48 protein-coding genes and 1 tRNA gene (2 of these 49 only partly in view) are annotated in these 56,863 nt (G+C 60.2%); 24 read left to right on the forward strand and 25 right to left on the reverse strand.

Features of this window, described 5'->3' with window-relative positions; genetic code table 11:
• On the forward strand, positions 1–226 hold the final stretch of the coding sequence (locus tag LGH70_RS18770) for a DUF3050 domain-containing protein (RefSeq protein ID WP_226188835.1). It extends 575 nt beyond the left edge of the window; 226 of the gene's 801 nt are visible here — the last part of the coding sequence; its start codon lies off the left edge, out of view; its stop codon occupies positions 224–226.
• A 63-nt stretch (positions 227–289) separates the two neighbouring features.
• Entirely contained in the window at positions 290–646 is a 357-nt protein-coding gene (locus tag LGH70_RS18775) for a hypothetical protein (RefSeq protein ID WP_226188837.1), read from the forward strand.
• A 68-nt stretch (positions 647–714) separates the two neighbouring features.
• Here the strand turns inward: LGH70_RS18775 and LGH70_RS18780 are convergent, their stop codons facing one another.
• Complete coding sequence (locus tag LGH70_RS18780; RefSeq protein ID WP_226188841.1) at positions 715–1,323, reverse strand: hypothetical protein; 609 nt, start codon at positions 1,321–1,323, stop codon at positions 715–717.
• A gap of 210 nt (positions 1,324–1,533) precedes the next feature.
• Here LGH70_RS18780 and metG point away from each other — a divergent pair, with 210 nt between their 5' ends.
• Positions 1,534–3,588 carry a methionine--tRNA ligase gene (gene metG / locus LGH70_RS18785; RefSeq protein ID WP_262905409.1) on the forward strand — a complete coding sequence of 685 codons (2,055 nt, stop codon included), beginning with the start codon at positions 1,534–1,536 and terminating at the stop codon, positions 3,586–3,588.
• 169 nt (positions 3,589–3,757) lie between these two features.
• On the opposite strand, the gene pth is transcribed toward metG, so the two are convergent.
• From pth to LGH70_RS18805, 4 genes are all read right to left on the reverse strand, one after another.
• Complete coding sequence (gene pth, locus LGH70_RS18790; RefSeq protein WP_226188844.1) at positions 3,758–4,324, reverse strand: aminoacyl-tRNA hydrolase; 567 nt, start codon at positions 4,322–4,324, stop codon at positions 3,758–3,760.
• 87 nt (positions 4,325–4,411) lie between these two features.
• Entirely contained in the window at positions 4,412–4,984 is a 573-nt protein-coding gene (locus LGH70_RS18795) for a 50S ribosomal protein L25/general stress protein Ctc (RefSeq protein WP_226188847.1), read from the reverse strand.
• Positions 4,985–5,299: 315 nt separating this feature from the next.
• A complete protein-coding gene (locus LGH70_RS18800; RefSeq protein WP_226188850.1) occupies positions 5,300–6,229 on the reverse strand; it encodes a ribose-phosphate pyrophosphokinase in 930 nt (309 codons plus the stop codon).
• Between the two features lie 101 nt (positions 6,230–6,330).
• Positions 6,331–6,403 (reverse strand) — tRNA-Gln (locus LGH70_RS18805).
• A 275-nt stretch (positions 6,404–6,678) separates the two neighbouring features.
• On the opposite strand from LGH70_RS18805, the gene atpD reads away from it, so the two are divergent.
• The 4 genes from atpD (at position 6,679) to LGH70_RS18825 (ending at position 10,761) form a co-directional block, all read left to right on the forward strand.
• Entirely contained in the window at positions 6,679–8,184 is a 1,506-nt protein-coding gene (atpD, locus tag LGH70_RS18810) for a F0F1 ATP synthase subunit beta (RefSeq protein WP_226188852.1), read from the forward strand.
• A 106-nt stretch (positions 8,185–8,290) separates the two neighbouring features.
• The gene (gene atpC / locus LGH70_RS18815; protein WP_135496997.1) at positions 8,291–8,536 is read left to right on the forward strand and encodes an ATP synthase F1 subunit epsilon; all 246 of its coding nucleotides are present in this window, start codon (positions 8,291–8,293) and stop codon (positions 8,534–8,536) included.
• Positions 8,537–8,694: 158 nt separating this feature from the next.
• Entirely contained in the window at positions 8,695–9,579 is an 885-nt protein-coding gene (locus LGH70_RS18820) for a tetratricopeptide repeat protein (RefSeq protein WP_226188855.1), read from the forward strand.
• 60 nt (positions 9,580–9,639) lie between these two features.
• On the forward strand, positions 9,640–10,761 hold the full coding sequence (locus LGH70_RS18825) for a trans-sulfuration enzyme family protein (RefSeq protein ID WP_226188857.1): 1,122 nt from the start codon (positions 9,640–9,642) through the stop codon (positions 10,759–10,761).
• 122 nt (positions 10,762–10,883) lie between these two features.
• Here the strand turns inward: LGH70_RS18825 and LGH70_RS18830 are convergent, their stop codons facing one another.
• The 3 genes from LGH70_RS18830 to LGH70_RS18840 are packed head-to-tail and all read right to left on the reverse strand — an operon-like array spanning position 10,884 to position 13,376.
• Positions 10,884–12,029: a DegT/DnrJ/EryC1/StrS family aminotransferase gene (locus LGH70_RS18830; RefSeq protein ID WP_226188859.1), complete on the reverse strand. Its 1,146-nt coding sequence runs from the start codon at positions 12,027–12,029 to the stop codon at positions 10,884–10,886.
• The gene (locus tag LGH70_RS18835) at positions 12,022–12,726 is read right to left on the reverse strand and encodes an acetyltransferase (RefSeq protein ID WP_226188861.1); all 705 of its coding nucleotides are present in this window, start codon (positions 12,724–12,726) and stop codon (positions 12,022–12,024) included. The genes LGH70_RS18830 and LGH70_RS18835 overlap by 8 nt, the downstream gene beginning before the upstream one ends.
• Positions 12,723–13,376: a sugar transferase gene (locus LGH70_RS18840; RefSeq protein WP_226188863.1), complete on the reverse strand. Its 654-nt coding sequence runs from the start codon at positions 13,374–13,376 to the stop codon at positions 12,723–12,725. Before LGH70_RS18840 ends, LGH70_RS18835 begins: the two co-directional genes overlap by 4 nt.
• A gap of 172 nt (positions 13,377–13,548) precedes the next feature.
• Between LGH70_RS18840 and ispE the strand changes: the two genes are divergently transcribed.
• Positions 13,549–14,361, forward strand: coding sequence for a 4-(cytidine 5'-diphospho)-2-C-methyl-D-erythritol kinase (gene ispE, locus LGH70_RS18845; protein ID WP_226188867.1), 813 nt, complete (start codon positions 13,549–13,551; stop codon positions 14,359–14,361).
• Between the two features lie 32 nt (positions 14,362–14,393).
• Here the strand turns inward: ispE and LGH70_RS18850 are convergent, their stop codons facing one another.
• The 3 genes from LGH70_RS18850 to tgt all read right to left on the reverse strand — a co-directional run bounded on the left by LGH70_RS18850 (position 14,394) and on the right by tgt (position 17,746).
• Positions 14,394–15,326 carry a DMT family transporter gene (locus tag LGH70_RS18850; RefSeq protein WP_226188871.1) on the reverse strand — a complete coding sequence of 311 codons (933 nt, stop codon included), beginning with the start codon at positions 15,324–15,326 and terminating at the stop codon, positions 14,394–14,396.
• 113 nt (positions 15,327–15,439) lie between these two features.
• A complete protein-coding gene (locus LGH70_RS18855; RefSeq protein WP_226188874.1) occupies positions 15,440–16,516 on the reverse strand; it encodes an LptF/LptG family permease in 1,077 nt (358 codons plus the stop codon).
• Positions 16,517–16,615: 99 nt separating this feature from the next.
• Positions 16,616–17,746 carry a tRNA guanosine(34) transglycosylase Tgt gene (tgt, locus tag LGH70_RS18860; protein WP_226188877.1) on the reverse strand — a complete coding sequence of 377 codons (1,131 nt, stop codon included), beginning with the start codon at positions 17,744–17,746 and terminating at the stop codon, positions 16,616–16,618.
• Between the two features lie 178 nt (positions 17,747–17,924).
• On the opposite strand from tgt, the gene LGH70_RS18865 reads away from it, so the two are divergent.
• The 3 genes from LGH70_RS18865 to rsmG all read left to right on the forward strand — a co-directional run bounded on the left by LGH70_RS18865 (position 17,925) and on the right by rsmG (position 20,440).
• On the forward strand, positions 17,925–19,055 hold the full coding sequence (locus LGH70_RS18865; protein WP_226188879.1) for a glycosyltransferase: 1,131 nt from the start codon (positions 17,925–17,927) through the stop codon (positions 19,053–19,055).
• Complete coding sequence (locus LGH70_RS18870; RefSeq protein WP_135463260.1) at positions 19,046–19,669, forward strand: RNA polymerase sigma factor; 624 nt, start codon at positions 19,046–19,048, stop codon at positions 19,667–19,669. The genes LGH70_RS18865 and LGH70_RS18870 overlap by 10 nt, the downstream gene beginning before the upstream one ends.
• A gap of 153 nt (positions 19,670–19,822) precedes the next feature.
• Positions 19,823–20,440, forward strand: coding sequence for a 16S rRNA (guanine(527)-N(7))-methyltransferase RsmG (gene rsmG, locus LGH70_RS18875; RefSeq protein WP_226188881.1), 618 nt, complete (start codon positions 19,823–19,825; stop codon positions 20,438–20,440).
• Between the two features lie 178 nt (positions 20,441–20,618).
• Here the strand turns inward: rsmG and LGH70_RS18880 are convergent, their stop codons facing one another.
• Positions 20,619–21,602 (reverse strand): YheT family hydrolase, encoded by a 984-nt coding sequence (locus LGH70_RS18880; RefSeq protein WP_226188884.1) that lies wholly within the window; start codon positions 21,600–21,602, stop codon positions 20,619–20,621.
• A 304-nt stretch (positions 21,603–21,906) separates the two neighbouring features.
• On the opposite strand from LGH70_RS18880, the gene LGH70_RS18885 reads away from it, so the two are divergent.
• Positions 21,907–22,659: a DUF4142 domain-containing protein gene (locus LGH70_RS18885; protein ID WP_226188886.1), complete on the forward strand. Its 753-nt coding sequence runs from the start codon at positions 21,907–21,909 to the stop codon at positions 22,657–22,659.
• Between the two features lie 77 nt (positions 22,660–22,736).
• Here LGH70_RS18885 and LGH70_RS18890 read toward each other — a convergent pair whose 3' ends face one another.
• Positions 22,737–23,912, reverse strand: a complete 1,176-nt coding sequence (locus LGH70_RS18890) for an MFS transporter (protein WP_226188889.1) — start codon at positions 23,910–23,912, stop codon at positions 22,737–22,739.
• A gap of 222 nt (positions 23,913–24,134) precedes the next feature.
• Here LGH70_RS18890 and rpsT point away from each other — a divergent pair, with 222 nt between their 5' ends.
• Together rpsT and LGH70_RS18900 are read left to right on the forward strand one after the other, a co-directional pair.
• Positions 24,135–24,392 (forward strand): 30S ribosomal protein S20, encoded by a 258-nt coding sequence (gene rpsT, locus LGH70_RS18895; RefSeq protein ID WP_135463256.1) that lies wholly within the window; start codon positions 24,135–24,137, stop codon positions 24,390–24,392.
• Between the two features lie 142 nt (positions 24,393–24,534).
• Complete coding sequence (locus LGH70_RS18900) at positions 24,535–26,040, forward strand: T9SS type A sorting domain-containing protein (protein WP_226188892.1); 1,506 nt, start codon at positions 24,535–24,537, stop codon at positions 26,038–26,040.
• 73 nt (positions 26,041–26,113) lie between these two features.
• Here the strand turns inward: LGH70_RS18900 and pyk are convergent, their stop codons facing one another.
• Positions 26,114–27,553, reverse strand: a complete 1,440-nt coding sequence (gene pyk, locus LGH70_RS18905) for a pyruvate kinase (protein WP_226188896.1) — start codon at positions 27,551–27,553, stop codon at positions 26,114–26,116.
• 162 nt (positions 27,554–27,715) lie between these two features.
• Positions 27,716–28,144 (reverse strand): IPExxxVDY family protein, encoded by a 429-nt coding sequence (locus tag LGH70_RS18910; RefSeq protein ID WP_226188899.1) that lies wholly within the window; start codon positions 28,142–28,144, stop codon positions 27,716–27,718.
• 163 nt (positions 28,145–28,307) lie between these two features.
• Here LGH70_RS18910 and LGH70_RS18915 point away from each other — a divergent pair, with 163 nt between their 5' ends.
• The 5 genes from LGH70_RS18915 to lgt all read left to right on the forward strand — a co-directional run bounded on the left by LGH70_RS18915 (position 28,308) and on the right by lgt (position 33,806).
• Positions 28,308–28,544, forward strand: a complete 237-nt coding sequence (locus tag LGH70_RS18915) for an acyl carrier protein (protein ID WP_073109216.1) — start codon at positions 28,308–28,310, stop codon at positions 28,542–28,544.
• 88 nt (positions 28,545–28,632) lie between these two features.
• Complete coding sequence (gene fabF, locus LGH70_RS18920; RefSeq protein ID WP_226188902.1) at positions 28,633–29,880, forward strand: beta-ketoacyl-ACP synthase II; 1,248 nt, start codon at positions 28,633–28,635, stop codon at positions 29,878–29,880.
• Positions 29,880–30,629, forward strand: a complete 750-nt coding sequence (rnc, locus tag LGH70_RS18925) for a ribonuclease III (RefSeq protein WP_226188904.1) — start codon at positions 29,880–29,882, stop codon at positions 30,627–30,629. The genes fabF and rnc overlap by 1 nt, the downstream gene beginning before the upstream one ends.
• Before the next feature lie 166 nt (positions 30,630–30,795).
• The gene (gene nadE, locus LGH70_RS18930; protein WP_226188907.1) at positions 30,796–32,730 is read left to right on the forward strand and encodes an NAD(+) synthase; all 1,935 of its coding nucleotides are present in this window, start codon (positions 30,796–30,798) and stop codon (positions 32,728–32,730) included.
• A 71-nt stretch (positions 32,731–32,801) separates the two neighbouring features.
• Positions 32,802–33,806: a prolipoprotein diacylglyceryl transferase gene (gene lgt, locus LGH70_RS18935; protein WP_226188910.1), complete on the forward strand. Its 1,005-nt coding sequence runs from the start codon at positions 32,802–32,804 to the stop codon at positions 33,804–33,806.
• A 56-nt stretch (positions 33,807–33,862) separates the two neighbouring features.
• On the opposite strand, the gene LGH70_RS18940 is transcribed toward lgt, so the two are convergent.
• Positions 33,863–34,759, reverse strand: coding sequence for a hypothetical protein (locus tag LGH70_RS18940; protein ID WP_226188913.1), 897 nt, complete (start codon positions 34,757–34,759; stop codon positions 33,863–33,865).
• An 86-nt stretch (positions 34,760–34,845) separates the two neighbouring features.
• Positions 34,846–35,067 (reverse strand): membrane protein insertion efficiency factor YidD, encoded by a 222-nt coding sequence (yidD, locus tag LGH70_RS18945; protein ID WP_226188916.1) that lies wholly within the window; start codon positions 35,065–35,067, stop codon positions 34,846–34,848.
• A 147-nt stretch (positions 35,068–35,214) separates the two neighbouring features.
• Here yidD and LGH70_RS18950 point away from each other — a divergent pair, with 147 nt between their 5' ends.
• From LGH70_RS18950 to LGH70_RS18960, 3 genes are all read left to right on the forward strand, one after another.
• Entirely contained in the window at positions 35,215–37,539 is a 2,325-nt protein-coding gene (locus LGH70_RS18950; RefSeq protein ID WP_226188919.1) for a S46 family peptidase, read from the forward strand.
• A 162-nt stretch (positions 37,540–37,701) separates the two neighbouring features.
• On the forward strand, positions 37,702–38,556 hold the full coding sequence (locus LGH70_RS18955; protein ID WP_226188922.1) for a PorV/PorQ family protein: 855 nt from the start codon (positions 37,702–37,704) through the stop codon (positions 38,554–38,556).
• Entirely contained in the window at positions 38,553–40,661 is a 2,109-nt protein-coding gene (locus tag LGH70_RS18960; protein WP_226188925.1) for a ComEA family DNA-binding protein, read from the forward strand. The genes LGH70_RS18955 and LGH70_RS18960 overlap by 4 nt, the downstream gene beginning before the upstream one ends.
• A gap of 93 nt (positions 40,662–40,754) precedes the next feature.
• On the opposite strand, the gene LGH70_RS18965 is transcribed toward LGH70_RS18960, so the two are convergent.
• The 7 genes from LGH70_RS18965 to LGH70_RS18995 form a co-directional block, all read right to left on the reverse strand.
• The gene (locus tag LGH70_RS18965) at positions 40,755–44,375 is read right to left on the reverse strand and encodes a reprolysin-like metallopeptidase (protein ID WP_226188928.1); all 3,621 of its coding nucleotides are present in this window, start codon (positions 44,373–44,375) and stop codon (positions 40,755–40,757) included.
• Positions 44,376–44,500: 125 nt separating this feature from the next.
• Positions 44,501–45,052 carry a hypothetical protein gene (locus LGH70_RS18970; protein ID WP_226188931.1) on the reverse strand — a complete coding sequence of 184 codons (552 nt, stop codon included), beginning with the start codon at positions 45,050–45,052 and terminating at the stop codon, positions 44,501–44,503.
• Positions 45,053–45,277: 225 nt separating this feature from the next.
• Positions 45,278–47,224, reverse strand: coding sequence for a DUF3857 domain-containing protein (locus LGH70_RS18975; protein WP_226188933.1), 1,947 nt, complete (start codon positions 47,222–47,224; stop codon positions 45,278–45,280).
• Complete coding sequence (locus tag LGH70_RS18980; RefSeq protein WP_226188936.1) at positions 47,221–49,272, reverse strand: DUF3858 domain-containing protein; 2,052 nt, start codon at positions 49,270–49,272, stop codon at positions 47,221–47,223. The genes LGH70_RS18975 and LGH70_RS18980 overlap by 4 nt, the downstream gene beginning before the upstream one ends.
• A gap of 192 nt (positions 49,273–49,464) precedes the next feature.
• Complete coding sequence (locus LGH70_RS18985; protein WP_226188939.1) at positions 49,465–51,492, reverse strand: DUF3857 domain-containing protein; 2,028 nt, start codon at positions 51,490–51,492, stop codon at positions 49,465–49,467.
• A gap of 71 nt (positions 51,493–51,563) precedes the next feature.
• Positions 51,564–52,760: an MFS transporter gene (locus tag LGH70_RS18990; protein WP_226188941.1), complete on the reverse strand. Its 1,197-nt coding sequence runs from the start codon at positions 52,758–52,760 to the stop codon at positions 51,564–51,566.
• A 159-nt stretch (positions 52,761–52,919) separates the two neighbouring features.
• Positions 52,920–53,186, reverse strand: a complete 267-nt coding sequence (locus tag LGH70_RS18995) for a DUF1294 domain-containing protein (RefSeq protein ID WP_226188943.1) — start codon at positions 53,184–53,186, stop codon at positions 52,920–52,922.
• Between the two features lie 435 nt (positions 53,187–53,621).
• On the opposite strand from LGH70_RS18995, the gene LGH70_RS19000 reads away from it, so the two are divergent.
• Together LGH70_RS19000 and LGH70_RS19005 are read left to right on the forward strand one after the other, a co-directional pair.
• A complete protein-coding gene (locus tag LGH70_RS19000) occupies positions 53,622–55,493 on the forward strand; it encodes an ABC transporter ATP-binding protein (RefSeq protein WP_226188945.1) in 1,872 nt (623 codons plus the stop codon).
• Positions 55,494–55,638: 145 nt separating this feature from the next.
• On the forward strand, positions 55,639–56,226 hold the full coding sequence (locus LGH70_RS19005; protein WP_226188947.1) for a DUF4136 domain-containing protein: 588 nt from the start codon (positions 55,639–55,641) through the stop codon (positions 56,224–56,226).
• A gap of 153 nt (positions 56,227–56,379) precedes the next feature.
• Here LGH70_RS19005 and LGH70_RS19010 read toward each other — a convergent pair whose 3' ends face one another.
• Positions 56,380–56,863, reverse strand: partial view of an XdhC family protein gene (locus LGH70_RS19010; protein WP_226188949.1) — the 3' end only. The gene runs 506 nt beyond the window's last position; the window shows 484 of its 990 coding nt (coding positions 507–990); the start codon falls outside the window, past its right edge — the gene reads right to left on this strand; its stop codon occupies positions 56,380–56,382.

Consider the following 56,863-nt stretch of genomic DNA (forward strand, 5'->3'; position numbering starts at 1 on the left):
TCAGCTCGAAACCTTCATTTATTACCTGAACCGTCACATTCAGCTCGACGAGGAAGTACATACGCCCCTGGCCGAGCAGATGGTGCGCGAATTGTGCGGCACCACGGCCGAGAAGTGGGAGGAGTGCCGCGAGGTAGCCATGCGCTGCATGCAGGCCCGGGTGGCGCTGTGGGACGGAATTCGGCAGGCCATGAGTCCGGCAGTGCCGGTTTCCACTGTCGGCTAACTTCCGGAGGCTGCTGCGCGTTGTAGGAGGGCAGCCCGTGTGGGCTGCCCTAACTATTTCGCCATGTCGTTCTTTTCCATATCTACCCTGGGCCGAATGGCGCTGCTGCTGAGCATTGGCTGGCTGGCCGCCTGCACCGCCTCCCAGGAAAGCAGTGCCGAGGTTGACCGCGCCCCGCTTCCCGACGCTATTCGTACCGATGCGGACCGCCAGGCAGCCTACAACAGCAACGGCGGCTACGGGGGCTCCGTGCCCGACGCTACGCCCGGCCGGGTGCCGGTGCGCGAGCAGGCCAGTGGCATCAACTCCCGCAAGCGGGTAGAAAGCGTGAATACCAACGACCCCAACAACACAACGCCCGAAACCCGGCTGCGCCGCCTCAATGGCGCCCCGCTCGACACAACCCGGCGCCTGCCCTAGAGCCAGTAACCACAACGAGCCGGCCCCTAAAAAAGAGAACCGGCTCGTTGAAAAAAGCGTGGTGTCTGTTAGCTGCTGGCTTCGTCGCCGGATGTTTCCTGCGCCGCCGGAGCGGTGGCCGCTGCGGGCTTCTGGCTCCGGGGAGCAGTGCTGGTCGAGCCGGTAGGCCGGCCCCGGCGGGCGGGGGCCGTTGCAGCCGATGCCGCAGGGCGGGGCTTCCGGGGGGAGCTGCTGGTTTTGCTGGCCGCGCCATTTAGCGTCTTGCGGCTGCTGGTTTCGGCGGACGATGCCGTACCGTTGCCAGTAGAGATGCTGTCGGAAGCGGCCGTCGATGCGTTGCCATCGTAATGACGCACGATGGTGTGCAGGGCTTCTTCAAACATGCGCTCGGTGTCAACATCCAGGCGCTTGGTTGCCTCTTTGACTACTTCCTTAAGCTTGGCTTTCGTTTCTTTGCGGATGCGGTCTACTACTTCCTTCAAGCGCAGATCCAGTTCCTTCTGCAGCTGCTTGGCCGCCGTTTTCAGGGATTTTTTCTGACTGGCTTTTTTCTCGGGGCGCTTGTCAACCAAAACAGCCGAAGCACGAGCCGCCTTTTTTTCGGCTTTGCGCTGCGCCTTTTGCGTGGGGTCTTTCTTAGCCTTTTTCTCGGGCTGATCTTGAGCAGTTTTTTTCATGGGGCGGAAGGGGAGTAAGTGAAATAAGCTGACACAAAAACAGCGGTAATAAGTAGCGTCGCTGTGCCCAAATGTAACCGTATTTACCTGTCGTGCTACATTAAGGTTTTAAGACCCCATTAATACTTTTAAATCCTTGTTTCTTTGTGGGTCAATACGCGAATTACTATTCGTGAAAATGGCTCTTTTCTTCACCGAATTTCTGATGTAATGTCTTCTATACAATCTGAACCTCAGCGCTATACCGTCACGGCTGCCTTGCCCTACGCCAACGGCCCCGTGCATATCGGGCATTTGGCGGGGGTGTATTTACCCGCCGATATCTACGTGCGCTATCTGCGCTCAGCAGGCCGCGACGTTAAGTTTATCTGCGGCTCTGACGAGCACGGCGTGCCTATTACTATCCGGGCGCAGAAAGAGGGCGTAACGCCGCAGCAGGTGGTCGATAAATACCACGCTATTATCCGCGACTCCTTCGCCGACTTCGGCGTCTCATTTGATATTTATTCGCGCACCTCTTCCCAAACGCACAGCGAAGTCGCCAGCGGCTTTTTCAAAAAGCTTTATGAGGATGGGAAATTCATTGAGCAGACGTCGCAGCAGTACTACGACGAGAAAGCCGAGCAATTTTTGGCCGACCGCTACATCGTAGGTACTTGCCCCAACTGCGGCAACGAGAATGCCTATGGCGACCAGTGCGAAAAATGCGGTTCGTCGCTAAGTCCTACCGAATTAATTTCGCCCCGTAGCATGCTCAGCGGCAACCAGCCCGTGCTGCGCGAAACCAAACATTGGTATTTGCCCCTCGACCAGTACGAGCCCTGGTTGCGCGAGTGGATTGTGGAAGGCCATAAGTCCGACTGGAAAGCCAACGTGTACGGGCAGTGCAAATCCTGGATTGACCAGGGCCTGCAGCCCCGCGCCGTCACCCGCGACCTGGACTGGGGCGTGCCCGTGCCGGTAGAAGGGGCCGAGGGCAAAGTGCTCTACGTGTGGTTCGACGCGCCCATCGGCTACATTTCTGCCACCAAGGATTTATTGCCCGATACCTGGGAAACGTATTGGAAGGATAGCGGCAGCAAGCTGGTGCACTTTATTGGCAAGGATAATATCGTGTTCCACTGCATCATTTTCCCGGCGATGCTCAAGGCCCACGGCGATTATATCCTGCCCGATAATGTGCCGGCCAACGAGTTCCTGAATCTGGAAGGCGACAAAATATCCACGTCCCGAAACTGGGCGGTGTGGCTGCACGAATATCTGCAGGAATTCCCCGGAAAAGCCGACGTGTTGCGGTATGTATTGTGTGCCAACGCTCCGGAAAACAAAGACAACGATTTTACCTGGAAGGATTTTCAGGCGCGCAACAACAACGAGCTGGTTGCCAACCTCGGCAACTTCGTGAACCGTGCCGTGGTGCTGACGCACAAATTCTTCGCGGGCAACGTGCCAGCTATTAGTGGCGATTTGCAGGCCATTGACCTAGAAGCGCTGGCCCAATTAGCCGAATTTCCGCAGCGTATCGGCGAGCTAATCGAAAATTACCGCTTCCGCGACGCACTGAACGAATTAATGAACCTGACGCGCGTTGGCAATAAATACCTGGCCGAAACGGAGCCCTGGAAATTAATTAAAACCGACGAAGCCCGCACCGGAACCGTGCTGCACGTGGCCCTGCAAATTGCAGCCGGTCTGGTGACATTAATGGAGCCTTTCCTGCCTGCATCGGCGGCTACGCTGGGCGAAATGCTACACCTCGAAAAAGGAACCTGGCAAACGGCAGGTCGCCCCAACGCACTGGCGGCTGGCCACCCAATCGGTGCGGCCGCGCTGCTGTTCGACAAAATTGAGGATGCCACCGTGGAAGCCCAGGTGCAGAAGCTGCTGGATACCAAAAAAGCCAACGAGCTAGCCAATGCCGTGGTAGAGCCCGCCAAGGAAGACATCAGCTTCGATGAGTTCGGCCGCATGGATTTGCGCGTGGGTACGGTGGTAGCGGCCGAAAAAGTCGCTAAAACCAAGAAGCTGCTCAAACTCACCGTCGATACGGGCCTCGACCAGCGCACCATCGTCAGTGGCATTGCCGAGCACTTTATTCCCGAGGCCCTGGTGGGCCAGCAGGTGTTGGTGCTGCTGAACCTGGCGCCCCGCGAAATCAAAGGCATCCAGTCGCAGGGTATGCTGCTGCTGGCCGAAAACGCCGACGGTTCCCTGCTGCTTATGCAGCCCGGCCAGCACGTGCGCCCCGGCAGCCACGTGGCGTAGCAATAATTGTTATTGCGAGACGCAGCCGTGGCCAGCTGTCCTTTTACCAGAAAGCCCTTTTCAGAATGTTCTGAAAAGGGCTTTTCGCTTTACGAAGGTCTCCGCATTTCAGCGGACGGATTGCTTCGTCCTTCGTGCTCGCAGCGACACGCGTTTAGTCATCAGCACATTATTCTTTCACATTTACCACGTTCATAGCGCGCTCCAGGCCGATGGTAGCAAATGCCAGAATAGCGTCGGCGGCTTTTTCGATGCGCAGGGGCAGGTCGATTTTTTCATCCGCCGAAAATGGGTTCAGTACATAATCCACCTGCCGGCCTTTGGGGAAATTGGCATCGACGCCGAAGCGCAGGCGGGCATACTCATCGGTGCCGAGCGTTTCCTGAATGTGCTTCAGGCCATTGTGTCCGCCGGCCGAGCCTTTGCCTTTCAGCCGCAGCTTACCGTAGGGCAAGGCCAGGTCGTCGGTAACAACCACCATGTTTTCCTTCGGGATTTTCTCACTGGTAAGATAATGCGCGGCGGCTTTGCCGCTCAGGTTCATGTAGGTAGTAGGTTTCACCAGCACCAGCGTTTTGCCCTTGTGCTTTATTTCGGTGACAAACGCGTGGCGCTTCAGCTCAAACTGCGCGTCGTGCTTGGCAGCCAGATAATCGGCCACCATAAAACCGATGTTGTGGCGCGTATCGGCGTATTCGGGCCCGATGTTGCCCAGGGCCATGACGAGAAACTTCATAAGGCGAAATACGGGGTTTTAACGCAAGAAATCCTGCCCCGCCGAGGCAGGACAGGATTTCCTTACTTACCGCAGAGCGGAGAGATATTACTTGTCGGCGTTCATCTGGCCTTTCAGGGCACGTGGGATGGCAACGGTAGCAATCGGAGCAGCACCGTTGGTCAGGATGGTGAAGTTCTGGGCTTCCACCTTGCTTACCTTGATTGACTTGCCCAGCTCGAGGTCCGAGATGTTCACTTCAACGTAGTCGGGCAGGTTTTCGGGCAGCGCCTTTACTTTCAGCTTACGCAGCTTGCTTACCAGCTTACCACCGGCCAATACGCCCGGCGAAACACCAACATATTTCACGGGGATGTCCATCTTCACTTCTTTGCCTTCCTGCAGCAACAGGAAGTCAACGTGCAGCAGCATTTCGTTCACGGGGTGGAACTGGGCATCCTGCACGATGGCGCGGTACACGGTGCCTTCAACGTTTACGTCAACAACGTGTACGTCGGGCGTGTACAGCAATTCGCGGAAGAGGATGGCCGGAGCCGAGAAGTGCACCTGCTCGTCGCCACCGTACAATACGCACGGAACATACGAGTCAAGACGCAGTGCTTTCGCATCCTTCTTACCGAGATTCGCTCTTTTAAACCCTACAATCTCGAGGCTTTTCATAAGCTTGTGTTTTTGAGAAAAAGTAAATTGTGTTTTCCCGGCCAAGCTGACAATCAGCCCAAAACGGGCCGCAAAGATAGCGCTATTGTTTTATAAATGGAAACCGATTACTTAATCAGATCAGATAGTAGGGCATCAGCACTAGTTTGCCCTTGCGAGCAACGCGAAGCAATCCGTCCTCTGAAATGTGCTCAGCTATCTAAACTGAAAAGCCCTTTCCCACGCGAGTAGGAAAGGGCTTTCTGGTAAAAGGTTGTGTCGTACTGCGCAGAGGACGGACGGCTTCGTTCCTCGCAAGGACACACAAAGACTATACTATATAAACAGCGAGCTAATGCTTTCGTGAGTCACTACGTTGCGGATAGCCTGGGCAAACAGATTGGCCAGGGAAATGACCTTGACCTTGTGGTTTTCCTCTTTCAGCGGAATCGTGTCGGTAATGACGAGCTCTTCCAGCACCGAGTTGCGAATCCGCTCGTGGGCCGGACCGCTGAGCACGCCGTGGGTAATCACGGCCCGCACCGACTTAGCGCCGCGTTCCATCAGCAGCTCGGCGGCTTTGCAAATCGTGCCGGCCGTGTCCACGATGTCGTCCACCAGTACCACGTTCATGCCCGTCACGTCGCCGATGACCTGCATGGAGGCAATTTCATTGGCCCGCAGGCGCATTTTGTCGCAGACGACGATTTCGGCTCCGAACTTCTTGGCAAATGCCCGGGTGCGGACTACGCCGCCTACGTCGGGAGAAGCGAAGATCAGGTCATCCAGCCCCAGGGACTTTATATAAGGCGCCGAAACGGTGGCTCCATCCAGATGATCGACGGGAATATCGAAGAAGCCCTGAATCTGGCCCGCGTGCAGGTCGCAGGTCATCAGGCGGTCGGTGCCCACGCTCTGAATGAAGTCGGCCACTACTTTGGCACCGATGCTTACGCGGGGCTTGTCCTTGCGGTCCTGGCGGGCGTAGCCGAAGTACGGCATCACCACCGTCACGGAGGCAGCCGAGGCGCGCTTGGCGGCATCTACCATCAGCATCAGCTCCATCAGGTTTTCGGCCGGAGGGTTGGTGCTCTGAATGAGGAATACCGCGCAGCCCCGCACGCTTTCGTTGAAGCTAGGGCCGAGTTCGGTGTCGGCGAAGCGCTGAATGCTTAGGTCGCCGAGTTGGGTGCCGTAAGCTTCGGCAATTGCTTTACCGAGTTCAGGAGAAGCGTTTCCTGCAAAGATTTTAACCTGCTGAGCCATGGAGAGGGGAAAGGGGGCGAAAAACGGAAGAAACTGAAAAAGCGAAAGGCGCCGATTCTTCCGGGGAGGAAGGATCAGCGCCTTTCGCGTTACTTAGTCGGTTGTCCGACCAGGGCTCGAACCTGGACTTTCTTGAATCAAAATCAAGCGTGTTGCCAGTTACACCATCGGACAATTTCCAAGCGGCGACCGGTGTGGGTGTGCCGTTTGGGTGTGCAAATGTACTACGGGAAAGATTCAAGGCAAATTTATCCACAAAAATTTTTCGAGAAATTTTCGGGCTCGGCTTCCTGAAATATGCGGTTTTTGCCCTTATGGGCTGATAATCAGGCCGGATTGGGGGTGAAAAAAAGGCCCGAACTTTCCTCTGGCCGGGCTTTGGCAAAGCCGGGATTAAGCCGTAGTTTTGCACCCTGAAAACGTTGCACCCATCTATATAAAGACTCGCAATGGCGAATAACGGTAAAATCACCCAGGTAATCGGTCCCGTTGTGGACGTGAGCTTCGCGGGTGAAGGCTCTAAGCTTCCCAATATCCTCGACGCACTCGAAGTCACGAAAGACAACGGCCAGGTAGTAGTCCTGGAGTGCCAGCAACACCTCGGTGAAGACCGTGTGCGCACCATCGCTATGGACTCGACCGAAGGTCTGACCCGCGGCGCGGTAGTGCGTAACCTGGGCGCTCCGATGTCGATGCCCACCGGCGAAGGCGTAAAAGGACGCTTGTTCAACGTCATCGGCTACGCCATCGACGGCATTCCCCAGCCTAAGAGCGACGGCCCGATGTCGATTCACCGCCAGCCGCCACCCTTCGAGGATCTGGCTACGTCGTCGGAAATCCTGTTCACGGGTATCAAAGTAATTGACCTGCTCGCTCCCTATGTAAAGGGTGGCAAAATTGGTTTGTTCGGTGGTGCCGGTGTAGGCAAGACCGTACTGATCATGGAGCTGGTAAACAACATCGCTAAGGCGTATGCTGGTCTGTCGGTATTTGCCGGTGTAGGCGAGCGTACCCGCGAAGGCAATGACTTGCTGCGCGAATTCATTGAGTCGGACATCATCAAGTACGGTGAGGAGTTCAAGCACTCGATGGAGCAGGGCGGCTGGGATTTGACCAAGGTTGACCAGAACGAGCTGCTCAAGTCGCAGGCTACCCTGGTGTTCGGTCAGATGAACGAGCCCCCCGGAGCCCGGGCCCGCGTTGCCCTGTCGGGTCTGACCATTGCGGAGAACTTCCGCGACGGTGATGGCACCGGCGCTGGCCGCGACATCCTGTTCTTCATCGACAACATTTTCCGCTTCACCCAGGCAGGTTCGGAAGTATCGGCTCTGCTGGGCCGGATGCCATCTGCCGTAGGTTACCAGCCCACGCTGGCTACCGAAATGGGCGCCATGCAGGAGCGTATCACCTCGACCAAGCGTGGTTCTATCACGTCGGTACAGGCCGTATATGTACCTGCCGATGACTTGACTGACCCGGCTCCGGCTAACACCTTTGCTCACTTGGACGCCACGACGGTACTGTCGCGGAAGATTGCTGAGCTGGGCATCTACCCCGCCGTGGACCCCTTGGACTCCACCTCGCGCATCCTGTCGATTGAAGTTCTCGGCGACGAGCACTACAACACGGCCCAGCGCGTGAAAGAGATTCTGCAGCGCTACAAGGAACTGCAGGACATCATCGCCATCCTGGGTATGGACGAACTCTCGGAAGAGGATAAGCTGACTGTAACGCGTGCCCGCCGGGTGCAGCGCTTCCTGTCGCAGCCCTTCTTCGTAGCCGAGCAGTTCACGGGCCTCGCCGGCGTACTGGTTGACATCAAGGATACCATCAAAGGCTTCAACGCCATCATCGACGGTACCTACGACCACCTGCCCGAGGCTGCCTTCAACCTGGTAGGCACCATTGAGGACGCCGTAGCCAAAGGCGAGCGTCTGATTTCGGAAGCCAAGTAAATTTCTAATGTGAGGAATGTGCTGATGGGGGAAATGTGGAAATGAATTGTTTTCACGCCCGCATCAGCACATTCAGCACATTTATACATTTCTCACATTAGAAACCATGCATTTAGAAATCATCACGCCGGACCGCAAAGTGTTTGCTGGCGACGTAGTGTCGGCACAGTTTCCGGGTACCGACGGCCTGTTTGAAGTCCTGAACAACCACGCCCCGCTGATCAGCGCCCTCAAATCGGGTGATATCACGGTAGTGGGTGCTGCCGGCCGCGAATCCTTCCGCATCGAAGGTGGCGTGGTGGAAGTGCTCCGCAACAATGTGATTGTATTGGCCGAAGGCGCGGTTGCGTAACCAGCCTGGCCCACAGAAAAGCCCCGCATCTGGCAACAGGTGCGGGGCTTTTCTGTGGCCAACATTTTCTGATGCTATTCACTAGCAGCAAGCTGAAGAAGATTCTGCTTAGCATAACTTGCACTACCCACCCACTGTATCTTGTAAGGATTTAGTATATGCGTAAGCTGATTTTTTCTTTGCTGCTGGCCTTGGCTTCCCACGCTGGCTACGCGCAGAATTATAACAGTGACTTTCGGCGGGCTATGCAGGCCCAGGATACTGCCAAGGCCCGCAAGGTGCTGACTAGCTGGCAGCAGAAAAAGCCTCAGGACCCCGACTGGTACGTGGCCCGCTTTAATTACCTGCTGAAGCAAGCTTACCGGGTGGTGGTCAGCTCAGATCCGAGCAAGCAAGGCGGGATGGTGTTCAACAAGGCCAACGGCGAAGCGGCCGGCTCTATTGGGGAAGGATACGAACCCACTCTGCTGGCCGCGGCCCGCACCACGCTGCGGGAGGGAATTGAGTTAGCTCCAGACCGGCTGGATATGCGCTTTGGGTTGGCCAAAACCTACGAGATGACCGGGGAGGCAGCGGCGGAAATTGACGTGCTGGCGGCAGCTCTGGCCGACCGGCAAACTAGTGGTAAGCCCTGGCGGTGGCGGGATGGAGCGGCTTTACCCGCCGCCGAAGCCAATTTTTTGCCCGAAAGCATGGAAGAGTATATGCTCCCATACTGGCAGATGCAGAGTGCTGAAGCCGATGAGGTGGTACGGCAGATGGCAGAGCTGCTGGTCAAGTATTATCCGGCCAGTTCTTTGGGGCCATTTAACCTGGCGACTTATTACGCGCAGAAAAAACAGTGGGGAAAGGCGCTGGAATTGTTTCAGCAAGCTAATGCTCGCAAACCCAACGACTGGCAGACGCTGGCTAATCTAACCAAAGTAGAGATTGAGCTGGGCCACAAAGAGCAGGCGCAGCAGTACCTAACGGCCCTGCGCAAGCTGCCCGAGGGCCGCCCGGCCGCTACCGACCTGAGCAAGGAAATTCAGCAGCTGAAATAGCGCGGCTCCTGCCGTGGCCTTACCTTGCCGACTCATTTGCTTTTTGCCTGTCCTCCACCCATGAAGATTGCTCCCAAAATCACTCCGATTTACCAGACCTCCGTGTTCAAGTTCGACGACCTGAACGAACTGGAGCAATATTTTGGGGAGCCGGGAAGCCGGTATATGTATTCGCGCAACGGCAACCCCAACTCGGACGAGCTGGCCGCCGCCGTAAATACGCTCGAAGGCGGCGCGGGTGCAGTAGCCACGGGCTCGGGCATGGCGGCTATTTTTGCCGCTATTCTGGCTTGCTGTCAGGCCGGTGACCATGTGCTGTGCGCGGCCGACATCTACGGCGGCTCTTCTTCCTTGCTGAACGCCGAGTTGGGCCGCCTGGGCATCACGGTAACCTACGTGCCGTTCGAGCAGCTCTATGAGCTAAACGGTTTCGTGCAGCCTGCCACCAAGCTGCTGCTGGCCGAGACAATCAGCAACCCGCTGCTGCGCGTGGCCGACCTGCGGCGTCTGGCTGCCGAGTGCCATCGGCACGGCCTGAAGCTGGTGGTCGACAATACGTTTGCCTCCCCCGTTATTACCCGGCCGCTGGAGCTGGGGGCGGATATTTCGCTGCACAGCGTCACGAAATACATTTCCGGGCACAGCGACGTAACGGCGGGCGTGGCCGTAGCCGCCGACGAAGAAGTGGCCGCGCGGCTCAAGCAAATCGGGGTATTGTATGGCCTCACGCTGAGCCCGATGGAAAGCTGGCTGGCGGTGCGCGGTCTGAAAACGCTACGGCTGCGCATGCGGGAGCACAGCCACAATGCCCTGGCGGTAGCAGAGTTTCTGAGCCAGCACCCGAAAGTGCGGCAGGTATATTACCCGGGCTTGCTTGATCATCCGCAGCACGCGCTGGCCACGGAGCAGGGCGCGGGTCTGTTCGGCGGTATGCTCTCTATTTTACTGGAAGATGAGGCCGAGGCCGTCAACCGCTTTATGCAGCGCAGCCAGAAGTTTCCCTTCGCGCCTTCTCTGGCTGGTGTCGACTCTTCTATGTCCTACCCCCTCGGCACATCTCACCGCTACCTGACGACCGAGCAGCAGCAGGCGCTGGGCATAACGGTAGGACTGGTGCGCCTCTCCATCGGGATTGAGCCCATTGTAGAACTGCTGGCTGACTTGGACCACGCGCTGGAGTAGCACCAGGACAATGTACCAGAGCGAATAACTTTGTACTACGAGGGCTGAGTTTTGTACTGCATGTACTTACGAAGGAACCTTATGTACTTCGCCGACGCTGCTTGTACTGAATACGAGCAGCTTTAGGGGCGGAGAATTTCTTGCAGGGCATCGGAAACCCGGCGTAGGTCCGTTTCGGTGAGGGAGGAGCCGGAAGGCAGGCACAGGCCGCGGGTAAATAAATCGGTACATACTGCGCCACCATACATGGCCGCCTGCGCGAAAAGCGGCTGCTGATGCAGCGGTTTCCACAGCGGCCTTGACTCTATGTTGTGCGTTTCGAGGTGCTGGCGCACTTGCTCGGGGGTAACGCTGGTGTGAGCGACGTCCAGGGTGATAGTGGTCAGCCAGCGGTTGGAGAAGCCCAACGCCGGCTCGGTAGGGCCAAACTGCAGGACGGAAATATGCTTCAGGTTGGCTTGGTACCAGGCAAATACCTCGCGGCGGCTTTTCACGCGGCTGTCGATAAGCTCCATCTGGCCCCGCCCGATACCGGCCAGAATGTTGCTGAGCCGGTAGTTATAGCCTACCGCGGAATGCTGGTAATAAGGAGCCGGGTCTTTGGCCTGGGTGGCCAGAAAACGCGTCTGCTCGGCCCACTCAGTCTTGGCAGTTACCAGTGCGCCCCCGCCGCTGGTGGTAATAATCTTGTTGCCGTTAAAGGAAAAGACGCCGACGGCCCCGAAGGTGCCGAGCCGGCGGCCGTCGTAGCGGGAGCCCAGGGCTTCGGCCGCGTCTTCGAGCACGGGAATATCATACAGCTCGGCAATGGCCTGCAGCTGGTCGAGCTGGGCCGGCATGCCGTAGAGGTGTACCAGAATAAGCGCCTTGGGCTTCTTGCCGAGCTGAATACGGTGCTCAATAGCCTCGCGCAGGCGGTCCGGACACATGTTCCAGGTCGTGGCTTCGCTGTCGACAAACACCGGGGTGGCGCCCAGGTACAGAATCGGGTTGGCCGTGGCCACGAACGTAAAGGAGGGGCAGAGCACTTCGTCGCCGGGCCCAACGCCGAGTAGAATCAGGCCGAGGTGAATAGCGGCCGTGCCCGACGACAAGGCCACGCAATGGGCCGCGCCGGTGTAGTGGCAGATGTCCTGCTCGAAACCGGTGAGGTTGGGGCCGGCCGGGGCCACCCAATTGTCCTCAATGGCTTTGTGGACGTAGTTGAGCTCGTGGCGGCCGAGGTGGGGCGGGGAAAGAAAAATCCGGTCGTGGTCCTGGCTATGCATGTACTTTGATAACGGTAGCGGGAACTCCCACGGCGGTGCAGTCGGCGGGCAGGTCGCGCACGGCTACGGCGCCCGCCCCCACAATGGTGCGGGCCCCGATGCGCACTTGGTTGATAACGGTGGCATTGGTGCCCAAATACACGCCGGTTTCTAAATGCGCTTCACCGCCGACGTTGGCATGGGGCATCAGGGAGCAAAAATCTTCCAGTACCGCATCGTGGCCGATGGTGCAACCCAGGTTGAGCAGCACGTGGCAGCCCAGGCGGATGTCGGTAGTGAGAATGCAGCCCTGCCCGATGATACTGCCTTCACCAATCTGCAGGTGCTGGTAGGGCTGGCAGGCGATGGCCGGGTGCACCAGCGTGGCAAAGCGCAGCAGGGGTGAGGTGAGCCGCTGCACGATGCTGGCCCGGCTACGGCCGTTGCCCACCGCAATAACCACCTGCAGGGGCTCGGAAACCGAGTTCAGCGCCTCAGTTCCGCCCAGGTAGGGCACGCCATGAATAGTAGCCGAAGCCGGGGCCTGATCATCGAAAAAGCCGGCCAGCTGCCAGGTAGCCCGCACCGCGTTGATCTGGTGCACCAGTACCAGCACCTCGCGGCCCAGGCCGCCCGCCCCGAAAATAACCAGCTTGGGCAGGTGGCCGGAGCGAGCTGCGGCAGCATTTTCGGCGAAAGAATCACGAACGTGCGTCATGCAATAGGAGGATGAGAAGAGGGCGGCGAGCCGGTAAAGGCTTCGGTAGTAGCCTGGCCCGGGGCCGTAACACCCCGTGCGCCCAGCACCCGAAAAGCGGTGAGCAGCAGAATGCGCAGGTCCAGCGGCCAGGAGACGTGGTCGACGTACCAGACGTCATATTCGAATTTTTGTTCCCAGGAAATGGCGTTGCGCCCGTTTACCTGGGCCCAGCCCGTAATACCAGGCTTCACGGCGTGGCGGCGGGCCTGCCGGGGCGAGTACAGCGGCAGGTACTGGGGTAGCAGGGGCCGGGGACCAATCAGGCTCAGCTCGCCGCGCAGCACGTTCCAGAGCTGGGGCAGCTCGTCGATGGAAGTGGCGCGCAGCCAGCGGCCCAGGCGGGTGAGGCGCTGGGCGTCGGGCAGCAGCTGACCCTGGTCGTCGCGGGCGTTGGTCATGGTCTGGAGCTTGTAGAGCGTAAACAAGACCCCGTGCAGGCCCGGCCGCAACTGCCGAAACAGCACCTGTCCCCGGTTCTGGACGGCCAGCACGGCCGTGGCCAGCAGCAGCAGCGGCAGCGTGAGCACGGCTGCCGGCAGGGCCAGGCCCAGGTCGAGCACCCGTTTGCCCCAGGCCAAGTACCAGGATGTGGAAGAGGAAACAACCATACGCGAAAACCAAGGCTGCCAGATGCTGACAACGGGCAAAAATATGCTTTTTGTGCCGCGCCTGCCGTAGCTTGCGCCGTATGCCGCCGCTGGCGCGTTCAACTGCTGTTTTCGGTGGAAGAAACGCTCCGGCTATGGGGCTTCCGTTTTGCTCTACGTGCCTGCCAAGACTATGCTTGTTTTTCCGAACGCCAAACTAAACCTGGGTTTGTACATCACCGAGCAGCGGCCCGACGGCTTCCGCAACCTCGAATCGGTGTTTGTACCGCTGCCCTGGTGCGACGCGCTGGAAGTGCTGCCCGCCCCGGAAAACGCGCTGACGCTCTCGGGTATTCCAATTCCCGGCGAGCCGGCTACCAACCTGTGCTGGCGCGCCTACGAGCTGCTGCAAGCCGATTTCAGCCTGCCTCCGGTGCAGATGCACCTGCACAAAGCCGTACCCATCGGAGCCGGGCTGGGCGGGGGCTCCGGCGACGCGGCCTTTGCCCTGCGCGCCCTGAACGAGCTGTTCAGCCTAGCATTGACTCCGGAGCAGCTGCAGCACTACGCCCGCCGCCTGGGCTCCGACTGCGCTTTTTTCATCGAGAACAAGCCTGTGTTTGCCTACGAGAAAGGTGACGTTTTTGAGCCGGTGGCGCTTGATCTGGCCGGCGTGGCCTGCAAGGTGGTGTATCCGAACCTGCATATCAGCACGGCCGAAGCTTATTCGCGCATTGCGCCCCGCACCCCGCGCCATGCCTTGCGCCCGAGTTTGGCCCAGCCCCTGGCAACATGGCGCGAAACGGTGACCAACGATTTTGAGGAGGTGCTTACGCCGCATTATCCGGTACTGGCTGCCGTGAAGGCCGCCCTGTACGCCGCCGGAGCCACGTATGCCAGCCTATCGGGCTCCGGCTCGGCTGTGTACGGGCTGTTTCCGGGCCGGGAGCAGCCGCCGCAGATTGCCTTTCCGGCCGAGTATCAGGTGTGGGATGGGCAGTTGTAGCCTGACCTAACTTCGGGGGCTTGAGGCCACGCTTACGGATTGGTAATGATAATTTCTTCCGGCACGGGCTCCTGCCGCCGCCGGGCCCGGCGCTGGTTCCACTGATCGAGCACGGGGTGAATAAGCACGCTGAGCAGAATAATGAGCGTGCCCAGGTAAAAGCCGGTCGACATCTTTTCCTGGGCTCCGAAAATCAGCACGGCCAGGATGATGCCGTACACGGGCTCCAGGTTCACGGTCAGATTAATCACAAAGGCCGACAGACGCTTCATCAGCTCCACCGATGAGGAGAAGGCATACACGGTGCACACGCCGGCCAGCAGCAGGAGCCAGAGCCAGTCGAGGGGGCGCAGGGCCAGCTGCAAACCGGCTCCTTCGGTGTAGTAGCGCGCGTACACCGGGAAAAACAGCGCCACGCTCAGGCAGGCCCCAGCCATTTCGTAGAACGTGAGCTTGATGGGTGAATGGCGCTTTACCAGCTTGACATTCAGCACGCTGAACAAGGCCGAAATTCCCGCCGAAATAATAGCGACGCCTAAGCCCAGCAATTGGTCAAACTCGGCCTGAGACACCAAGTAAAGCCCCACCATCGTGAGCAAGCCCAGGCCTACTTCGTAGGCCCGCACGCGCCGCCACAGCAGCAGGGGTTCGAGCAGGGAAGTCCACAGGGCCAGCGTAGCCAGGCCCGCCAGGCACACACTCACCGAGGACAGCCGGGCGGCCAGGAAAAAGGTAATCCAGTGCACGGCTACCAGCGCCCCCACGCCCAGCAAGCGGGCCGCATCGGCCGGCGGCACGCGCCAGTCCTGCTTGCGCATGAGCAGCAGCAAGCCCAGCCCCCCGGATGCCAGCAAGGTCCGCCAGAAAACCAGCTCTACCGGCGGCACCGAAATCAACTTGCCCAGAATAGCCGTGAAGCCCCAGAGCAGGACAATAAAGTGCAGACGCAGGTAGTCTTTGAGCATAGGTTATTTGGTGATTCAGCGACTTCGTGAATTAGTGAGTTGCTGTTCGGCTGGCGCCAATGGCGCGGTATTGAACAGCAAACTCACTAATTCACGATGTCGCTGAATCACCGTTACTGTGGGACGAAGCGGTAGAGGACGGCCCCGATGAAGGTGAAAATAATGCTGGGCACCCAGGCTGCCAGCATGGGGGGCATGTCGCCGACCTGGGCCAGGTTGCGGCTTAGAATCACGAAGATCAGGAAGACGAAGGCTAGCACGAAGCCCAGCGCAATCTGGCCGCCCACACCGGCCCGGGATTTGCGTGCACTCAGGATGACGCCGATGGTGGTCAGAATGAAAATGGCGTAGGGATAGGCAAACCGTTCGTATTTCTCGCTCAAGTACACCTGCGTGTCGTCGGCGCCCCGGTCAATCTTCTGCTGAATGTAGGCGTTGAGCTCGGGCAGGGTCAGGGTTTCGGACAGGCGCCAGGTGCTGGCAAAATCCTTGGGGTAGAGGTTCAGGGTCGTGTCGCGGGCGGGCAGGGTAAGCAGCTTTTCCTGCTGCCCGTTGAAGGTGCGCACCAGCTGCGGGCTGAGCTTCCAGGCCCGGCGCGTCGAGTCCCAGGTAATGGCCTCGGCCGTCATGCGGCGCTTCAGGGTGGTGCCCTCAATGGTTTCCAGCGCGAAGCGGTAGCCCACGTTGTTCACGTTGTCGTAGCTCTCCATATACACGTAGGCCTTGGGCCCGATCTTGATATGGATGTTGCGCGCATCGTAGCGGTAAGGGTTTTTGATGTACTTTTTCTCGAAAGCCACCCGCGTTTTGTTGGCCATCGGAATGCCCCAGCCAATGAGGCCAAAGGTGATGACGCCAATCACGAAAGCACCCATCCAGTAGGGCACCAGCAGCCGCTGAAAACTCACACCACTGGCCAGAATAGCCACAATTTCGGTACGCGCCGCCAGCCGGGCCGTCACGAATACCACGGCAATAAAGACCGTAATCGGGGAGAGCAGGTTGGCGTAGTACGGAAACAGGTTGAGGTAATACTCCGAAATAATCTTGCCCGCCGACAGGTTGTGCTGAATGAAGTCGTCGTTTTTCTCCGTGAAGTCAATCACGCAGATAACCGTCACCAGCACCACCACCACGAAGAAAAACGCGGTGAGAAATTTCAGCAGGATGTACTTATCGAGGAGCTTCACGTTGGTTTTTAGTTATTCGTTTTTGGTTTTTGGGTGTCCAATGGTCTTTGGGTCAAGCAAGAAGCCAGCAACGAAAAACCATTAACCAAAAACCACTCCCTACAGCCGCGTCATTACCTGCTTCACCATCTTGTCTTTCCAGTCACGGAAGGTGCCGGCAATGATTTGCTCCCGGGCCTGCTGCACCAGCCAGAGGTAGAACGACAGGTTGTGAATCGAGGCAATCTGGGGCCCCAGCATTTCCTGGCTCTGGAACAAGTGCCGAACGTAGGAGCGGGAGTAAAACGTACTCACGTAGCCGCCTAATTCCCGGTCGAGCGGCTCCAGATCCAGCTGCCACTTCTTGTTGGTGATGTTGATAATGCCCTGCGTGGTGAACAGCATGCCGTTGCGGGCGTTGCGGGTCGGCATCACGCAGTCGAACATATCCACGCCCAGGGCAATGTTTTCCAGGATGTTGGCCGGCGTGCCCACACCCATCAGGTAGCGGGGTTTGTCCTTTGGCAGAATGTCGCAGACGAGCTCGGTCATTTCGTACATCATGTCGGCCGGTTCGCCCACGCTCAGCCCGCCAATGGCGTTGCCCTCGCGCCCCTGCTCGGCAATAAACTCGGCCGACTTGATGCGCAGATCCTTGAAAGTCGAGCCCTGTACGATCGGGAACAGCGTCTGGTCGTAGCCGTAGTGGCCCTCAGTGCTGTCAAACCGCTCGATGCAGCGCTTGAGCCAGCGGTGAGTCATGTCCAGGGAGCGGGCGGCGTAGTCGTACTCGCAGGGCCAGGGCGTGCACTCGTCGAAGGCCATCATGATGTCGGCCCCGATGGTGCGCTGGATGTCCATCACGCCCTCGGGCGAAAACAAATGCTGGGAGCCATCAATGTGGGAGCGAAACTTGACGCCTTCCTCCTTGATTTTGCGCGTGCCGCTGAGCGAGTATACCTGGTAGCCGCCCGAGTCGGTCAGAATGGGCCGGTCCCAGCCGTTGAACTTGTGCAGGCCGCCGGCGGCGCGCAGCACGTCGAGGCCCGGGCGCAGATACAGGTGGTAGGTATTGCCCAGGATAATCTGGGCCTTGATATCGTCTTTCAGGTCGCGCTGCTGCACGGCTTTCACCGTGCCGGCCGTGCCCACCGGCATAAAAATGGGCGTCTGGATGGCGCCGTGGGCCGTGTGCACCACCCCGGCGCGGGCTTTGGACTGCGGATCGTGGGCTACTAAATCGAAGGTCATGCGTGGGTAAGAATTCCTGGTTGAGGCCGCGAAGTCCGCCGGTAAGCTGTTGGCTTAATGCGGAATACTCCCGGTGCCCCAAGGCAGGAAATGACGTTTGAATCTGCAAAGGTAAACCCTTACCACGGTTCCCTCGTGTTGAATCCCTACTTTTGCCCACTTACTCAACTCCCGCGCGTTGTCCGTTCCTTTTTCGCCCGCCATCTGGCTGCTGCTGGCCTCGGTGCTGGTGCAGCTGGGCTACGCGGCCTACTACTTTCTGCCTTTCGCGCTCCGTCCCGAAACTCCGCCGCCCGCCGCCGGGCCGGCCGATTCGGAACCAGTTTCTGTGCTGGTCTGCGCCCACAATGAGCTGGAGAATCTGCGCCGCCTGCTGCCTTTGCTCCTGCAGCAGGATTACCCGGCCGGCTTCGAAATAATTCTCATCGACGACCGCAGCGCCGACGACACGTACCTGTACGTGCAGCAGCTCACTCAGTACTACCCCAACATCCGGCTAGTGTCGGTGGAGAAGACGCCCGAGGGGTTGTCGCCCAAAAAATATGCCTTGACCCTGGGAATAAAAACGGCCCGCCACCCGCGCCTGCTTTTTACCGACGCCGATTGTATTCCGGCTACAAATCAGTGGGTTCGGCTGATGCAGCGCGGCTTTGCCCGGCCTGCCGATTTAATTCTGGGCTATTCGGCCTACGCCGAGGCGCCCGGATTCTTAAATAAACTCGTCCGTTTTGAAACCCTGCTCACCGGAGCACAGTATCTGTCCTTCGCGTGGCGGGGGCATCCCTACATGGGCGTGGGCCGCAACCTGGCCTATACACAGCAGTGTTTCCGCGCAACCAAAGGCTTTGCTTCCCACATCCGCAGCCTCGGCGGCGACGACGATCTGCTCGTGCAGGATGCCGTGCGCCACGGGCAGCGGGTGACGATAGAAGCGGAGCCGGCGGCGCATACGCTGAGCGTACCAGCCGCAACTTGGCAGGCCTGGTGGCGGCAAAAGCGGCGGCATTTGTCGGCCGGCCGGCACTACCGCCTCGCTGATAGATTACGAATTGGAAACTTTATTGGCACTAATCTGCTTTTTTATTTCACAACTTTGGTGCTGCTGTTTTCCCGCCCCGATTGGGTACCTTTGACCGTCTTGTGGGGTGTTCGTACTTCGGTGATTTGTGCTGCGTATGCAAAGCTCGGCCAGCGACTCGATGACCGACTGCCCACAGTGTTGCTGCCCGTGCTCGACGCTGTTTATTTTTTTTACTATCTAGCTCTGGGAATTTCGCTGTTCCTCTACCGTAACCTCCGATGGAAGTAAACAATCAGGAAATTCAAAAGCAGTTTTCTGCCAAAGCCAAGCACGACTTCAAGCTGATCCGCGCTGCCGTAGAGCAGTCGGATGAGAAAGCCTATGCCGAGCTGATGCAGATCTACAAGAAGCCGGTGTACCACGTGGTGCTCAAAATGGTGCGCAACCCCGACGACGCCGAGGATTTGACCATTGAGGCCTTCGCCAAGGCTTTCCGCAACCTGCACAAATTCAACCCGGAATACGCCTTCAGCACCTGGCTGTTCCGCATTGCCACCAATAACTGCATCGACTTTATTCGCAAGAATAAAATCAAAACGATGTCGATTGACTCGGCCATCAAAATCGACAACGGCGACGAAATTACCATCGACTTCCGCGACCAGAACCTGAACCCGCAGGAGACGGCCATCAAAAATCAGAAAATCGAAATCATGCAGCACGTCGTGTCGCGGCTGCCCGATAAGTACCAGCGCCTCGTGACCCTGCGCTACTTCGATGAGCTGAGCTACGAGGAAATTGCCACCGAGCTGAAAGCTCCGCTCGGCACCGTGAAGGCCCAGCTGCACCGCGCCCGTGAGCTACTCTATGACATGGTGAAAAACAAGAAGCACATCATCTAAGCCTAAAATTAAGAAAGCCCCGCCGCAAGTCGGGGCTTTTTTGTGGCTAGACTTTTCTAATAGAACGTCATGTCGACCGTAGGAAGACATGACGCGCTTTCCTGATGCTCTACTTTTCACCAGTCACCCCCGCGCATCACTATCTTTGCCCCGATGGATATTCTGGCCCACTACTTCCCCGACCTCACCGATCAACAAAAGCGGCACTTCGCCCAGCTCGAAACCGAGTTTCGCAGCTGGAATGAGCGCCTCAATCTGGTCGCCCGCACCGATGTGGACAACCTTGCCGAGCGGCATTTCCTGCACTCTCTGGGCATTGCCAAAGTGGTGCAGTTTGCGGCCGGCACTTCGGTCTTGGATGTCGGTACGGGTGGAGGCTTGCCGGGCTTGCCGCTGGCCATTCTGTTCCCCGAGGTGAAGTTTCACCTAGTCGACAGCATCGGGAAGAAAATCCGGGCGGTGCAGGAAATGGCCCACGCCCTGGGCCTGCACAACCTTACGGCCGAGCAAACCCGCGCCGAGCAGGTGCGCAGCAAGTTCGACTACGTGGTAAGCCGCGCCGTCGCCCGCCTGGCCACCTTCCATCCCTGGATTGCCCACCGCTACAAGCCCCAGGGCAATGCTACCACCGGCCTCTACTACCTGAAAGGCGGCGACCTGACCGAGGAAATCGAAGAATCGGGCCTGGTAGCCCACGTTCATAACTTGAGCGACTATTTCCAGGAGGAGTTCTTCGAAACCAAAAAGGTGGTTTTCGTACCCAACTCGTAGCCTGTCCTTGCGAGCCTGAAGCAACCCGTTCTGTGCACAGTACGACACTCTCTTTTACCAGAAAGCCCTTTTCTACCTGCGTGGAAAAGGGCTTTTCAGTTAAGGCTGAGCATAGAGGACGGATGGCCGCGTCTGTGTTTCATGCGCAGAATGCTCGCCATGACAAACGATTAGCACATTACCCCGGTACTTCCGCCAGTAGAAATTCTACGGCGCGGCGCTCCGAATAATATTCTCCATCGGGTGTGCCTTCGGCGAAACCCACGTGGCCGCCTTCGGGCGGTGTTTCCAGAAATACGAATTCGGACGCGGCGGCAACATCCCGGGGAAAGCAGGAGGGAGCCAAAAACGGGTCATTCTCCGCATTCACCAGCAGCGTGGGAATAGCAATAGTGGCCAGGTAGCGCCCCGAGCTGGACTGCTCATAATAGTCATCCGCCGACTTGAAGCCGTGCATGGGCGCCGTAAACCGGTCGTCGAACTGCGGGAAGTCGCGCAGCAGCTCCAGGTTTGCCACGTCAATCTGGCCCGGCAGCAGCTCGGCCTTCTGGCGCATTTTGGCTCTGAGCGACTTGAGAAAGCGCGCCAGGTAAATCCGGTTTTCGGGCTTGGAAATCTGGTAGGAGCTGGATTTTAGATCCGTCGGCACGGAGAATACGGCCGCCCGTGCCACTTCCTGCGGCACGCGGCCGGGGTTCTCGCCCAGGTATTTCAGCGTTACGTTGCCGCCGGCACTAAAGCCGGTCAGGAAAATGCGGCGGTAGCGGCCGGTGGCCAGGGCGTAGCGCACCACAAAGTCGAGGTCGTCGGTGTCGCCGAGGTGGTAGGAGCGCACCAGGCGGTTCATTTCGCCGCTGCAGCTGCGGTAGTTCCAGGCCAGCGCATCGAGGCCGGCCCGCTTGAGGGCCCGCACCATGCCGCGCACGTAGGGCCGTCCGGCGTCGCCCTCCAGCCCATGCGACACAATAGCCAGCGTATCGGTTGGGGTAGTGGTTTGCCGCGACCAGTCGAGGTCCAGAAAGTCGCCATCGGGCGTTTCTATCCGCTCGCGCTGGTAGCGCACATCGGGCACCGAGCGCCACAGGCTGGGTACGATGGTCTGAATATGCCCATTGAACATATAAAACGGCGGCTGGTAGCGGGAGTGCGAGATAATTGGCATATCGGAATGGCAAGCCGGGCAATGCGAAATAGGCATGACCGCTAGGGAAAGATAAGAAGAATATTGGTATGCATGCATACCAATAAGGCAGTAGGGTAAAGCTAAAAGGCCTGCTGCAAAACCACCGCAGAAAGCGGAAAGTTGCGTGTCGGCCGGCGTTCCGGATAGCAGCTTATGTATTCATACTGCAGTGCAATTCGTCCGTAGTATTACAAATTATGACGATAAGTAGCTGAACTGTAGTGTCTTGATTTTTTAGAATTGCGTACAAGCCTAGTATCTCTGAACACAAACTATAAAGATCATGAAAGCAGTTACCTATCTTCTGGTGGGCAGTATGCTAGCCCTCGGCACGGCCTGTGGCAGCGCCAATACGAGCATGGGCTCCGCCTCCACCTCCGGCAGCTCAACCGGCACCAGCTCCAGTATGGATGCCACCAGTGGCACTTCTTCTTCCAGCAGCGGCACCACCAGCGGCTCCAGCGGTAGCACCGGCGTTATTGGCTCCGGGGCCGGCTCCGATGCTTCCATTGGCACCAGCGGCGCCACCGGTACCAGCGGTGCTACCGGCTCCAGCGCGGCGCCCGGCACCGATTTAAATGCTTTCATGGCCAGCTTTGCGACGATGGAAGATCCTACGTTCCTGATGACGGCCGCCAGCAGCAACCTGCTGGAAATTCAGATGGGGCAGCTGGCCGTGCAGAAGTCGACGAATGCCGACGTGAAGAAGTTTGGCCAGATGATGGTTGACCATCATACCAAAGCCACCCAAGAGCTGAAGACGGTAGCCACGCCGCTGGGTGTTTCCCTGCCCCAAACCATGATGCCGGTTCATCAGGCCATGGCGGATAAGCTGACGGGCAAATCGGGCAAGGCTTTCGATGAGGCCTACATGGATGCCATGGAAATGGCCCATAAGCTGGATGTTACCATGTTCGAAACCAAAAGCAAAGCCCCGGCCGCGGCTCCGGCTGTCAAGTCGTTTGCCACGAAAACCCTGCCCATGCTACGCTCGCACAGCACCATGGCCAGCGACGTCGAGAAAAAGGTAGACTAGCCTTAAGACAGTGGCGCGCCTCAGGCTGCGGCCTGCTGCTTTGGCTCATAGCCCCAATTCCTGCCCAGGAGTTGGGGCTATTCTTTGGGGGCTGTAGCAAGCGAAGAGACACTCAGGAATAATGCCACCGCCGCCGCAACGGCGGCCGAAAGCCCAAAGGCTGCCTGCGCCCCCAGCGTTTGCCAGATAACGCCCGTAATGCTGCTGGCCCCGAGTGCCGCCAGACTGCTCAGGCCCGCGAAGGTGCCCAGGGCCGCGCCCTTATCGGTTGGGGCGCACAGCTGACTGATCCAGGCCTTGCTGATGCCCTCGGTAGCAGCGGCGTATAGCCCATACAGCCCAAACAGCAGGCCAAACCAGGGCCAGGTATGCGCCTGCGTAGCCCCGCCATACACGGCAGCAAAAAGCAGCAGCCCGAGCACGAGTATGCGCCGGGGGCCCAGGCGGTCGGCCAGCAGCCCGGTGGGAAAGGCGGCGGCGGCATACACCAAGTTGTAGAAAATATACACCCCAACCACGGCCGCCTCGGAGAGACCCTGCTGCCGGGCCAGCAGCAGCAGTAGGGTATCGGAGCTGTTGAAGAGGGCAAACACAAGCAGGGCCCCGCCGATCCGTCGGTAGGTTGCCGGAGCACGCCGCCAGTAGGAAAATGACGCCCAAAATGGCACAACCGGCCTGCCCGAGGGGAGGGAAGGCTTTTCCCTGACCAGGAACGTCACCAGAACGGCTACCAGCCCCGGCACGAAGGCCAGCAGAAACAGCGTGCGGTATTGCCCGGGATGCTGCGCAAGCCAAAGCAGCGCCACCGCCGGCCCCACGACGGCTCCCAGGGTATCCAAGGCCCGGTGAAAGCCAAATACGGCCCCCTGGCGGCCCACTGCGGCTTCGTCGGCCAGCAGTGCGTCGCGGGCCCCGGTGCGCAGGCCTTTGCCCAGCCGGTCGAGGGTGCGGGCCAGGAACACCCACCACGGCATCGCCAGCACGGCCAGCATTGGCTTAGACAGAGCACTCAGCCCGTAGCCCCACTGCACGAAGGGCCGGCGCTGGCCCAGCCGGTCCGACCACTGCCCGAAATAGCCTTTGCTCAGGCCCGCCGTAGCTTCGGCCACGCCTTCCAGCACCCCAATCAGCACCACCGAGAAGCCGATGCTCTTCAGGTAGAGCGGCATTACGGGATACAGCATTTCACTGGCTAGGTCAGTAAAGAGACTAACCAAAGAAAGCAGCCAGATGGTGCGGGTGAGGTATTTCATAGCCTATTGCGGGAACGTCCTGCCAAATAGCATATTTTCGCCGAGCACGGCCATTTTGCGCGGGTTGGCAGTAATATGGGTAATTTGCAGGACCCGCGGGCAGGGGAGAAGGTGCCGTGGAAAAGCAAAACCACGACAGGTATTTGTTATTTCAAACCAAAGGCTTACCTTTGCCAACCCAATTGAACCCAATTCGAGCAGAACGTCAATTTTACCATACCCATGGCAAATCATAAGTCGGCCCTCAAGCGTATCCGTTCCAACGAAGCGAAGCGCGTGTTGAACCGTTATCAGGCTAAATCGACCCGCACCGCTGTTAAAAAGCTGCGCGCCACCACCGATGCTTCGGAAGCACAAGAGCTGCTGAAGAAAGTATCGTCGATGCTGGATCGTCTGGCCAAGAAGAACATCATTCACAAGAACAAAGCCGCCAACAACAAATCGAAGCTGGCTAAGTTCGTGAAGTCGCTGGCTGCCTAAGCACCACTGACTTTTCTGCTCTTACATAAAAAGGCCCTGCGCGCAAGTGCAGGGCCTTTTCTGTTTGCGTTATCAGTAGTACTAAATCTAATGTTTGTTGTATATTTCCTCTGTTCTATCCTCTTTTTTTCTTATTCCACTGATGAAAAAACTCTACTGCTTACTGATTTTATTCACTAGTCTCAGCTGGCAAGCAACTCAGGCGCAGAACTGGCGGCCCTTCCGGTCCAATCAGGATGTGCACGCTTTCCGCGGCGCCTCTGCCGACTCGGTGCTGACAATACGGCTGGACTCGGCCGCGCTGCAAGGGCCGGATTCTGTTTATTACTTCAACCGTACGATGCGCCGGGCCGGCAGCAACTATCAGTGGCGTAAGTCGGCGAATAACATATTCGGCAAACTGCTGCGCTACAACCCGGCCGAGCGCACCTACTCGCTGCACTGGGAGGGGGGCTTCATACAGGGCTTTATCCTGAGCCGCACGTTGGTGCTGAAGCCATTTGCGAAAGTGGGAGCTACGTGGTCGAGCTCTTTCACGGACTACGGCGTACAGACTACGCTGCTGTCCCGCGGCACCAGTCTGCTAGACGGTGTAACGGACTCTGTTGTGACGTTTCGGCTAAGTACCGGCACCACGGTGGTGCTCAGCAAGAACTTTGGGCTCGTGTCGGCCCCCGCCGACTTGTTATTTGGAGTTCCCTCGCCCAAAATCCTGACTATGGCCCGCCGGCCGGCTCCGGCCGGGCAAAGCTACTACAACCCGCTGGCGCTGCTGGACCTACAGCCGGGCGACGAACTGGGCTACAAGCAGGAGGCCTTTTCCTATGGCCCATTCCCTTGCTACGTGGGCTGGTTGCTGCGCCAGGTGCTGAGCCGGCAGGTAACGGCCGACAGCGTGGTGTATACCATGCGGGAGCAGCGCCGCATGACGTTCAGCAGCGCTCCGGGGTGCTCGGGCGCGCCTCCCATTGTTTCGCCAATAGCAGTGGTGCGACTGGCCGCTTCGCTGCGCACCGGACAATGGGTTGGAAAGGGTGCCGGTGCACTGGTACCCACCGATGCCGAGCTGCTGAGTTATGCTTACCGGCCGGCGTTTCCGAGCGGATCCCCCCAGATTCTGGTTATGGGCGACCCGGTGGTGACTGGCCAGCCGGCCACGAGCTGCGGGGCGGCCTTGTTGTCGCAGCGCCGACTATACCGTAGCTCCTCCACTTCGGAATACACGGTAGGGCTCGATGCCTTGAACTGGGAGCAGACAGTGGCGCTGGGAGCCGGAGTACTGGCCCAGGGCGAATATTCCCTGACCTATGCCCGCCGAACCGTAAACGGCACCCCGCAAGTCTGTGGCAGCCGCACCGACTTTGGCACGCTGCTGCCAGCCAGGAAAACGGCCCTCATGGAGCCGGTACAGTTGTATCCCAACCCGGCCTCGGAGTCGGCTACGCTCATGCTGCCAGCGGCCAGTCACGGTAGCGTTACGGTGCTCGTGCGGGATGGCCTGGGACGCGTCGTCAGCACGCAGCAGCTGGCAGCCGGTCAAACCACGGCGGTAGTGAATGTGCGCAACTTGGCAAGCGGCTCCTATATAGTAGAAGTGCAGGCCGTCGATGAGCAGCCCCGTTACATCCGCCTCCAGCACCAGCAATAGACATATAGTGAACTACAGAAAAGGCCCGTCTGAGCTATCAGACGGGCCTTTTCTGTATTGGCTTCGGGCTGATTTATGCTACGCTCACCTTCACCATGTTGGTCTTGCCCTTCTCATTGATGGGCATGGAGGCCGTGTTGATGAACACGTCACCCTTATTGAGGTGACCCGTCGTGGTCAGGATGTATTTGATATCCGAAACCGTGCCGTCGGTGCTCAGCATCCGGTCGTAGTAGAAGCCGCGGACACCCCAGATCAGGCTCAGCGTAGTGAGCAGGGAGCGGTTGTCGGTAAAGATAAAGATGTTGGCTTTAGGCCGGTACTTGGCAATCTGGAAAGCCGTGTAGCCCCGGTGCGTCATGCCCGTAATAGCCTTGGCCCCCGTGTTTTTGGCCAGGTGACAGGCCGCCGAAATAACGCTGTCGACCATAAAGGAAGGCAGCTCGGGCGTGATGGGGAACCAGTGGTTGTAGAGGCTCGGCATGCGGGTTTCGACGCTCAGAATGGTGGCTACCATCGAGCGGATAACCTCGGCCGGGTATGCGCCCACGGCCGTTTCAGCCGACAGCATCACGGCATCAGCTCCGTCGATAACGGCGTTGGCCACGTCGCTGGTTTCGGCCCGGGTGGGGCGGGGAGCCGTAATCATGCTTTCCATCATCTGGGTGGCCACGATGACGGGCTTGCCGGCCTTGTTGCATTTCTCCACGATGAGCTTCTGGGCCATCGGCACCTCTTCCATCTTCACCTCCACGCCCAGGTCGCCGCGGGCTACCATCACGGCATCAGTCAGGGCAATGATTTCGTCGAGGTTCTTCAGGCCTTCGGGGGTTTCGATTTTGGCAATAACGCGGGCCGTTTTGCCGCTTTCGGCAATCAGACTTTTGATAAAGCGGATGTCTTCACCACGGCGGGCAAACGACAAGGCAATCCAGTCCACGTCGTTTTCCAGGCCGAACTTCAGGTCTTCAATATCCTTTTCGGTCATGGAAGGCGCCGAAACGTCGGAGTCGGGCAGGTTGATGCCTTTGCGGGGCTTCACCAGGCCGCCGTAGATGACCTCCACGTCCACTTCCTTGTCCCGGTCGGTGGCCAGCACGCGCAGCTCGATTTTGCCGTCGTCGATCAGAATCATGTCGCCGGGCTTCACATCGCGGGCCAGGCCCAGGTAAATCGTGCTCAGGCGCGTGGCCGTCGTAATTTCCTTCTCGCCGCACACCAGCTTGATTTTGTCGCCGGCTTTGATTTCAACGCCGCCGCCCTCTACATCGCCCAGGCGAATCTTAGGCCCCTGCAAGTCCTGCAGCAAACCCACATTGGTACGCATATCCTTGTTGAGGCGGCGCACCGTGTTGATAACGGACAGGTGGTCTTCGTGGGAGCCGTGGGAAAAGTTGAGCCGAAACACGTCGACGCCCTCGCGGATGAGCATGCCCAGCTTTTCGTAGGTGTTGGACGCGGGGCCCACGGTGGCCACGATCTTGGTTTTATTAAAATGCGGAGTCGATTCCATGTACTATGGTTCAGGGTTAGATAGCAAGGCTGGTCTGAGGGCAAGCGAAGGACCTCATCCCGTGGCTCGTAACCTGCCTCAGAACGCTATTCTGAGCAGATTTGAGCGGACGAAATAAGGTCCTTGGCTGCAGCTCATATAGCCGCCGCTACTTGTGCGAGCTCAAAAGAGCAGATTTTCTTTGAATTTTAGCGTATTCGGATCGAATTGACAGGCGTACTGCACCTCCGGCAGGCGCGTGAGCTGCCCGAGCAGCTCCTCGGCTGCCAACGGCCCGGCCCCGTTGCTGACCTGAATCAGGTAGTCGTACTCTTTGATATCGGGGGCCAGAAACGGCTTTTTCAGCGGGGAAGGGTCCACCGAGCGGTTGCGCAGCAGGCGCAGCGTGCTGTTTTCGGTGGCGTGCAGGTAATTGCTGATGACCAAACGGCCCTGCGTAAATAAATCGTAGATCAAATCCTGCTGCTTTACCAGGCGCAGACGCAGGGTAGAGTTGAGCGTCCAGGCTAGTTTATGCTCCCGGCTCGACGACACAATGCCGAACAAGTCGAAGTCACAATCATAGTCTACGTCCAGTGTGAGCGTTTTCATAAGGCACTACCAAAAACAAGGAAGAACAAAATTACACACGCAACAGGGCCAAAGAAACCACCTCAGCCATAATCTTACACTGCCAAGATTACAGGCCGCCGGTTTGAAAATGTTAGGGAAGTTAGTGTTATTTGTGCCGAGTTTTCTCTAAACCCCCACGGAAATGTCTGAAATTGCAGAAAAAGTAAAAGCCATTATCATCGATAAACTTGGTGTTGAAGCGTCTGAAGTAACTCCTGAAGCTAGCTTCACGAACGACTTGGGTGCTGATTCCCTGGACACTGTCGAGCTGATCATGGAGTTCGAAAAGGAATTCAACGTGTCTATTCCAGACGACCAGGCTGAGAACATTGCCACCGTTGGCCAGGCTATCAGCTACCTGGAAGAGCACGCCAAGTAGGGCTTTGCTTCTTTCTCCCCCGTTTTAGTGCTTACCGGCCGGCTAGCCGCCGGCCGTTTTGCTTTTTATTCAGTCTCCACTTTCGCCTATGTCTCTTCGGAGAGTTGTTGTGACCGGCCTTGGTGCCATTACCCCGCTGGGCAAAACCGTCGCCGAATTCTGGGACGGGCTCTCCCGCGGCGTAAGCGGTGCGGCCGCCATCACCCGCTTCGACGCCAGCAAGTTCAAAACGCGCTTTGCGTGCGAGGTAAAAAACTACAATCCTGACGACTATTTCGACCGCAAGGAAGGTCGGAAGATGGACCTGTTCACGCAGTTCGCCGTCATTGCCAGCGACGAGGCCATTAAAGACGCCAACCTTGAAGGCGTCAATAAGGACCGCGTCGGTGTCATCTGGGGTTCGGGAATCGGGGGGCTGAAAACCTTCCAGGAGGAGTGCTTCAACTTTGCCAAAGGTGACGGCACGCCCCGCTACAACCCGTTTTTTATTCCGAAGATGATTGCCGACAGCGCGTCGGGAAACATCTCGATTAAGAACGGTTTCCGCGGCCCCAACTTCGTGACGACTTCGGCCTGTGCTTCCTCGTCCGACGCCATCGTGGCGGCTTATAACTACATCCGACTGGGCATGGCCGACGTGGCCGTGACCGGAGGCTCCGAAGCTGCCATTACGGAAGCCGGGGTAGGGGGCTTCAACGCCCTGAAAGCCATGAGCGAGCGGAACGACGACCCGGAATCGGCCTCCCGCCCCTACGACAAAGACCGTGACGGTTTCGTGTTGGGAGAGGGTAGCGGCGCCCTGGTAGTCGAGGAATACGAGCACGCCAAGGCCCGCGGCGCCAAGATCTACGCCGAAATCATCGGTGGCGGCTTGTCGTCGGATGCCTACCACATTACCGCTCCCGACCCTACGGGCGAAGGCGTGGTGCTGGTAATGCAGAACGCCCTGCGTGATGCCGGTATCGGTCCGGAAGAAGTTGATTACATCAACACCCACGGCACGAGCACGCCTTTGGGCGACGGGGCCGAAATCAAGGCTATCCAGAAGGTTTTCGGGGATTATGCCTACAACCTCAACATCAGCTCTACCAAGAGCATGACCGGCCACCTGCTGGGTGGAGCGGGCGGTATTGAGGCGCTGGCCAGCATTCTGGCTATCCAGCACGGTATTGTTCCTCCTACCATCAACCATTTCACCGACGACCCCGAGCTGGATGCGCGCTTGAACTTCACGTTCAACGAGGCTCAGAAGCGGGACGTGACGGTGGCCATGAGCAACACCTTCGGGTTTGGGGGCCACAACACGTCGGTTGTATTTCGCAAGCTGCGCGACTAATGCTGCGACCAGGCCAGCCACTACCGCTCTTCGGATTTTTCCGGCGGCTGCTGGGGCAGGATCGGGCTTTTCGCCAAGCCATTGCTACGGTAATCGGCCGCACGCCTGACAACGTGCGGCTTTACCATTTGGCCTTTACCCACTCCTCGGTGGTGCGGCAGCAGGGTGACACCGCCCGGCACCAAAGCAACGAGCGCCTGGAGTTTCTGGGCGACGCGGTGCTGGGGGCCGTAGTGGCCGAGTACCTGTTTCGCAAGTTTCCGTACGAGCAGGAAGGCTTCCTGACCGAGCTTCGGTCGCGCATCGTGAATCGGGAAAGCCTGAACGGGCTGGCCCTGAAGATCGGGCTGGATAAGCTCGTGCAGCTCGACCCGGCCCAGGGCCGCGCGGCCCGTTCGCGCTCCGTGAACGGCAACGCCTTGGAAGCTCTGGTGGGGGCCATTTACCTGGATCAGGGCTACAAAGCGGCCCGCAAATTCGTGCTGAGTCGTTTGATTAAGCCGTTTGTCGACGTTAAATCCCTGATTGAAACGACGGCCAACTTTAAGAGCAAACTCATTGAATGGGCGCAGCGGCAGGGCAAAACCATTCGCTACGACCTGAGCGGCCAGCCCCGCTCGGGCGGCGTCATGGAATTCTCGGCCACGGTGATGCTGGACGACGAGCCGGTGGCGACGGGCATGGGTCTGAGTAAGAAACAGGCCGAGCAGCTGGCCGCCGAACGGGCCCTGGCGGCGCTGGGCGTATAAAACACACTGCAGCTTCCGCGTATCTTCTGCGTCCTCTGCGGGCTAACTTCGTACCAACGACTTAGCCCGCAGAGGACGCCGTGTTTTCGCAGAGGGCGCAGCGGTTTGGCAACCCAATCAAGGTAAATGGAGTTGTTTTGCAGTATCAATATTATCCTTTGAACTTATGAGACTAGCCGGCGCCGCCCTCAACCAGATTCCTTTTGACTGGCAACACAACCTGCGCACCATTAAAGAGGCGCTGGATCAGGCCAAAGCCGCGGGCGTAGAGCTGCTGTGCCTGCCCGAGCTGTGCCTGACCGGCTACGGCTGCGAAGACTTATTTCTGAGCGATTGGCTCTCGGCTGAGGCGCTGACCTATCTGCAACAGATCCGGCCCTGGACCCACGGCATAGTGGTGTGTGTGGGCCTGCCCGTACGGCTGGATGGGCGCACCTACAACACGGCGGCAGTGCTGCGCGACGGCGAAATCCTGGGCTTTGCGGCCAAGCAGTTTCTGGCCAACGACGGGGTACACTACGAGCCCCGCTTTTTCAACTCCTGGCGGGCCGGCGAAACCGGCACCGTAGCCTGGGAAGGCCAGCAGTGGCCCATCGGCGACTTGGTGTTTGAGCACAAGGGCGTGCGGTTCGGCTTTGAAATCTGCGAGGATGCGTGGCGGCCCGACGATGAACGGCCTGCGGCCCGGCTGAAAGGCCGCGTGGATTTGATTGTGAATCCGTCGGCCAGCCACTTTGCCATGAGCAAAACCGACGTGCGCTACAACCTGGTGCTGAACGCCTCGCGCAACTTCGATTGCACCTACCTGTATGCCAACCTGCTGGGCAACGAGGCCGGCCGCATCGTTTACGACGGCGAGATTCTGGTGGCCCGCAACGGCCATTTATTGCACCGCAACCAGCTGCTGAGCTTCAAGGAAGTAGATATGGAGTGCGTAGACGTGGATTTCACGACGCCTCTGGAGCACGCCGAAGCCATAGCTCCGTTGCCCGTCCCGGATGAATATCGGGAGTTGAACCAAGCCCTGAGCTTAGCCCTATTCGACTACATGTGCAAGGCCCGCACCCGCGGCTTCGTGCTGAGCCTGAGCGGCGGGGCCGACTCGTGCATGTGCGCCGTAGCCGTGGCCGAAATGGTGCGGCTGGGCACGCAGGAAATCGGGACGGCGGAGTTTATGCGCCGTTCGGGCTGCTTCCCGGCCGAGGATATTACCCGCATTGCCGGGCCCGCCACCGCGTCGGTCGACCAGGCCGCCGCCGGCCCCAAAGAGGCTTCCCTGACGCTGCCCGACGCCGAGCAGCAGCGTCAGCAGCGGGAAATAACGGGGCACCTGCTTACCTGCGCCTACCAGGGCACGGTCAACTCTTCCGACGACACCTACAACTCGGCCAAAGAGCTGGCCGATTCCATCGGAGCGGTATTTTACAACTGGGGCATTGACGAGGAAGTAACCGGCTACGTAGGTAAGGTTGAGCACGCCCTGGGCCGGGAGCTGAGCTGGAAGACCGATGACCTGGCCCTGCAAAACATTCAGGCGCGGGTGCGGGCCCCGGCCATCTGGCTGCTGGCCAACGTACAGAATGCCCTGCTCATCACGACTTCCAACCGCTCGGAGGCCTCGGTGGGCTACTGCACCATGGACGGCGACACGGCCGGCAGCATTTCGCCCATCGGCGGCGTGGATAAGGACTTCGTGAAGAAGTGGCTGCGCTGGGCCGAAACCGAGCTAAACTACCCCGGTCTGCGCTACGTGAATGCCCTGCAGCCCACCGCCGAGCTGCGGCCCCTGGAAGACAAGCAGACCGACGAGCGGGACTTGATGCCCTACATTTTGCTCAACCGCATCGAGCGGCTGGCCTTCTACAACCGCCTGAGCCCGCGGCAGGTGCTGGCCACGCTGGTGCAGGAAGAAAAGGATATCGACTCCGAGCAGCTCAAAACCTACGTGAAGCGCTTCTACTCACTCTGGTCGCGCAACCAGTGGAAGCGGGAGCGGTTTGCCCCGGCCTTCCACCTCGACGACTACAACGTGGACCCCCGCTCGTGGCTGCGCTTCCCGATTTTGAGCGGCGGCTTTACTCACGAGCTCAACAACCTGTAGCGGCTTGGCCGCCTAAGTGCGGCATTCAGGCAGCATTCCGTACTTTCGGGCCCTAACCCCTTCTTTCGTTTATGAGCCTGCTTGCCTTTATCACCTGGGACGTGTCGCCCATCATTGCCGAAATTGGCCCGCTGACGCTGCGCTGGTACGGGCTGCTGTTCATGTCGGGCTTCGTGTTTGGCACGTTCATTCTCTCGCACATCTACAAGTCGGAGCGGGTGTCGCCGCGTTGGGTCGATGTGATTACCATCTACATGCTGGTGGGCACGGTGGTGGGTGCCCGGTTAGGCCACTGCTTATTTTATGACCCCGAGTATTATCTCACGCCGGAAAACTTCCTGAAGATTTTCAAAATCTGGGAGGGCGGCTTGGCCAGCCACGGCGCCACCATTGGTATTTTGCTGGCCTGCTGGCTGTTTGCTCGCAACAATAAGTTCGATTACCTCTGGGTGCTCGACCGGATTGTAATCGTAGTAGCCCTGGGCGGGGCCATGATTCGGCTGGGCAATCTGATGAACTCCGAGATTGTGGGTGAGCCCACCGATAAACCTTGGGCCTTCGTGTTTGTGCACGATGCTGAACACCTTAAGCCCGTAACCCGGCCCTTGCCTGCTGGCGCGGTGCAGGTAGCCGCCGTGCCTGCCACCAGCGCCGATGGCAGCCCTACGTACCGGTTGCTGGCCAAAGGTACCCCCGTCGCGCCCGACGCGCCGATGGCCGTGCCGCGCCACCCCACCCAGATCTACGAGGCCCTGTTCTGCTTCGTGCTGCTGGCTTTGCTCTACTCCATGTGGAACCGCACCAAAGACCATACGCCGCGCGGCTTGCTGTTCGGCCTGTTTGTGGTGCTGCTATTCACCCAGCGCTTCCTGGGCGAGTTCCTGAAAGAAAACCAAGTGTCGTTTGAAGACAAGCTGCCGCTGAACATGGGCCAGCTTCTAAGCATTCCGCTGATTCTGGCTGGTGTCTGGGTGCTGCTGCGGGCCGGCAAAAATCCGAACAACCCTTACGGCTACGCCCCCCGCGACCTGGAGCCGGAAGAGGAAAACAACAAACCGGTAGCAAAGCTCCGGTAACGCAAAAAGGCCCGATTCAGCTACTGAATCGGGCCTTTTTGCTTGGTGACGGGGTGCTACTGAAGCTTGTATTCGTAGATGTTTCCTTCCTCTGTGCTGATGAACAGCGTGTTGTTATCGTCTTTGTGGAACACGATGCCTTCCGTCTGGCCGGCTCCTTTCAGCGCAATGCGGCGGGGCGTCGCCTTCAGGGCGGCCTCGAAGCTGCTGCCTTCCAGCAGAAACAGCTCCTCGCGGGCCAGCAAGGCAATACGGCGGCCATCGGAGCTAACGTCGGCGCCGGTTACTTCGCCGGTAATGCTGATGCGGGTCAGCAGCTGAGCCTTCTGGGTGCCGGGCTGGTCGGAGAGGGTATAGACCTTACTGGTTTGGCCCGCGCCCCGGTCTTTGGTGAACAGGTATACCTTGCCCGCGTGCCAGAGCGACGCTTCACAGTCGAAGTTGCGCTCCTTCTTGCTCGGTGGAAAGGCTTTCTGGTCGGCGTAGGTGAAGGCCGTTTTGCTCAGGTCCTGGGAGTTGGGGTTCAGGCGGTACACCACCAGGTCGCGGCGGCTGTTGTCGTTATTACCCGCATCCACCACAAACAGGTTGCCCTTATCATCCTGGGCCAGGCTTTCCCAGTCCACGTTGGAAAACGGCAGCGTTGCTTTGCTCAGCAGGCGGCCCGTCATGTCGATTTTGTAGAGTACCGGCTCATTGCCCGCGTCGGCGTGGGTGTAGAAGGTCCCGGCCGTTTCAGCGCGGGCCAGGCCCGAGCTTTCCGGCACGCCCCCGTTCAGGGAGCCTACACGTCGTAACCCGGGCACGGCGCCGTCAATCAGGCTGTTTTCCAGGCTTTCCTGTTTGTCCTTCTTCTTGCCGCCTTTGCCTTTTTTCTCGTCGCTCTGGGCTTCGGAGCAGCTAGTGGCAAACAGACAGGCAGCCAGGGTGGTACTGAGCAAAATAACGCGCATACAAAGCAAAGCTAAAGCTGAAAAAAAGCCTTTGCCGCACGGGCAAAGGCACTGAAAGGAAATAGGCTATACGGGAGCGGCAGCGGTTAAGGTACAGGGTCGTAGCCGTGGCCGCCCCAGGGGTGGCAGCGGCCGATGCGGCGCAGGGCCAGCCAGCCGCCCCGCCACGGTCCGTGTTTCTGCACGGCCTGGGCCGCGTAGGCCGAGCAGGTAGGCTGGTAGCGGCAGCTGGGTGGCGTAAGCGGCGAAATCAGGTGGCGGTACACCCAGATCAGGCCCAGAAGCAGCTGGCGAAACAGGTAGGACATACGGAAGGCTGGAAAAGCAAGGTGGGAGGACGAGTTGGCGGGAAGGGCAGGAGAAGAACCGGAAAGGCTTTTTGTAAGTTTGACCTGACAAACGCCGGCCTGGTTGCCGGGGTGCCTTTCTCCAATTCCCCACTCCATTCCCCACCTATGCGTACTAAACTCTGGGCCAAGCTGTTGCTGCTGGCTCTGCTGGTGCCCGCCGCCGCCCGCGCCGACGAAGGTATGTGGCTGCCGCTGTTTGTGAAGCGTCTGAACCACGCCGACATGCAGAAAAAAGGCCTCAAGCTCACGGCCGAAGAAATTTACGACGTCAACAATGCCAGCCTGAAAGATGCCATTGTGCAGCTCGGCGGCTTTTGCACCGGCGAGTTTGTGAGCAGCCAGGGCCTGATGCTGACCAACCACCACTGCGGCTACGACGCCATTCAAAGCCACAGCACCCCGGAAAACAACATCCTGGAAAAAGGTTTTTTCGCCGCTAACAAGGGTGAGGAAAAAACCAATCCGGGTTTGTTCGTGGATATTCTGGTGCGCATGGAAGACGTGACGGGCAAGGTGCTAGACGGCATTACCCCTCAGACGTCGGAAGTGGAGCGCAGCGTCCTAATTCAGCAGCGCCAGACCGAACTAGCCAACGCGGCCAAGGAAAACGGCCAGTACGTGGCCTACGTGCGCGACTTTTTCGCCGGCAACGAGTACTACATGTTCGTCTACCAGCGCTTCGGCGACGTGCGCCTGGTAGGGGCCCCGCCGGAAGCCATTGGCAAGTTTGGCGGCGACACCGACAACTGGATGTGGCCCCGCCACACCGGCGACTTCTCGATGTTCCGGGTGTATGCCGACAAAAACAACAAGCCCACCGCCGGCCCCCAGGCCGACAACGTGCCCTACGTGCCCAAAAAGCACCTGCCCGTGAGCCTGCAGGGTGTGAACGAAGGTGACTTTGCCATGGTGTTCGGGTTTCCGGGCCGCACGCAGCGGTTTCTGCCTGCCGCCGGCCTGCAGCTGACCCTCGACCAAACCAACCCGGCCCGCATCAAGCTGCGCGACACCCGCCTCAAAATCTGGAAGGAAGACTCCGATGCCAGCCCGGCTATTCGCCTGAAATACGCCTCGAAATACGCCAGTATTGCCAACTACTGGAAGTACTTTATCGGCCAGAACGAGGGTATGAAGCGCCTGAAAACCGTAGACCAGAAAAAGGCCGAGGAAGCCTCCCTGATGCAGTGGATTGCGGCCGACGCCTCGCGCGGGCAAAGCTACGGCTCGGCCCTGAACGACATCAACCAGGCCTACGCCGGCCTGCGCGACTACAACCTGAGCGTCGTGTACGTGAGTGAAGCGGCCAACGGCACCGAAATTGTGGCCTTTGCCGGCCGCATGGCCCCGCTCTACGCCCTGCTCAAAGACCCCAAAGCCGATAAGGCCGCCATTCAGCAAGCGGTAGCCGCGCTGCGCGGTTCGGTGGAAGAGCACTTCAAGGACTACAATGCCCCGACCGACAAAAAGGTATTTGCGGCCCTGATGCAAATGTATTCTGCCGACGTGCCCAAAGCCCAGCAGCCCGACGTGTTCCAGACGGTCAGCAAGCAGTACGGCGGCTCGATGCAGAAGTACGCCGACTACGTGTTTGCCAACTCCTTCCTGGCGTCGAAAGCAAAGACGGAGGCTTTCCTAGCCGCGCCCACCTTGGCTAAGCTGGAAAACGACCCGGGCTTCAAAACCTGGAACTCGGTGCAGCGCAACTACAGCCAGAATATTCTGCCCAGAGTGCAGGGCTACCAGGCCACGCTGGCCCGCGCCAACCGCGCCTACGTAGCCGCGCTGCGCGCCAAGAACACCGACAAAGTGTATTCGCCCGACGCCAACTCGACGCTGCGCCTGAGCTACGGCTCGGTGCGCGACTATTCGCCCCGCGACGCGGTAGACTACAAGTTCTACACCACCGCCCAGGGCATTCTGGACAAGGAAGACAATACCAACCCCGAGTTCGTGGTGCCTAAAAAGGAGAGTGAGCTGCTGCGGGCCAAGGACTACGGCCGCTTCGCCGACAAGGACGGCACCCTGCACGTGGCCTTCACCACCGACAACGACATTACCGGCGGCAATTCCGGCTCTCCCGTCATCAACGGCCGCGGCGAGCTGGTCGGCATTGCCTTCGACGGCAACTGGGAAGCCATGACCGGCGACCTGGCCTACGACAAAGACCTGAAGCGTTGCATCAACGTGGATATTCGCTATGTGCTCTGGTGCGTGGAGAAGCTCGGCGGCGGCAAGGCCATCGTGGATGAAATGACCCTGGTCAACAATGGTCCGAACCCCGGCGTGGCCCCCCAGGCCAACGGCAGCGCCCTGCTCAACCAGCTCGGCGACGCGGACAAGCTGAAGGTGAAGGCGGACGAGGACAGCCGCAAAGTCAAGGTGAAAAAGAAAAAAGGCAAGGAAAAAGAAGCGGCGGAAGCGGGCATGTAAGCTCGTTGGTCGTTTCTTAATGCCCACAAGGCCCCGGTGCATCGTGCGCCGGGGCCTTTTTGCTGCCCGCCCGAAAATAGCCGGACCGGCATGGCTCATTTTTCCGGAACATTCGGGTACTTAGGGAGCGGAAAAACGTCTTCCAACCCGCGGCGCCAGCCTATGCCAAAAATCTACTTTTCACTGAGTGTCTTCCTGTTGATTTCTTCCCTGGCCGTAGCCCAGGGCAACGGCCCCGGTATCCGCGGGGCGCGGGCGGCCGCGCTGGGCAATGCTTCCGTTACGCTATCCGACGTATGGTCTGTCGGCAACAACGTGGCGGGCCTGGGGCAGGTAACCAGCCCGGCAGTGGGCTTCTACGCCGAAAACCGCTACCTGAGCCGCGCCCTGAATACGGCCGTGCTGGCCGCCGCGCTGCCTGTTGGCGCCACTACCAACGGCAAGGCTACGCGCGGCGTGGTAGGCTTCGAGGCCCAGCGCTTCGGCGACAAGCTCTACTCCGAGCAGCGCATCGGGGCCGGCTACGGCTACCGGGGCAGCCTGGTAAGCGTGGGCGCCCGCCTCGACGTGCTCCAGGTCAGCATTGAGGGGCTGGGCAGCAAACGGGCCGTGGCCGTGTCGCTTGGCGGGCAGGCCGAAGTGGTGCCCAACCGGCTGATTTTTGGGGCCTACCTCTACAACCTGAACCAAGCCCGGCTGGCCGAATATGAGCAGGAGCGGGTGCCCACCGTGCTGAAGGCCGGCCTCTCATTCCGGCCCACCGATAAGGTGATGCTGAACGCGGAAACCGAGAAGGACGTGGACCAGGCCGCCGACTTCAAGGCCGGGGTTGAGTACCAGGTGATTGAGGCGTTGGCCGTGCGCGCGGGCTTTTCCACGCTCAGCCGCCAGACCACCGGGGGCGTGGGCCTGCGGGCTGGGCAGTTCCGCATCGACTACGCCGCCGCTTGGCACATGGCCCTGGGGCTGAGCCAGCACCTGGCCATCGGCCTGCAGCTAAACCGCGCCGCGAAATGAAACGGCCCTTCCTTTCACTCGTCGTGCTGGCGGCGCTGCTGGCCGCTCGTCCGGCCCTGGCCCAGGAATACGTGCGCCCGTCCGCCGACCTCGACCGGCTGGTGCAAGAGCTGTTTGCCGAAATTCAGAGTGACCAGGTGCCGTATGAGGACCTCTACGAAACCCTGCTGCTCTATTACCAAACGCCGCTGAACCTGAACACGGCCACCCGCGAGGAGCTGCGGGCCCTGCTGTTGCTCTCCGAAACCCAGATTTCGGGGCTGCTCGAGCACCGCCAAACCCAGGGCAACCTCATCAGCCTCTATGAGCTGCAAAGCGTGGAAGGCTTCGATCTGCGCACTATCTACCGGGTGTCGCCTTTTATTTCGGTGCAAAGCAGCACCGGCAACGCCGCCCGCGGGCCCCTCTGGAAACGTATTGCCCAGGAAGAAAACAATGCCCTGTTTGTGCGCTACGAGCGGGTGCTGCAGGACCGCCAGGGCTACGCCGCCCCCGATACTACCAGCACCGGCCGACCCGCCAGCCGCTACCTGGGCTCCCCCGATAAGCTGCTTGTGCGCTACCGCGTCAGCCACCAGCGCGACTTCAGCCTGGGCATTACGGCCGAAAAAGACGCCGGTGAGCCGCTGGTCTGGAGTCCGGGTACGCGCCGCTACGGCGCCGACTTTTACTCCGGCCACTTTGTGCTGCAGGAGCGGGGCCGCCTCAAAACCCTGGCCTTGGGTGACTATCAGCTGCAGTTCGGGCAGGGCCTGCTGCTTTCCTCGGGCCTGCAGGTGGGCAAGGGAGCTGAAACCATTACCACCATCCGGCGCAGTAGTCTGGGGGTGCGACCTTATTCGTCGGTGCTGGAAAGCACGTTTTTTCGGGGCGCGGCGGCCACGTTCAACCTCACCGCTACGTTGCGGGCCACGGCTTTCGTGTCGCGCAAGCGCGTGGATGCCAACGTGCAGACGGCCGCCGATTCTCTGGCCGAGTTCGACGAGTTTTCGTCGGGCTTTCTGATAACGGGCTTTCACCGCACGGCCAACGAGCTGGCCAACCGCCAGGCCCTGCGCGAAACCATCGGGGGCGGAAATCTGAGCTACACCAGCCGCAGCGGCAACTTCAACGCCGGCCTCACGGCCGTCAACACGTACTTCGACAAGCCCCTGCAGCGGCGGCCGGAGCTTTACAACGCTTTCGAGTTTCGGGGGCGGCAGAATCTGGCCGTGGGCGCGCACTACAGCTACGTGATTCGCAACATCATGCTGTTTGGCGAAACGGCCCGCTCCAGCAGCGGCGGCATCGGCACCGTAAATGGCATGCTGGCCAGCCTGGCGCCCAACGTGGACGTGTCGTTGCTCTACCGCAACTACGCCCGCGACTTTCACACGTTTTATGGCAATGCCCTGAGCGAAAACACGCGCAACATTAACGAAAAGGGTTTGTACGTGGGGCTGAAAGTGCGGCCCGTGTCGCGCTGGGAGGTGTCGGCCTATTACGACCAGTTCAGCTTTCCGTGGCTCAAGTTCCAGGCCGGCACGCCCACCCAGGGGCGCGACTGGCTGCTGCGCGTGGCTTACTCGCCCTCCAAAACCAGCCTGCTCTACGCCCAGATTCGCACGCGCGACAAAGAATACGACATTGCCAGCCCGAGCAACCTGCCCCAGACGGCACCCACGCAGCGGCGCAGCCTGCTGCTGTTCTACGACACCAGCCCCACGCTCATTCTCAGTTTGCGCACCCGCCTGCAGGGCACACATTACAGCGAAGATGACGGCCCCCGCAGCACGGGCTACGTGCTGGCCCAGGACGCTTCCGTCAAAATCGGGCGCCACCTGCAGCTCAGTGGCCGCTACGCCCTCTTCGATACCGACGACTTCGATACCCGCCAGTACGTGTTTGAGCAGGACGTGCTCTACGCCTTTTCGGTGCCGGCCCTGAGCGGGCAGGGCACCCGGGCCTACGCCATTGCCGAGGTGAAATGCACCAAGCACCTGACCCTGTGGCTGCGCTACGCCGAAACTCACTACCGTCACCAGAACACCGTGGGCTCGGGGCTGGAAGAAGTACAGGGCCCGCGTCGCTCGGAGGTGAAAGTGCAGGCCCGCTACCGGTTTTAAAAGTTCTTTAACCGTTTTTCAAGCTACGGTAAACAACAAAAAGGGCGGCTCCTCATTGAGGAGCCGCCCTTTTCAGGCTTCAGACGGTGCGGACTACTGCTTCATCAGGCGCTGAACCGACGTACCCTCGGGCATATCGATGTGCAGCTGATAGATGCCGGTGCTGAGCTTGCTCAGATCCAGGTCGTACTGTAGCAGCGCCGCGCCCTTGGTCAGGGTGTGGGTGGCTACCGTGCGGCCCATGGCGTCGGTTACGCGCAGCGTCATGGTGCCGCGCTGGGCGTTGTCCACGTTCACCTTGAAGATGCCCGAGCTAGGGTTCGGATACACCTGGATGCCTTTCAGCTGCGTGGTGCTCTTGTTGCCCAGTACGTTGGACTCGTTGGTGTAGTCGGAAGCGCCAACTGTGTTAACCGAGCGCACGCGGTAGAAGTAGCGGCCATTCACGGCCACCTGGTCTTCGTAATACGTGTTGGGGGCGGCTACCGTCGCGATGCGCTGGAAGTTGGTGTTGGTCTGGAAAGAGCGCTCCACTTCGTAGGAAGTAGCATTCGACGATGCATCGGCTGCCCATAGCACGTCTACTTTGCCGGTGCCGTTGCTGAACGTGTTATACAGCGTCTGCAGGGAGAAAGGAGCGGGGGGCACAGCACCCAGGGTGCACAGCTCCAGGCTCCACGAGCGTAGGGTGCCACCGTTGGACGCGTTGTTATCGTCAATCGTCAGCTTCCATTCTCCGGTTACTCCTTTGGCCGACTCATTGAGCAAATCTGCCAGGCGGCCTACGGGGCGCACCGTAGCCCCGGTGCTCAGCGGGCAGCTGATAGCGGCAGTGGCCGCATCATCGAAGTTCAGCAGAATATCGGCCGTGCCGGGGCAGGCATTGGCTACCAGTACCACCGAGCGGCCCTGTGGGTTGGTCAGCGTCAGCGTCAGCTCGCCCGTATTCGGGTGCGTCAACGACAGGTTCCGGATTTTGATGTCCGATACAATTTCCGACGTCGTCACGAACAGGCTGGAAGTCACGGTGCGGGTGGCGCCGGCCGGAATGGCGCGGGGCACCTGGGTCGAGGCTATCGTCTGGCAGACGGCAACCCCGGTCTGGAACTGCGTGGCCGCCGAGAAAGGCGCCGTGCCGCAGGGGCTGGTGCCGCGTACGCGCCAGAAATAGGTGGTGTTGGGCTGCAGCGAAATGCTGGGCGTGTAGCTCGTGGTCGAGCCCGCTACGGCGGTCAGGGGCAAAACCGGGTTAGTGAAGGCTGCGTTGGTCGCTACCTCGATTTCGTAGCCGGTAGCGTTGGGCACGGCCGTCCAGGTAAAGCGGGGCCGCAGGGTCGACTTGCTCGTGGCCGCGGGTGTAATGGTATTGGCCGTCTGCGAAGCCAGCGGGCTGACCGTAACCAGGAACTGCTGCTGCTGGGTGAGGCTGCCGCTGGTACCCACCAGGTTAATCAGGTAGGTGCCCGAGGGAGTAGCCGCCGTCGTCGAAATGGTAGCCTGCGTCGAGCCGCCAGCGTTTACGCTGGTGTTGGTGTAGCTAACCGTCATGCCCGCGGGCAGGTTGGCTGCCGACAGCGCCACGGCGCCCGTGAAGCCCTGGAGCTGGCCTACGGCCACGCTCAGGGTGGTGGAGGTGCCGGGGCAGATGGCGGGAGCATCACCCGAAGCCGTGGTCGGCGTCAGGAAGAAGGTCGGAGCCGTGGGAGCCTGAATGGCGAAGTCGCTATTCGAGATATCGAAGAAGATATTGCCCGAAGCCTGCACTTTGATGCGGGCCGCCGCGGTGTTGCCCACGTTGGCGGGCACCGTTATCTGCTGCTTGCCGTCGTTGGGCGTGTTAGCCAGCAATACCGTGGGGAAAGTGCGGCCACCGTCGGTGGACAGCATAATGTCCACGTTGGCTGCGCTGATAGGAGCTGCCGTGGTGTTGGCTACGTCCCAGGTTACCTGCTGGGGCGTGCCCGCCAGCCAGCGCAGCGGGGTCGAAAGGGCCGCGTTGGGGAAGGTTACCAGGAAGGGGCCGGCCGTCGGCACCACTACCACGTTCATCGAGTCGTAGTCGACGCCACCACCGCCCACGCGGTTGTCGCGGGCCACGAGGCGGAAAATCAGCCGCCGACCGTAGGTAGGCAGGACTTCACCAATCGTGTCGGTGTTGGTAATCAGGTTGTAGATCTTGGGGAAGGTGCGCGAGGGCGAGGGCGTCGGGGCGAAAAACCGGAAAATCGGGGCGTCGCCGACCGGAATAGCCGGGTCGCCGGTAGGGCCCAGGTTGTACTGCTCCCACGAGTAGGTCAGTGGGTCGCTGTTGGGGTCGGTGGCCGCGCCAGTGAGCGTGAAGGGCGTGCGTACCGGAATGCGGTAGTTCGTACCAGCGTTGACCACCGGGGGCAGGTTGTTGGTGGCCGTCACCACGCCGCAGTTGCCGGCACCCGTGATGTGGTTTACAATCTGGTCGAAGCTGCGCGAGTGGAAATAGGGCAGGCTGTTATCGGCCAAGTCCTGGACGCCGCAAATACCGGCGTAGGCCATAATGCTCGTGCCGCTGCCGGGCTCATAGGCCGATACGGCCGAGAGGTTGTTGCCTGCGCAGTTGCCGGTATTGCTGTTGAAGGTATGATCGGCACCGAACTGGTGGCCGATTTCGTGGGCTACGAAGTCGATGTCGAAGGCGTCGCCCACTGGGTTCGGTAGGCCGGTTACGCCGCGGGCCTTGCCCTGGCTGAAGCTGGCGTTGGTCGGCAGACACACCGAAGGCTTCTGGGCTACCCCACCATTGGTAGTGCTGAAGGCGTGCCCGATGTCATAGTTGGCTTCCCCGATAATGGTGGAAACGGTCCGCTGGTTCTGGTTCAGCATGGCCGAGGCACTCGTGTTATCGAAGGGGTCGGTGGTGGGGTCCAGGTAAATCAGCTGGTCCGTATTGGCGATGAGCACCAGACGAACGGCCAGCTCCTTCTCATACACGCCGCTCACGCGGTTCACCGACGTGACGATGGCGGCCAACGCACTTTCCTTGGTGCCGCCTTGCCGGGCCGTATACTCGGCCGAGCACGACATCGCCAAACGGTAGGTGCGCAGCTGGGTGCCGTTGGGCTGCCGCTGAAACACCGTAGGTTCCGTCAGGCCCACTGCTTTCTGCTCGTCGGTGGTCTGGCAAATGAAGTTCGACGCCAGGTTCATGGCCTGCCGGTTGAACACCAGGTAGTTCTCCGTATTGCCTTTGGCGGCGGGGTCGATGTAGACCATCCGACCGTTGCTGCCCAGAATCAGGGCGTGGAAGCCGGCCGGCGTGAGGTCCAGGCGCGCGATGGCCGCCGGATCATCGATGCCCTGGGCTTCGTAGGTTTTGATGGAGGGATATTTGGCCGCCAGGGCCGGGTGCATCACGGGCACTTCCGCCACACGGAAACGCTGGGAGCTGCCATCAGGCATGGGCAACGACAGCACCGTGGGTGAGCCCTTAGCCCCGGCGCCTTTGGCGGCGGGTGCTTTCTGGAGCACGTCGCGCACGGCGGTCATCTGGAAGGAAACCGGCCGGTATTGCCGCAGGGCGGCAGTGGTTTGCCGGGCGGCGGCGGGTACTTGGCTATCGTCGGCCCAGAGGACACGCTGAGCAGCCGCCTGGTGCGGGGCGCCCACCGCCGCCAGCAGCAAACCGCCCAGAAGGGCCGGCCGCCACGTGCGCCACGAGTTCGTAAAGGTTGGAGTCATAAACAGAATCAGGAAAAATGAAAGAAAGTCAGGAGGTAGTTAAGAGGGCCTAAGATACTAATTTTCACCGGCGACCCAGCGGGCATTTCGCCGGTTTTGCCGTCGAGGAAAGCGCCGCCCCGGTTCTAGCGGCCCGCCTCAAAGCCTTGTTTGCTGCCGGCGGGCAGGTTGGCCTTGTCGAAACAGAGGTAATGCCGGGTGTCGCCGGGGCGGTAGGGCTCGATAAACAAAGTGCGGCCGTTGCGAATCAGCATGGCCCGCACACCGGTCGGGGTTATTTCCAGGCGTGCGCCGTTGGCGGGGTTGGCGGTTTGCTGCCCGGCGTAGGTGCGCAGATTGGGGTAGCGCGCGGCCAGCTCGGGGGCCATGATGCCGGTCGTACGCATCTGGTAGGCTTCCAGCGTGCCGTCGGGCAGGGGCAGCAGCACCCAGGGCCCGGTTTGGGCCTCCGTCGCTGTTGCCAATACCTTTTGCAGGCCCGGCAGATCGAGCCGGAAAACCCGGTAGGCCGTGGGCCGCAGCCGGGGCTGGCCCAGGCGCTTGGCCTGAGATGCGGCTACCGGCTGCCAGAAGCTGGGCAGCGCGGGTTTTTTTGGTGGCTGCGCCTGCGCCCGTGCCAGGGCAAAGCTGCCGGCTACAACAGTGGCGGCGTACAGCGGCAGAAGCGTGAGGCGCATATGATAGAAGGGCGAAGCAAACAAGACCCGAGGATAAAGCCAACTGACCTGAAACGCTGTGCCCGGACGCCAGCCTGAAAAGAGCGGCGCGGCCCCGGCCGCTACTACTCTGAAACAAGTCGGGAAATAAGGCCCGAAGGTTGCGTCTCGCTGGCTATTCACCCGAAAAACAACAAGCCCGGCTGCTCAAAGAGACGGCCGGGCTTGCGAAGCGGAAATACTGGCTCAGGAATCGGTCTTGACAAAAACCACCTGGGCCTTGTCGGCGGCGCTTATTTTGCGGCGAAACTCCACGTAGCCAGAGTATTCGGTGCGGGCAAAGCGCGTGACGGGCATGCGCAGCTGGCGCACGTACTGCAGGGTGCCGTCGGGCAGCGTCTGAATCTGGCTGGAGTAGGAGCCGAACGCGGTAGTCAGCTTCACCGGCGTGGGGAGACTTTCGGGCTTCAGGCCGGCCGGCACGTGAATCCGGATGGTATCGGAGTAGGCAAAGGCGTTGTCGAGCCAGATGTCGGCGCGCCGTTCGCCCACCGCTGCCGGCAGCGACGACCAGCGGCTGAGCAGGTTAGCTGACATAAACACCCGCTTGCCGCTCGGCGGGGCGAAGTTGGGCAGCGTCAGACCCAGGTTTTCCACCATCGACGGCACGGTGGCCGAGGTGCCGGGTACCAGGGCAAACTTGGTGATGTTGAAGTTGGCAAACGGCAGCACGTCGGCTACTCGTTTCTTCTGCTCGGCCGGGGCCAGGTTGTGAAACAGCATGCTGAAGTCGTCCTGCTCCAGGCCCGTGCGTAGCGTCCGGATGGTGGCCGTGGCGTTGCCCTGAGCGTCTACATACACGTCGGCACGCCGCTCCCGCCGGTTTTCGGCCACCCCGTAGCGCGGGGTGCGAATGAGCTTGCCCCCGGCCGGGGTGAGCAGCAGCGCGTGGCGGTTGCCGGTGAAGCCGCCCATGTAGTTAAAGGCCGTCGTCTGGCTCGTGCACTCCAGCCACACGGTATCGGGCTTAGCCGATTTAGCCAGCGGCACGCACAGTATCACGTGGTTGAACTGGCTGCTAGGGAATTGCGTGCGGATGTCGGGTTCGTCGGCGCGCACCAGGGCACAGTAGGCCGTCACGTCGGCAGCCTGCAGCAGGGCCTTGCAGTAGTTGGTCAGGGCTTTGCAGTCGCCGTAGCCATTGGCCGCCACCGACGAGGCCGGGAAGGTTTGCCAGCCCCCGATGCCCAACTGAATGGAGATGTAGCGCGTGTTGGCCTGCAGAAACTCGTACACCTTGCGGATGCGGGCCCGCTCGTCGGTTTCGCCCTGCACCAGAGCTACGATGCGCGCTTTTATGGCCGGGGGCAGCTCGTCGCGGCCGGCGTTCAGATCGTAGGTCCACTGGCCCAGCGTTTGCCAGGACGTAAGCGTGCCCCGGTGGCCCTGCACTTCAAACGCGGTAGGCGCCGTGAGTACGGCCGGGGTTTGCTCAGTAATGGGCGGAGCGTCATTTTCTTCTTCCAGAGCCGGCAAATCGTGCACCTGCCACTGGTAGACGTGCGTGAGCCCCTCCTGGGTATGCACCACGGCCGAGCCTTCCGGCAGGCGCTGCTCCTGGTAGCGCAGGGGCATATCAACGGGCGTAATGACCCGAAACGAAGAACTCTCCACGGCCAGCTGCTCCCGGGGCTGCGGGTGCCACGTCGAGTAAAAAAGCGGGTTGTTGGAGACTACCTCGTACTCAAACTCGACCGTGTAGGGGTAGGTAGGCTGGCGCAAATCGGCGGCGCGGCCCCGCCCGTCGTTGGCTAGGCTGATGCCGTCGGAGAGGCTGTAGTCGCGGATGTCAGCGGCGCGCAATTGGCGCACGACCAGCCCGGCGGGGTTGTATACCGTGCCCCGCAGGTAGCTCACGGTGTTTAGCTGGTCGTAGTACACCAGCTCGGTGGCATAGTCGGCGCCGGCCTCGTCCAGTATCGTCACGGCCCGGCGCATGGTTGCCACCGTCCGGGCCGCCGACTTGACCGTGAACGTCTCCTCCTCGTTGCGCACCACGGCGTGGGCGTTTTCGCGCAGGGCCGCCGGCAGCGCATCCACCGGATATTTCGGTACCGCGCCGCCCACCGCCTGGGAAATCGGCCCGGTCTGTAATAAGGCTACGACCAGCGTAGGCAAGAACAGGCGCCTCATGATTTCTTCTTGATAACGATCTGCTCGGCCTGCTTGGCCAGCATGCGGCTGTAGAACTCGCGCAGAAAGCCGTATTCCTCGGCCGAGTACATGGGCTTGCGCAGGCTCATGCGGCTGGCAATCTGCACGGTGCCCTGGCCGGTATCCTGCACGGTGTAAGTGAAGCGGCCACCGTTGTCGGGCAGCTCCACCACGGCCGGCTTGGGCAGCTCCTCGGCCTGGTAGCCGGCGGGCAGCGTAATGGTCATCATCACGGTTTCATCGACCTGGGCGCCAAAGTCGACCGGGAAACGCCGGGTTTCGTGATGAAACGGATTCTTTTCCTCCGAAAACTGGCGCATCGGGTTCATGTAAATCGTGCTGACGGGGGCATCCGAGCCAGCCACGACAAACTCGTAGTCAACAGCCAGGGGCTTAGTCAGCACTTCACGCTCCTTGAAGGCGAACTTGGGAATCGTCCAGCCTTCGTGGCTGCTGGCTACTTCCTCCATATACTTCTTCTCGCCGCTTTTCTGCAGCTTTTCGCGGCTCGACAGGGCCGCGTAGCCGCTGTGCTCCTGGTGAATCTTACCGGTGTAGCCGCCCCGCTCGTCCATGGTCAGCTGAACCTGACGGTACTGCAGAATGCGCTGGGAGGGGTTCAGGTTTATCCAGCGCGACTCGTGGGCCTTGGGCATAATCAGGCGGCCCGTGCCGCTGAGGCAGCGGGGGGGCAACATGCCGCAGGGCACCAGGGCCTCGGTGGCGTCCACAAACATTTCCTTGCCCTCGGGCAGGGCCACGTGGGCCACCACGTAGTTGAACTTGGAGAGCAGGGGCACGGCCTCGTTTATCATGCCATGGTCGCGGGTGCTGAGCAGCACGGGGTTAGCCGGCACGCCCGCGTCGCGCAGCAGGGCAATAAGCAGCAGGTTCACGTCGGCGGCCGAGCCGCTGTGCTGGTCGTAGCTGTGGCGCAGGGTGCTGGTGGAGTAGAACTGGTCGGTGCCGTTGTACTTCACCGACTTGCGCACCAGCTCGTGCACGGCGGCAATGCGCTGCGGCACGTCGGGGTATTTGGCCACCAGGGCTGTCGTCTGCTCTTTCAGGAAGCCGCCCCGCTTGAGCTGCGCGCCAAAGTTGTCGTCGTCGAGCAGGCTCTGGTTGATTTTCTCCCAGGTGTTGGCCACGCTCTTGTAGGGCTCGTCGGGCCATTTAATGCCGGCCAGCTCGAACTCAATCCGCGAAACGTAGTCCCGGGCCGTGGTCATGAAGGGCTCCGAGCGCAGGGCCACCACGTCTTTCATAGCCCAGCGGTGGTTGGTTACGCGTGCCATTACGGCGGCCGAGCCCGACGCGTGCACGTTGCTCGTGGGGTCGGCCAGCTGGCTGCGGCTCCAGCGCACGGTGTACTGAGTGTTGGTTTCCTCGCGCTCCTGCACGGTCAGGGGCTCGTAGCCGCCCATGAGCATCTTATAGTCGAAATACTCGGGAATGGCGGCCCGGTACTCGCTCCAGCGCGTGGGAATGGAGTGCTGAAACTGCCAGTCCTGGAAGTTAAAGATGAAGTCGGAGTTGATGACGTAGGTATACTCGATAACCGAGCCTTCGCGCACGTTGGGCAGGGTAAACTTGCGGGAGAAGTTGTTGACCGAGTGCTGCTCGGTAAATACGGCTTCCGTGGCCAGCTTTTCCTTCACCACCTGCCCGTTCACCAGGTTGTAAGTGAAGCCCTTCAGGTTGACTAGCTTCTCGGTCTGGCTGTCCTTCTTATAGAGCGGCACGCGCACGGTGGCCCAGTCGTAGCCCGATTTCTTTAGAATCTTGATGCGCGTAACCCGCTCGAATACGGTCCGGAAGCCGTCCTCGGTGGGCTCGAAGCGCGAGCGGCCGAAGTCGCAGAGGACCACGGCCTCGGCGGCGCTGTCGGCCACGAAGTTGGCGCCGGTCAGGTCCTTCTCATCGATTTTGCCAAACTTGATGGGGTCGGCCTGGCCCAGGACGGGCAGCGTAATGCACACGCTCAGCACGGCTACCGCTGAAATACAGCGTAGTAAAGGTGTAATCATACAGGGAAAAAGTATGGTAGGAAAACGGGGATATGCGGGTAAAAGCAGCTTGCCTTTTGCGGGCAGAAAGAACTGGAAATCAACAGTAGATAGAGGCGAGTCGGAGAGGGCGGATAATTCGTAGTTTAAAGGTGCGGAATTTTAGCATCACTGCCAACTGCCCGCATTTTCAGCCATGCTTTTTGGTGGGCATCAATGCTGGCGCTTCAGCACCAAGGGCTCGGCCTGCTTGGCCACAATGCGGGCATTAAACGCACGCAGGGCCGCGTATTCCGCCGGGCCGTACACGGGCCGGGCGTACTGGAGCCGGCTGAGCAGCTGCACCGATTCGGGTGTGGGCTGAGTTACCTGATACGTATAGCGCCCCCCGCCGGCCGGCAAGTCCAGCACCAGCTGGGCGGGCAGCTCCTGAGCTACAAAGCCCTTGGGCAGGGCCAGGGTAATAACGGTGGTATGGTCGCGCGGCATGCCAAAGTTGATCGGGTAGAGGCGGCTCTCAGCCCGGAAGTCGTAGGGCAAGGCTTCCGGCAGATTCAGCAGGGACAAGTAAAAAAGCGGGGCATCGGGGCTGTTGAGGGTGTGGTGCAGGGCCAGCTCCACCGACACAGGCTTTTCCAGGGAATCGACCACTAGCCGCGGGGCGCCTGGCTGCCACTCCTGCCAGCGCTGGGCGAGCTGGCCGGTATATTCGGCCGCCGAAGACTGCCGGATCTGGCGCCGTGCGGCTACGGCGGCGTAGCCGGCATATTCCAGTTTCATCGTGCCTTCCAGCTGGCCCTGGGGCGAAAGCCGCAGCTGGGCCGTGCGGTATTCGGTGTGGCGGCCCCCGGCCTTGAGGGGCACCCAGCGGCCGTTGGCGTCGGCCAGGCGGCCCTGGCCGTTCAGGCAGCGCTCGGGCAGCATGCCCAGGGGCAGCTGGGGCTCGGTGGCATCCAGCAGGATATCGGGGCGGCCCCGCAGACTCAGGTGGGCGGCCACGTAGTTGAACTGGCTTACGACCGGCACCACCGTTTGCACCTGGCCATGGTCGCGGGTGCTGAGCAGCAGCGGGGTAGCCGGCAGTCCGGCGGCGCGCAACGTCTGCACCAGCAGCAGGTTGATGTCGGCCGAGTTGCCGAGGTGGCGCTCGTAGGTGTGGCGTAGCGGCTGCGATACGTACAGGCGCGGCTCGTCATTGTACACCACGCTGCGCTGCACCAGGGCTAGCACGGCCGCCGCGCGCGCCACCGAGTCGGGGAAGCGCTGGCGCAGGGCTTCGGCGGCGGCGGTCAGCGGCGGAACCGGCTTTTTCAGGGCCAGCCCAAACTCAGCGTTGGTGCTCATGCTTTGCCAAATAGCGTCCCACTGGCCGGTCAGGTCGTGGTAGTCGCCGCTGAAATTGACGCCCGCCAGCTCGAAGTGGATGCTGCTCATGTAGTCGCCGGGCGTGGTCATGAACGGCTCGGGCCGGAAGGCAGGAACGTTCTTCATCACCCAGCGCATCTGCTGGGCCATGGCCGTAATGTGCTGGTCGGTGCCCGGCGTGATGCCCTGGGCCGCGGTGGTCACGGTGGTGCTGTAGCGCACGTCCAGGGCTTCTTCGATGGCGAAGGGCCGGTAGCCGTAGGTGATGGTTTTGTAGGTGTAGAACTGGGGCAGGAAAGCCCGGTACTCGCTCCAGCGCACCGGAATGGTGTGCTCAAACTGCCAGTCCTGCAGGTTGAAGACAAAGTCGGAGGTGATGACGTAGGTGAACTCAATGATGGAGCCCTCGCGCACGTCGGGCAGGGTGAAGGAGTACTGCAGGTGGTTTTTGTCCAGCGTTTCGCGGAACATCTTGCTGCCATCCAGCTTGGTTTTGACCAGCTGCCCGTTCTGCAGGTTGTAGGTGAAGCCCTTCAGGCGGGTCAGGTGTTCGGCTTCCCCGTCGCGGGTGTAGAGCGGTACGCGTACCGTGGCGTGCCGGTAGCCCGCTTTGCGGTGAATCTGGAGCCGGGCTGTGCGCTCGAACACCACCTGGAAGTGCGCGTTGCTGCCCTCGATTTTGGTCGTGCCGTAGTCGCACAGGTACTCGGCTTCGGCCCGGGTGCTGTCGGTAGCCGGGGCTGGGGCTGTAAAATCAGCGGCCGAAACAGCCCCGAACTGCAGCGGCGGCGGACCCGGCTTTTGGGCGAAAGCTACCCCATGGCTGCATACTAGTAAAGCGGCGAAAAGCCACAGGCGGGTAACGGTTGAAATCATGCGGAAGGCCCCTGGTAAAAAGAAAAGGACCTTAAAGGTGGGGGAAATGCCGGGCCCCGCCAAAAGTATTTTCAGGCCAGCACCGGAGGCTGCTTTTTCACGCCCCACAGCAGGTAGAGCAGAGCCAGCAGCGTGGAGCCCACACTAATGGCGTGCACGTAGGGCAAGTGGCTGTCGATGTTGCCATACACCCAGCCGGCCAGCAATGCCCCCAGTCCGATACCGACTTCCAGGGCAATGTACATGGTGGCCACGGCCCGCCCGCGCCGCGCCGGGTGGCTCAAATCCACTGTCCAGGCGTAGAGCGTGGGCGAGTTCAGGCCCGTGGCCAAACCGAACAGCACGGCCGAGCCCAGAAACAGCGGCACCGAGTGCTCCACCAGGGTCAACATAGTCAGGGCCACGACCATCATGGCCGTGGAAAGGCGCAGCACCGGCAGGCGGCCGTACTTGTCGGAGGCGCGGCCGGCCACTAGGCGCACCAGCAGGGAGGCCAGCGTGTAGCAGGTGTAGAACAAGCCTTTCTCGCCCGCACTCAGGCCCAGAGCCCGGCTTTGGTCGGGCACAATGGTGAGAATGGCGCCGAAGGGAAACAAACACAGCAGCGTGACCAAAGCCGGCGACAACACCCGGGGCTCCAGGATTTCATTCCGCCAGTCGAGGCGCAGCAGGCTCCAGCTGAAGCGCTGCCGCTGGGCTTTGGGCAGGGTTTCGGTCATGGTGCCCTGCACGGCCAAACTCAGCAGGGCCAGGCCCGAGGAGCAGTAGAACAGCGTGTTCAGGGAAGTGGCGGCCGTGATGTAGGGGCCCAGGGCCGGCCCGGCGGCCATGCCCAGGGAGCCAGCCACGCCCAGCAAACCCATGGCCTCGCCGCGCCGCTCGAAGGGAATGATGTCGGCAATAAAGGCGGCCGTGCCGGTGGGCTTGAACCCGGTGCTGAACCCGTGCAGCAGCCGCAGCCCCAGAAAGCCGGCCACGGTCGTTACCCAGGGATAAAAAAAGCCGCAGACAAAGCACACCAACGAGCCGAAGACCATCACCGGAATCCGCCCCACGGTATCGGCCAGCTTGCCGCTGAAGGGCCGCGAAATACCGGCCGTGAGGGTGAACAGCGCAATGATGAAGCCCTTGTACTCCGCCCCGCCCAGCCGCGTCAGAAAGTCGGGCAGCTCGGGCAGGAGCATGTTGAAGCTCATGAAAAACAGAAACGACGAGAGGCACATCAGCCAGAAACCAGCCGTGTACACTTTCTTGGAAGGTGGCAACATGAAGACGCGGGCGCGGATAAGGCCGCAAAGGTCGGCAGAAAATACGGGCGCTGCCGCAGCGGGTTCAAATGAGACCCGCGGCGGGCATACGCAGGGGCCGCGGGCCAGTGCTGCGTATCCTGTCATCCTTGATCTGACGTCCGCTGCCGTTTGGCACGGTTAGAACTGCGCCTGCAAATAGGGCCACGTGAAATAGAGAACAGCCCCTTGCAGCAGCGTCAGCCCTAGGGTAACGCCCCAGAAAGCAGCTTTGCGGTTTTTATGATGGAGCAGCAACATTGCCGCCCACGCCCCGGGCGCCGCGCCGGGCAGCGTCGCGAGGTGCAGCGTTTTTTCGGCAACGCGCCGCTGGTTCCGTTGGGCTTTGCGCTTATCCAGGGCGAAGAGCAGGAAACACAGGAAGTTGAAAAATAACAGGCAACTCAAGAGTAGCTTCATGGTGCGGGAGCGGGCCTTTCTGACCAGTCTGTCCTGAATTTGACCTGAATGGCTGCCCTGATCTGAACTGGTTGGGCGGGTTCAAAAAGGGGCGAGGAAGACGGGATACCAGCCGAGCCGCAAGTTATGGAGCTATGTTCAAGGAACTGGTCGTTTTCGTTAATCACGAGCCGTGGGTACTACTCAACGGGCTAATGTGCCAGCTTTCAAAGAGACTGCCAGCAATACTAACAAAGGGTTTGGGCCATAAGCCGGAACGCCTTAGAAATCTGGGCAGGGTCAGGGCAGGAGGAGTTCTGCAGAAAAGCTGCCGTAATACAGCTCCGACTACCCTGCGCTCGTCCCGCCACCGGATACTTCGGTTGCCCCTGCCAAAACGGCCGCTCACCAACTCCGGCCCGAAGTGTGTCGTAACCAGCGGCTATGTCCTGGTTATCCAAAAAGTTTTCGAAAATATCGGCCAAGCGGCCCCGGCCCGATGGCAAGCCGGCCCTGAGCGTGCGGGAGCGGGTGTCGGCCCTGAAGAACCTGCCCGAGTTTCTGCGCCTGATCTGGGACACCAGCCCCGCGCTGACGATGGGCAACATTGCCCTGCGCCTGGTGCGCGCGGCCCTGCCCGTGGCCATGCTCTATGTTGCCCGCCTGATCCTGGATTCGATTATCGGCCTGAGCCGCACCCCGGGCAGCTCCCTGACGCCCATTATCGGCCTGGTCGGCCTGGAGTTCGGCCTGGCTGTTCTTTCCGACCTGCTGGGCCGGGGCGTGGCCTTGCTCGACAGCCTGCTCGGCGACCTGTTTGCCAACCGCTCCTCTATCCGGCTGATGGAGCACGCCGGCCAGCTCGACCTCGACCAGTTCGAGGACAGCGTGTTCTACGACAAGCTGGAACGGGCCCGTCGCCAGACCTTGTCGCGCACGGTGCTCATGTCGCAGGTGCTTTCCCAGGCCCAGGACATCATCACGATGCTGTTTCTGGCCGTGGGCCTGGCTGCTTTTAACCCCTGGCTGCTGCTGTTGCTACTGGTAGCCGTGGTGCCGGCCTTTCTGGGCGAGTCGCACTTCAATGAGCGCAGCTACTCGCTGGTACACAGCTGGACGCCCGAGCGGCGCGAGCTGGACTACCTGCGCCAGACCGGGGCCTCCGACGAAACGGCCAAGGAAGTAAAGATCTTCGGGCTGTCGGGCTTCCTGATCGAGCGGTTCCGGATGCTCTCGGATGAGTTCTACCAGAAAAACAAAGCCCTGGTGGTGCGCCGGGCCGGGTGGGGGGCGCTGTTTGCTGCCATCGGGGCCGGGGGCTACTACGCGGCCTACATCTACATTATTGCACAAGCGGTGCGGGGCAATATCTCCATCGGGCAGCTTACGTTTCTCTCCGGCTCGTTTGCCCGCATGCGGGGCTTGCTCGAAGGCATCCTGAGCCGGTTCAGCAGCGTAGCCGAAGGAGCCTTGTACCTGCAGGACTTCTTCGACTTCTTTCATTTGCAGCCCCGCATTGCCCGGGCCGAAGGGCAGCGGGTACGCCCGTTTCCGCGGCCCGTCCGGGAGGGCTTTACGTTCGAGGACGTGGGCTTTCAGTACCGGGGCTCCAGCAAGTGGGCGATTCGCAACCTGAACTTCACGCTGCGGGCCGGCGAAAAGCTGGCGCTGGTGGGCGAAAATGGCGCGGGCAAAACCACCCTGGTCAAGCTGCTCTCCCGCCTCTACGACCCCACCGAGGGCCGCATCCTGCTCGACGGCCACGACCTGCGCGACTACGACCCGGCCGAGCTGCGCCAGGAAATCGGGGTTATCTTCCAGGACTTCGTGCGCTTCCAGCTTTCGGCGGGCCAAAACCTGGCCGTGGGCCGCATCGAGGAAAAGCAAAACCAGGACCGGATTCAGTCGGCTGCCGCCCAGAGCCTGGCCGATACCGTCATCAAGAAGCTGCCCGGCGGCTACGAGCAGATGATCGGCCGCCGCTTTGCTGGGGGCGTGGACCTAAGCGGGGGCGAGTGGCAGAAGATTGCCCTGGGCCGGGCCTACATGCGCGAGGCCCAGCTCCTGATTCTGGACGAGCCCACGGCCGCCCTCGACGCCCGCGCCGAGCACGAGGTGTTCCAGCGCTTCGCCGACCTGACCCAGGGCAAGACCGCCGTGCTGATTTCGCACCGCTTCAGCACCGTGCGCATGGCCGACCGGATTCTGGTGATTGAGAACGGGCAGTTTGTGGAAATCGGCTCCCACGAAGAGCTGCTGGCCCGCAACGGCCGGTATTCCGAGCTCTTCGCGCTGCAGGCCGCCGGGTACCGGTAGGATGCAAAAGGGCCTTGCGAGTGGTATTTTGTTGGAATGGAGCTGCCGACAAAATTTTTTTGCTAGTTTTTTGTCGCCAAACCAATACATAAGCCTCTCGGATATCGTATCTTAGGGTAATCTGCCTTTAAGTGATGCGCTGCCCATGAAACTACCCGCTACCCTGCTTTTTGGGCTCAGTTTGGCCCTTTCCGGCTGTTTTGCCGCCCGTGAGGCCCGAATTGAGTCTGATTATAGTTATACCGGTAATTTCCGGCGCTACCGCACCTACGAGTTCGTAACGGGCCAGGGTCTGGCCGCCGACACGAGCAAGCTGGGCGAGGTGCTGCGCGACGCTATCCGGACGCGCATGCGGGTGCAGGGCTACAAGCCGGCCCGCAGCCGCCCCGACCTGCTGGTGATGTTCCGGCTCTTCGAGGGCGACATGGCTTTTCGGGGCTACGCGCAAGAAGATCTAAGCCGCTGGATGACCTCGGGCATGGTAGAGGACGATGAAACTCCCAAGGAAAACCGGCAGGGGTATCAGCCCGTCAAGATGGTGCTGGCCGAAGGCACCCTGCTCGTCACCCTGATTGACAACCGTACCAATCGGGCCGTCTGGAACGGCTATGCTTCCGGCGTGACAGTACCGCCCGGCGTGCAGGGTGAGGCCGTGCTGCGGCGCTCCGTGCGCTCCATCTTCGACCAGTACCGCGTCTTCACCGAAGGCTACCTCGAAGGCGCCAGTCAGTAGTGGGGAAGTTGTTTGGAAAGCCACTCGAAACAGAAAAAGAGCGTCATGCTGAGCTTGCCGAAGCATCTTTACCGCAGTATTAACTACTTACCATTGCTTTAGAGCTATTTCGGCAAGCTCAACATGACGCTCTTTTGTTTTACTCTAACATAGCTAGCCCCGACCGGCATTGCGTACCTGAATCAGCTCTGCCGCTACGCTAATGGCAATTTCCTCGGGTGTGCGGCTGTGAATAGGCAAGCCAATAGGGGCATGCACGTGCGCCAAATCAGCTTCTGTATAGCCCGAGGCCAATAGGCTGGCCCTTAGCTCCCGGATTTTGGCCGCACTGCCCATCAGGCCCAGGTACTTTACCCGGTGGCGCAGCAGCTGGCGCAAAGCCACCTCATCGGGCCGGTAGCCGAAGGTCATAATCACCACATATTGGTTGTTGCCCTCCGCTATTTGCCCGGCCAGGGCCTCGTACTGCACCGTGCGCTTGTGGTGCGCATAGGGGTTGAGCTGGTGCGTATTCAGGCCAGCCCGGTCATCGAGTACCGTGATTTCAAAGTCGAGCGTAGCCGCCACGCGCGACAACGCCAGGGCCACGTGTCCGCCCCCTACGATGGTCAGCTGGTCGCGGAAGCCGAGGCGCTCC

Origin of the sequence: Hymenobacter nitidus (assembly GCF_020447315.1) — a bacterium.
In the GTDB taxonomy this organism is placed as follows: domain Bacteria; phylum Bacteroidota; class Bacteroidia; order Cytophagales; family Hymenobacteraceae; genus Hymenobacter; species Hymenobacter nitidus.

Excerpts from the sequence above, each read along its gene's own strand:
- LGH70_RS18775 (WP_226188837.1), top strand. The coding sequence starts at position 290 with ATGTCGTTCTTTTCCATATCTACCCTGGGCCGAATGGCGCTGCTGCTG.
- LGH70_RS18780 (WP_226188841.1), bottom strand. The coding sequence starts at position 1,323 with ATGAAAAAAACTGCTCAAGATCAGCCCGAGAAAAAGGCTAAGAAAGAC.
- metG (WP_262905409.1), top strand. The coding sequence starts at position 1,534 with ATGTCTTCTATACAATCTGAACCTCAGCGCTATACCGTCACGGCTGCC.
- pth (WP_226188844.1), bottom strand. The coding sequence starts at position 4,324 with ATGAAGTTTCTCGTCATGGCCCTGGGCAACATCGGGCCCGAATACGCC.
- LGH70_RS18795 (WP_226188847.1), bottom strand. The coding sequence starts at position 4,984 with ATGAAAAGCCTCGAGATTGTAGGGTTTAAAAGAGCGAATCTCGGTAAG.
- LGH70_RS18800 (WP_226188850.1), bottom strand. The coding sequence starts at position 6,229 with ATGGCTCAGCAGGTTAAAATCTTTGCAGGAAACGCTTCTCCTGAACTC.
- atpD (WP_226188852.1), top strand. The coding sequence starts at position 6,679 with ATGGCGAATAACGGTAAAATCACCCAGGTAATCGGTCCCGTTGTGGAC.
- atpC (WP_135496997.1), top strand. The coding sequence starts at position 8,291 with ATGCATTTAGAAATCATCACGCCGGACCGCAAAGTGTTTGCTGGCGAC.
- LGH70_RS18820 (WP_226188855.1), top strand. The coding sequence starts at position 8,695 with ATGCGTAAGCTGATTTTTTCTTTGCTGCTGGCCTTGGCTTCCCACGCT.
- LGH70_RS18825 (WP_226188857.1), top strand. The coding sequence starts at position 9,640 with ATGAAGATTGCTCCCAAAATCACTCCGATTTACCAGACCTCCGTGTTC.
- LGH70_RS18830 (WP_226188859.1), bottom strand. The coding sequence starts at position 12,029 with ATGCATAGCCAGGACCACGACCGGATTTTTCTTTCCCCGCCCCACCTC.
- LGH70_RS18835 (WP_226188861.1), bottom strand. The coding sequence starts at position 12,726 with ATGACGCACGTTCGTGATTCTTTCGCCGAAAATGCTGCCGCAGCTCGC.
- LGH70_RS18840 (WP_226188863.1), bottom strand. The coding sequence starts at position 13,376 with ATGGTTGTTTCCTCTTCCACATCCTGGTACTTGGCCTGGGGCAAACGG.
- ispE (WP_226188867.1), top strand. The coding sequence starts at position 13,549 with ATGCTTGTTTTTCCGAACGCCAAACTAAACCTGGGTTTGTACATCACC.
- LGH70_RS18850 (WP_226188871.1), bottom strand. The coding sequence starts at position 15,326 with ATGCTCAAAGACTACCTGCGTCTGCACTTTATTGTCCTGCTCTGGGGC.
- tgt (WP_226188877.1), bottom strand. The coding sequence starts at position 17,746 with ATGACCTTCGATTTAGTAGCCCACGATCCGCAGTCCAAAGCCCGCGCC.
- LGH70_RS18870 (WP_135463260.1), top strand. The coding sequence starts at position 19,046 with ATGGAAGTAAACAATCAGGAAATTCAAAAGCAGTTTTCTGCCAAAGCC.
- rsmG (WP_226188881.1), top strand. The coding sequence starts at position 19,823 with ATGGATATTCTGGCCCACTACTTCCCCGACCTCACCGATCAACAAAAG.
- LGH70_RS18880 (WP_226188884.1), bottom strand. The coding sequence starts at position 21,602 with ATGCCAATTATCTCGCACTCCCGCTACCAGCCGCCGTTTTATATGTTC.
- LGH70_RS18885 (WP_226188886.1), top strand. The coding sequence starts at position 21,907 with ATGAAAGCAGTTACCTATCTTCTGGTGGGCAGTATGCTAGCCCTCGGC.
- LGH70_RS18890 (WP_226188889.1), bottom strand. The coding sequence starts at position 23,912 with ATGAAATACCTCACCCGCACCATCTGGCTGCTTTCTTTGGTTAGTCTC.
- rpsT (WP_135463256.1), top strand. The coding sequence starts at position 24,135 with ATGGCAAATCATAAGTCGGCCCTCAAGCGTATCCGTTCCAACGAAGCG.
- LGH70_RS18900 (WP_226188892.1), top strand. The coding sequence starts at position 24,535 with ATGAAAAAACTCTACTGCTTACTGATTTTATTCACTAGTCTCAGCTGG.
- pyk (WP_226188896.1), bottom strand. The coding sequence starts at position 27,553 with ATGGAATCGACTCCGCATTTTAATAAAACCAAGATCGTGGCCACCGTG.
- LGH70_RS18910 (WP_226188899.1), bottom strand. The coding sequence starts at position 28,144 with ATGAAAACGCTCACACTGGACGTAGACTATGATTGTGACTTCGACTTG.
- LGH70_RS18915 (WP_073109216.1), top strand. The coding sequence starts at position 28,308 with ATGTCTGAAATTGCAGAAAAAGTAAAAGCCATTATCATCGATAAACTT.
- fabF (WP_226188902.1), top strand. The coding sequence starts at position 28,633 with ATGTCTCTTCGGAGAGTTGTTGTGACCGGCCTTGGTGCCATTACCCCG.
- rnc (WP_226188904.1), top strand. The coding sequence starts at position 29,880 with ATGCTGCGACCAGGCCAGCCACTACCGCTCTTCGGATTTTTCCGGCGG.
- nadE (WP_226188907.1), top strand. The coding sequence starts at position 30,796 with ATGAGACTAGCCGGCGCCGCCCTCAACCAGATTCCTTTTGACTGGCAA.
- lgt (WP_226188910.1), top strand. The coding sequence starts at position 32,802 with ATGAGCCTGCTTGCCTTTATCACCTGGGACGTGTCGCCCATCATTGCC.
- LGH70_RS18940 (WP_226188913.1), bottom strand. The coding sequence starts at position 34,759 with ATGCGCGTTATTTTGCTCAGTACCACCCTGGCTGCCTGTCTGTTTGCC.
- yidD (WP_226188916.1), bottom strand. The coding sequence starts at position 35,067 with ATGTCCTACCTGTTTCGCCAGCTGCTTCTGGGCCTGATCTGGGTGTAC.
- LGH70_RS18950 (WP_226188919.1), top strand. The coding sequence starts at position 35,215 with ATGCGTACTAAACTCTGGGCCAAGCTGTTGCTGCTGGCTCTGCTGGTG.
- LGH70_RS18955 (WP_226188922.1), top strand. The coding sequence starts at position 37,702 with ATGCCAAAAATCTACTTTTCACTGAGTGTCTTCCTGTTGATTTCTTCC.
- LGH70_RS18960 (WP_226188925.1), top strand. The coding sequence starts at position 38,553 with ATGAAACGGCCCTTCCTTTCACTCGTCGTGCTGGCGGCGCTGCTGGCC.
- LGH70_RS18965 (WP_226188928.1), bottom strand. The coding sequence starts at position 44,375 with ATGACTCCAACCTTTACGAACTCGTGGCGCACGTGGCGGCCGGCCCTT.
- LGH70_RS18970 (WP_226188931.1), bottom strand. The coding sequence starts at position 45,052 with ATGCGCCTCACGCTTCTGCCGCTGTACGCCGCCACTGTTGTAGCCGGC.
- LGH70_RS18975 (WP_226188933.1), bottom strand. The coding sequence starts at position 47,224 with ATGAGGCGCCTGTTCTTGCCTACGCTGGTCGTAGCCTTATTACAGACC.
- LGH70_RS18980 (WP_226188936.1), bottom strand. The coding sequence starts at position 49,272 with ATGATTACACCTTTACTACGCTGTATTTCAGCGGTAGCCGTGCTGAGC.
- LGH70_RS18985 (WP_226188939.1), bottom strand. The coding sequence starts at position 51,492 with ATGATTTCAACCGTTACCCGCCTGTGGCTTTTCGCCGCTTTACTAGTA.
- LGH70_RS18990 (WP_226188941.1), bottom strand. The coding sequence starts at position 52,760 with ATGTTGCCACCTTCCAAGAAAGTGTACACGGCTGGTTTCTGGCTGATG.
- LGH70_RS19000 (WP_226188945.1), top strand. The coding sequence starts at position 53,622 with ATGTCCTGGTTATCCAAAAAGTTTTCGAAAATATCGGCCAAGCGGCCC.
- LGH70_RS19005 (WP_226188947.1), top strand. The coding sequence starts at position 55,639 with ATGAAACTACCCGCTACCCTGCTTTTTGGGCTCAGTTTGGCCCTTTCC.